Genomic DNA, 57,671 nt, shown 5'->3' with positions numbered 1-57,671 from the left:
CGCTCTTGGGTCCGCCGCACGGTATAGTCAATTGTGACGGCCAGGGTGGACTCCTCATTGGTTACCTGCACTGCATTTACTTCAATCAAGTCCCCCAGCCACTGCTGCAAGGCGCCCTGCACTAAAAACTGCACGGTAGTCGCCAGCTCGCTGCTATTGGGCTGGAAAACCAGTTGCTGCAGCCCGCTGCCAAAGCTCGGGCGGTTCACCCGCTCCCCGGGGGACGTGAAGAGCACCTGCTCGATCAGGTCGCGGATGTGCAGGTCGGCCGCAGTTTCGGCGGTGCGGCCCCGCGAATCAAACTGCAAGGGAAAAGCTAGCTGCATGGGATTTCAACCGCCAAGTACCCGGGTCTGGGTACTCAGAATCAGGAGGGGGGTGCCGTTGGGCGCGCAGGTGGCTTGGCTGTCGAGCAGCAACACGGCCATGCCGCTCGCCTGGAGGCGGGTGGAAGCGCTCGTCCACTGGGCCGTGAGGCAGGGCGAGGGCGAGCCGCCCACGTTAAACGGGCACCCGGTTATTATGTAAGGGGCCGGCTGCAGCACAACAGCTTGGCCACTGACCTGCACCCGCGCATAGGGGGCCGTGGGCTGCGCCGCCCCTCCGTGCACGCATTGGACGGCGGCACCCGCGTGGAGAACAAAGCCGGGCATAGTTTACAGGCTTCGGAAAAGGAGAAGTAAATCGGTAAGCCGCAGAAAGCACCGGTCAGGTGATTTTCAAGGCGTCACCGTTGATGGTTACCGTGGGGCCCGAGAGTTTAATCTCAGCCAGGCCGGCGCCGGCCGAGAGGGTGATGCCATTCGGGGTAATCGTGATGCGGGGGCTGGTGGAGCTGTTGAGCGGGCCGGCGCACAGGGTGATGCCTCCGTCGGGTTTACCAAACACCGTAATGGAATTAGGGCCGTTAGTCTGCAACACAATGTTAGGGGTAGCCGGGGGAGAATTCTGGGCCGTTTCGGGCAGGTCTTGCGGGCTGCCCCAGAAGCAACCTGTCCAGATGGGGTAATCGGGGTTGCCTTGTTCAAATTCTATCCATACCGCTGAGTTTAGCTCCGGCAGGAAAAAGGTCCCGCTGCCCTTACCAGCCGCTGGCAAACAAGGCAGCGCGTAGGTGGTGGGTAGCATCCCCTGCACATCGGGCACGCGGGCCTGAATCCGCCCCCGGTTTTCCGGATCCTGGTTGTTGACCACCACCCCGCGGTACTTCCCCAGATACCGATGGTCCTCAGTGCTCATGCCGTTACGCCTGGGGTGGAAGTGCCCAGCTCACTGCGGGTTAAGTCAAAGGTTTGCTTATAGGAGCCCCGCCGGAGCGTGTGGGTGACGCTTTTGACGTAGTACAAACCGTCGAAGGAGGAACCCGCCCCGCGCACGCCCACCGGCTGGCGGGCTTGCAGAATGCGGCCGTAGCGCAAGACATTCAGCTCGCCCTGCCCGCCGATGACTTCGGCCTGCCGGGCGGCTTTGGCCCGCCCGATCATTTGTGCCTTGGCCAAGGAGTACTTGGCTAGCTCGTCGGAGACGGGCCTCGACCGGGTGGCATTCGGGGGCAGTGTTCCCAGCGCCGGCGTGAGCGAAGTGTCGGGGGTAATGGGCTCTACCTGAATGTCTTTTGTTTGCTCGTCGTAAGTATAAGTGACCAGGGTCGCTTTCTGGTCGTTGTCGAAACCAAAGGAAAGGGACTCCACATTGGTGTGGGCATCCATATTGATGTTGAGCGGCGGCTGCGGGGAGACGCCGGTGGGCCGCGGCCCCCAGTACGCCACGCTCTGGCCCGGCGTGGGTCCGTAGCTTAAGTAAAAGTCATACCCCACCTCTTCCGCCAAGCTCTTTATGTAAGCCCGGTCAGTTCCCTGTTGTGAGGGAATGCGGTGGTTTGCATTGCTTACATCCACCAGTGGGCTGGCCATTACAAAGGGTTCAATGCCGTACTCGGCATACTTGCGGATCAGCTGGCCCACCCGCGCTTCCCGGGCCGTGGCTTTAAACGACTTGCCGCTGTTATCCTTCTTGTCCAGGAGCACCAACAGGTCTTCGCCGCTGATAGTGACCAGGGACTGCCCACTGGAAGCATCGGGTTTGATTTCGTGATGAGTAACGATGCCATCCATCAGCACGGTAGGGGTGCCATTGAGCGTGACGATAACCAGTACCCGGTAGTGGAAGTGGACGGTTTGGCCGGCCAACAGAAACGAGGTATGCAGCGGTGAGCGGTTGCTTATTTGAAAAGAAAGCTGGAAGGCACTGGTCCCGTCATCCCGGGTCGTTACGGTGGCTTCGGTAAAGGCCTCAAGAGCCGCTGGTGAGGCCGCTGGGGGCAGCAAATGCCCCGGGCCCAGCAGCAGCGTCAGGTAATACCCTTTAAGCATGAGAGTAGCCAGGTATGCCCTCCGGCAACGTAATGCGGAGGCGGCGGCCAATGGTGTCGGTTAGCTCGTTGGGCTGCACTACGCCGTTGGCGTCGCACAGGCGCCAGTACTGCTCCGGGTCGCCGAGGTAGCGGGTGGTCAGGTTGTCGGGCCGCTCGCCGGCCGTCACGACGTGTTCCTGCAGGATGAAAAAGCGCTCCGGCGGCGGGATCATGCGGCGGCGCAAATACGTGAGCGGCTCGCCGGGGGCAGTTTCCAACTGGGCGGTAGCAAGGCCGTAGTACCGGCTCGTAGCAGGAAAAGGCGCGGGGGCCTGCCCCGTTTGCTGCCGCATCGCTTGGATAGGATCAGTCATCGCTTACCGTATTGTGCTGATGCCTAAATCAGACAGTGCGCCGCTGGTAAATAGGCCGGCCAAGTGCTCCTTGTTTTGCATATAACTCATGTAGAGACTGCTGCCTTTGTGGTTGAAGCTCAGGTCATCAACGCTCAACACGCGCATGCCCAGGCTGACCTTGGCCCGCAACGGATTCAGGTTTACATCGAATGCCTCTTCCGTAATGCTTAGCTCGGTTACCAGCACCGGGACGATGCGCTGTTTGTTCCAGATAAAAAGGGTCAGGGCCGACTCCATAGGCACAATCTCCAGGGTGCCCGATTGAGCCAGCGCGTTGTTGGCAATCAAGTGCGTGCTGCTAGGATAGAGGATGGTTTCGAGGGCGGCCAGCTGCGGCTGAATGCCTACCTGCACCGTTACCAAGTCCGCCACTTCCAGCTGGTCTGCAGCATCAATCTCGGCCTCGAGCTTGAGCGTTTCCACTGGCGGCCCGGTTAGGCGGAGCGTATCGGTGCGGTTAGCGCTTTCGCTGCTGAGGCTTTTAACCTGAAAAGAGCGAGTAAGCGAGTCGGGATTGTACTGGAAGGTGATGATGCGCTCTACTACGGAAGTTTCCGGGCTAATTAGCACAAGGCCGCTTTTGATAATGTGCGGGGAGCCTGGAAACGTGGTCATGATTAAATTTTAAATATTTCAAATAATAAAGTAATATATTAAATATATTTATAACATTATTTACCTACTAATATACGTAAAATCATTAAAGTTTTTTTATTTATAACACTAATGTATTAGTCTTTTTTTGCTTATTATATTTTATGTAAAATAAGATAGACATAATTCTATTTATTGGTCAAAAGCAAATATTAAATTTTGACCAATAAATCACACAGATTGCAACCATATAATTAGTATGGATAGCATCCAGCATTACGCCATGACATATTTCTATAGTAATGAACTTTAGGTATTGCAAAATGCCTAGCTGCTAAAATTCCACCTATTAAAAACTCTTCATCTAGAACAGCTTTATTGCATTGTTCAAAAAGTGGGGGTATTTTGTCTCTAAAGTCAACCATGTTTTTAGGGGCAGTGCATCCTGCTTCCTTCAATGATGCTGTTAAATCCACAAGTAAATGCACCATGCCAACTCCTTCAGTACACGATTGAAAAAGAACAATTTTATAATCCGGCCTTGCAATAGCCGTAATCAAATCGAGAGAAAGTTCTAATGAGTGTATCCTGTCTAATTGATCACATGGTATCATGGCTTGTTTATACAGCCCTGTTCTTTGCGAAAGAGCTTGCTCAAGCCTCATAATTGTAGCATGGTTAACTTTTGCAACCCAGAGTGGATCGTTAAATCTATTGCTTTTAATTGCCTGCGAAAAACTGCATGTTAAGCATTTGTAGATTTTAAGAAATAAACCAATTGCTTTAGATTTATTTCTTGAATAAAAAACAGAAGCCATTTTACAATCATTTTCCGCCATTGATATAGCTTCTAATTTTTCTTTATCTATTTCTATCACGTCACCTCCAAAATCAAAACTCCTTTTGAATTTAATAACAACACTTCTATTTTTTGATCTATTTAAATAATCTGAATTATTTGTGTAATAACTATTCTGCTCCGTTTTGGTAATGAGAGTTCTTTGTTTTAACGATTTACTCAATAAATCGTAAACATTATGTGCTCTAGAAGTTCGCAAGTATAAATTATTTACAGATTCACCTACGCAATCAGAATAACCATAAATTTGCAAGCGATAGCTATTGTCCTGTTCAAAAATATTTATCCATTTTTTTAGCATTTCATTTTTCTTTGTCGATTCCTTAATATGCCTCCAATCTACTCCAAAGTCAGCTATCAATAATTCTCCCTTTACTTCATTCCCTGATGCGCCATTGTAAATTACATCTTGACTTAAAAAACCCTCCTCACTTCTCGAATTACTTATTTCATCTTTAAGATATTCCTTAGCGCATGCCTCCTTTTTTTCTGTTATTTCTCTTTGAATAGAGTTATGATTAAGCTCCTCCTGTTGAATTGTGTGTGCCAACTCATGCGCCAGCAATTGTTTGCCGGAATTGGTATTTGGCTTATACTTACCAGCACCAAATACCACATGGTTGCCATGCGTATATGCTAGCGCCCCTATATCCTTTGATGATTGATGCGCCAAAGAATCATTATGAATTCTCACATTATTAAAATTATAGTCGAACCGCTGCTCCATAAATGAACGGGTGTTTACATCCATTGGCTGGCCGGAGGACTTTAAGGTTCGTTCTACAGCCGATGAAATACTAGGCATTAAAGATTCACCTGTTTCTTTTCGCTGTAATTTTTCTTCCTCTTCGCAGTGAGCACATTTTCGGAGAAGAGATGGACCCGCAGAATTTCGGATTATACTGCGATTTAATATACCATCAGGCATACGCATCACCTTGTCAGCTACTGCATCGGCTTCCTGTTCATATACATCACCCGGTTGGTTGATTACTAACTTTGGCTGCACTCTTTTTGGGCTAGCAGAGAGATTAGGTTTACTGTTATGCACGTTAATGTTGCTAAAATCATGACCCACTCCCTGATCTAAGCCAAAAGCGTTTTCATGAGCATGATTTGACCATGCTCTACTCATAACCTTCGGAAGAAACGTCGCTACGGCAGGCGTTTTGCTTGCCGTTTTTGAATTTGCTAGGGTTCCCATTTTGGTAATCCAGTGTAGATAGCCTTTGCAATGTTTAGACCCGTTGCCTCTGTAGTAGCATTAGCTGAAAGGGTAAACGAGCCAGCGTTTAGTCGTCCGACATTAGCGTCGACGGAAATATCAACTGGCAACCCTTGCTCTTGTAGCAGCCGAGTAATCTCGCGTTCAACAGCGACACCAAGTTCAGCGGGAGAATGATGCGAAAACCCATGGAGGACTAGCTCCTCAATGTGAAGCTCGATGTTTGGTTTCGTTACCATTTTCCTACTTCATTATTACTCAGAGTTCTTTCAATCTTGGTGTATTCCGTATGTGCTGCCCGAGCTATGTGGGCCATATGCACCGGTTTGGCTTCGTGCGCGGCCATGAAGGCAGCGTTCAAAGCAATGTTGCGGATGTTGCCGCCGGGTATGTTTAGCCGGGCCAGTTTTTCCGGGTCAAGGTTTTCCGTTGGCGTATAGTGCGGGAACACCCGCTTCCAGATTTCGGCCCGCAGCAAAGCGTCCGGATAGGGGAATTGCACCACAAATCGAAGGCGCCGCAGGAAGGCTTTATCAAGGACACTCTTCATGTTGGTGGTCAGTATGGCCAAGCCCCGGTAGGCTTCCATGCGCTGCAGCAGGTAGCTTACCTCAATGTTGCTGTAGCGGTCGTGGCTGTCTTTCACGTCGCTACGCTTGCCAAACAGGGCATCGGCTTCGTCGAACAAAAGGATGGCCCCGCCTTCTTCAGCAGCATCGAAAATGCGCTTGAGGTTTTTCTCGGTTTCCCCGATGTACTTGTTCACGACCTGGCTCAGGTCGATCCGGTAGAGGTCCAACTCCAGCTCTTTAGCCAGCACTTCCGAAGCCATGGTTTTGCCGGTGCCGCTTTCCCCGGCAAAAAGCGCACTGATGCCCAGGCCGCGCGCGCTTTTGCTGGCAAACCCCCAGTCGCCGTACACTTTGGCTCGATGCCTTACCTGCACGACGAGCTCCTGCAAAACGGCCTTCTGCGCTTCCGGTAACACGAGGTCGTCCCAGCCGGCTACAGGCTCGATATATTCGCCCAGGCTGCTGATCTGCGGCCGGGTATGCCTGCAACAGGCCCCCCACAACCTGGTGCCAAGCCCTTCGGCAGACTGATCCGGCTTATGCTCAGCGGGGGGCTCATGCGGCAGGATTTCTGAGCTGACCTCATGAATGGTTTTGGTGCTGAGATTGAACTGCGCCACCAGCTTTTCCAGCTGTCCGTTCAACTGGGTGCTTACGCTGTCCAGCGTGTTTTTCCAAAGGATCAGCTGTTCAGCTGGGGTGGGTTTCTGAATCTCGAAAACCACTTTAATCCGCTGAATGGGCAGCTCCGCCCGCGTTGTGCTGACGATGAGCAGGCCTTGGGTAGCTTGTATAAAGGCATTAATTGCCAGTAAGCGGGGTTTGTCGCCGGAGTCCAGCTCGGTTGCGTCCAGATAAAGCGCGTAGGAGTTGAGGGCCGCTTCGCGGCTCCACAGCCGAGCAAGCTCGGTTATTTCCCGGGCGGCTGCCGGAATGGCGTTTGCCGGCACACTATAAAGCTGCAAGCCGAGCTGCCCGCAGGCCAGGGCCGCAATGGTCATTCGATCCGCGGTAATCTCGCCCCGGAATTGAATCAGTGGTAGTTCTGCGTTGGGCTGCTGCCGTAAACAGGCACTTACAATCTGGCTGGCTACGGCCTGTTGCGACGGTACCAGGTCGTCTTCCATGGAAACCGGCTCTACCACTTCCCGCAGCCGATCGTCCAGCTGCCGCACGCCGGCAAGAAAGTGCAGCACCTGCTCGTCAATCTTGAGCGGGCTCCGGGTGAGAAGCGGGCTCGAAGTCAGCTCCAGCAGTCGCCAGTAGCGCAGCGGCGCATTGAGCGTAAGCGCGCTCCAATGCGAGTCCGGCAGGGCGGCCAGCGCCAAACTAAACGAGGGCAACACCGCTCCGTTCTGCAGCGAGGCGACCAGGGCCCCGAATTCGGCGTCTAGTTCCACGGCCGCGCACATGAGCAGTACCCGGCCCTCGAATTCAGACAGACCCAATTGCGCAATCACCGTATCCAACGCCGCCGGTTCGGACAGTTCTGCCCTGGCTGCCGCTACCGCCTGCTGCGCTGCCGCGAGGTGGGCTTGTTGGGCCGGTTGCTCGGAATCTTCCGTTTCCGCCCGTTGGTGCCGGCCCAGCTCAAGTCGCAGTACTTCTACTGCCGCCATCAGGTAGTGCTGATTGGCCGTGGTCCAGGGCGGCAGTTCGGCGGCGTTCATGAGATGGTTACCGGCGGGCGGTTGATTCTGTCTGCGCCATCGGTTGTCAAAGAGCTTTCGGCCCCATCAACCTGCAGGCGTACCAAGTAGGAGCCCGGTTTTACGTTTGTGACCGGCACGACAACCGTTTGCGCCGGCAGGGAGTCCGGCTCCGGGATGGGTCGTCGGAAACTGTACGCTAGGCCTGCCGTTGTCCCCACCTCATTCAATAGCACAACAACTCGCTGAGAAGCCAAGACGGCGGGTGCTACCGGAAGCGTCAGCGCCCCTGAACGCAGGTCGGCATCACCAACCGAACCGGGGGCGTAGGTTGCCACACCCAGGGTGGGGCTGAGCACGAAAGCAAGTAGATTCGAGGTGATTGGGTATTCCGGCGCTGGGGGCTCACCGGGAGCAAGGGGTTCAACCGCAACCCGCTGCACAACCTGCAAGCCGTGAATGCCCGCCGGCAGCGTGTCCGGTACGGTGAAAGTGAGTTGAGAATCGCTCACGGAATCGAGCGTAACCGACTCGCCGTCGATGGTTACGCCCACGCGGCCATGGTTAAGCTGCTGGCCGATCACGAATACTTTGTGGCCCGTAAGAATTAGCTGATTGTCCTCCACGCGCGAGCCGACCGCCGGCGCCTGAGATTTAAGATGGTCAATGAGCGGGTGCCGGAATGGCAAGGCCGTAATCTGGCGCTGCAGCACCGGCAGCGCCGTGCGGGTCGATTTCTGCAGTTGGATGAGCACCACGGTAACGAGATAGGGCACCGTCAGTCGGTAGGCTGCTTGAAAAGCCGTCCAGAGCCGGGACATGTCGTCGGCGCTTAACGACTCAGGCGTAATTTTGATTTGCTCCACTTGCTCGGCCAGTTCCGAACGGGCCAACGGCGAGTTGCGAAGGGCGTCCCGGCTTAAAACCGGGGTTGCGTGAAACAGCTGCATGCCGTAGCCAAGCAGGGTTTCAGCATGCAGCTCCTCACCCCCGTAAGCGGTCAAAAAATAGTGCAGGTCCAGCGCCAGGGGAGGATTGCGGACGCGCAGCCCCTGATCATCGAGCGCGGGTAAGCCCTGGTTGCGCCACCCTTGATTCGGGCGGACCTGGTACAAAAACAGGTTTAAGCCAACATGCGGATTTGGGCCGGTCAACACAATGCGGTCCGGCGGAAGCGCCGTGATTTGCGTTCCAGCGTTGATGATGCCCATGGATTCCTCCTCCACGAGCGGGAGCCCGTCGTTGAGCATATCCTTCAGCAGGTGCGTGACGGCGGCTATCCCTAAAAGCGTACTCATCTACCTGCGGATTTGGAATTTGGCCACCATCTATTTACTGTTCCGGGCTTTGCGCTGCTGCAGGTATTCGTCCAGGGACAGCAGGGGCCTGGGCTCCGCTTTGGGCTGCGACCTGGCGGCCGCCGGCTGCAGCACGGCCCGCACGTCGATGCGCCCAATGGTGACCTTAATGACCGGCTGCGGTTGTCCGGCCACGCTCCCGGCAGCCCCGCTTACTGCGGCTTCTTTGCCGTAACCGGGCAAGCGTGCGGGCTCCCCCAGCAAGCCGGCCGACCGGCCCGGCCTGTTGGCCCTTTCGGTACCAAGCGCATTTGCTTGCGGAGGGGCTGCTGGAACGGTTCGCAGGCCCTGAAGCTGGGACACGGGCTGCATGGATGATGGCGGCCGGCCTTCTCTGGTCCCGTCGGCGGGAGCGGAGCGCGGGCCGCCTACGGGCTCGGCCCTTGTCAGCCTCGGCATAAGGTGGCGGCCGGCTTCGTCGGCGGCCGTGGGGTTTCCGGGCTGCCCCGGCCGGGAGTGGGGAGGTGAAGCCTGCCCGGATAGTACTTGCCCCTCGCCGGAAGTTTCGCCCTGGCGATTCAAGGACTGCAAATTGATTTGCCTGCCCTCGCCAGCAACTTCTGGCCTGGTTCTGACGGGTGGGCCCGTCCCCGCTTGGGAAAAGCCTGTTGTCTGCCCCTGATCGCTTCCCGCTGCTCCCGGCGCGGGATCGCCTGAGAAGTCTTTCGCAGTTCCATACTCCGGGAGCCCAGCGGGCTGAAGCCGGCCTAAACCAAACAGCTCACGCAAGCGCGGCTTTGCGTTGCCCTCCGCATGCGTGTGACGGCTGATCAGATTGCTGGCAAAGCCGCTCATGCTCCTATCAGGTCTAAGTACAGTTGTCGCCGGGGCGGGCTCATGCGCAGGATGTCGTTTTCAGCCCACCCGAATGCCCGGGCCAGGGCATATACTTCCCGCAGAAGGTGCCGCGCCCAGCTATCGACCTCCAGCCACAGGTAGCCAGCAATGTCGAAGCTCACTTCCCACTGGTGGGTGCAGCCCGGACAAACCACCAGCATCTGAATGTTCGCCTGCGGGTCTTCCTGTTCCATGCGCTGGTTGAGAGCCTCAGTAACAGCGGCGGGCAAAGCGTCAAACAAACACGGCTCTTTACCGTGCAGGAGGCTGGTAACGCAATCGGCCAGCAATTGCTCGGGCTTGGTTTGGTACAGGGGTTGCTGCAGGACCCGCTGCAGATCGTGGCTGTTCACCAGCCGAAAGCGGATGGTAAATCCAGCCTCAACCAGCGTATGTTCCAGGGGGAGGGGAGAGGCGGCCGAGGGGGCCTGCAGAAGTAAGTCGTCGGTACTATTTTCCCATTCCACAACTTCGGAGCAGGCCGGACAACTGGCTTTGTTTGTTAGACGGGAGCCGAACAACCATTCCCGCAGCAGCAGCAGGCGGGCGTCCCGCTCGCCGATGCTCAGGGCAGCTACGCGGTTGATGTCCGGGGTCATGCACGCAACCTGCAGCAAATGCAGCGCCCTGTCCAGCAGCGACTGGTTAAGCCCTTCCTCCCACACGTTCAGCAACTCAATCGTCGTGGGGGGGCGCATGAACTCCGTTGGGGCAAGCACTGCTTAGGGCGAGTTGATTATGGTTCCGAGAACGACGGTTCGGCGGGTTCTACCACTTCGATGTCGCGTTCCCAGCCTTCGTTCTCCAGCTTGATATGTTGGATCAGGATGGCGTTGGCGTTGGCGTCCAAATCCGATAGGGGCTGGTATTCGGATACCCAGCAGCGGTAGACCTTGTAGGCAATGGCCAACTGCCCTGCTTCATTGTATACCTCGATGATAATGTCTTTCCGGAAGTCTTTGAGCGACACTTCGGCTCCCAGCCCCGAGCCGTAGTTCCAGACCTTGTTTACCCACTGCTCAAATGCCAGATCGTGGGTCACGCCGCGCTCGAGCATCAGGGCCTCAAACTCGCTGCGGCCCGGCGATTTGCGGCTGCTGCTCGGATCGCCGCCTTCCCGGTGCGTCACCACTTCGGTGGTGCGCTTGAAGCCGGTGATCTTACTGATTCCCGCCACGTAGCGGCCGTCCATTTTTAATTGAAACTTGAAGCCTTTGTAAGGGTCGAAGCGATGCGCGTTGACGGTAAATTGTGCCATAACGATAAGGCTTTAAGTGTCACTCTGGCCCGAGAGCTGCTGAATCTTAATGAAGACGAACTCGGCGGGCTTAAGCGGGGCAAATCCCACCAGCACGTTCACCACTCCCTGGTTAATGTCCGTCTGCGTGGTGGTCTCCCGGTCGCACTTCACCAGGTACGCTTCCCGGGGGGTTCTGCCCTGGAAAGCACCCTGCCGGAAGAGGTTGTGCATGAAGGCCCCCACGTTAAGCCGGATTTGGGCCCACAGTGGTTCATCGTTGGGCTCGAAAACCACCCACTTCGTTCCGCGCCACAAGCTCTCTTCGATGAACAGCGCCGTACGCCGCACCGCCACGTATTTGTTGTCCGTGTCGGCAAGTTGATCGGCCCCCCGCAGGGTGCGGGCCCCCCACACCACACGGCCGGTGACGGCAAACTCCCGCAGGCAGTTGATCCCAAGCGGATTCAATACCCCGTTCTCCGCATCCGTCAGCTTCACCTGCAAGCCCTGTACTCCGTTGAGCGAGGCATCCAGTCCGGCCGGAGATTTCCAGACGCCCCGACTAGCATCGGTGCGGGCCATGATGCCGGCAATAAGACCACACGGCACAAATGTTTCAATCTGATTGTCCCGATTGGGGTCTGCTTGCCGGATGCGGGGGAAGTATAGCGCCGCGTTGCGGGCCGCGCTACCCGCCAACCCCAGGTCAGACAGGGTCTGCTCGGCCAGCCGTAAGGCACTGTCCGCTGACATCCCCCAGGCGAAGGGTGGATCTACTATCAGCATTGCCCGCTTCTGCAAGCACAAGCTCAAGGCAGCGCTGTATACGCTTGGTGAGGTGTCGGCATCCCGCATGGCCGGCGGTATGCAAAGCAGATTGAATTCCGTTGCTTCCAAAGCATGAATTCCGCTCCTGTCGGTTCCCTGACCCACGTACTGCTCTTCGGTTAAGTCCATGCCGTCGGGGGCGGTGACCGAGGACGCTGCCACGGGGGTACTACCCGTGCTGTTGGGTCGAGCGGCGGGCATAATACCCCCAACGCGCACCAGCGCGGACATCTGCTCTAACACGCGGGGCAGATAGCGGGCGTCATTTGCCTCAGCCGAAACATTGAGAAAGTTTTCGGTAACGCCTCCCTCTTCTGTTATGAGCAGATTGAAGAGATTCTCATTCTCTTCATCCCTGGTTTTATAATTAACGGATGCTTTGAGCTTGTTACCCCAACTGCCCTCGCTTACGGCCCTAAGGACGAGAGGCACCTCCGCGCTCGTTGGCAACTGGATGGTGGCGGTAGTAGCGTCGTTGGTAAGCCGAACCATCACGGCGCGGCTACCGCCGTTCTGGTAGAAATCGCGCACGGCATAGCTGACCATGCTGTCGACCCAAAGGCCCCCGAACTGGCGCTCGTAATCGCTAAAGTTGTTGATGATAACCGGGGAGTTGACCGGACCCCGCAATGCCCGCCCGATAAAAGCGGTGATTGACGTTGCCACGCCCGTGATAGTCCGGACTCCACTGGGAATTTCCTCGATGTAAACGCCGGGGTAAGTTGGTTGTATTGGCATGGCACATCCTGGTTAAGAGCAGAAGCCGGATTACAATTTTTTCAGAAGGTTGACGCAAACGTCAAGCGACAGAGCTTGTTGCAACCCCTCTAATTGCATCCCAAATCGCTCCTTTCCCTTTTTTTTGAATAACACCCCTTTAAGTCCTTGCAGGGGACCCCGCATGATTTGCACCCTGTCGCCCGTGATCAGCCGGGATTCCAACTCCACGGATACGCGCTCCAGCTTTCGGATGGTCTCGATTTCCTCGTTCGGAATAATGGCCAACTGGTTGTCAAATGCGACAAATCGTGCTACCCCTGACACCTTCAGCACGTTGGCCCGCTCGTGGTCATGGATACGCACGAAGAGGTAGTTCGGAAAAAGGGGAATTTCAAGCTCCTTAACTCTATCGCTCCACTGGCGCACTACTTTCCGCAGCGGCAGGTACGCCAACACTGTCTGCTTGATTAAAGCGCTATAGATTTTCCGCTCCAGATTCGGGTACGTGTAGACTGCATACCAATAGCCATTTGGGGTAAGCATAGCGGCAGATAGTTATTGCTTGCTCTTAAATGCAGGTTCTCACCTTGCTCCTAGGGCAGGGAAATGATTGATAAAGAGATAAGGCTTCGCCATCCTTTATCACATAGCGTGTATAAAGCATAAGAATCAGGGTCTATATTACTACTAGACCAAGCCGCACGGCTGCAATGCCACAAAAAAACATGAGCTAGAACTAAGCTAACAAAAACAGGTGCTTAGACCACCCTTTATGCATTACCCTAGCCTTCTAATCCTTATTTATCCTCTTTAAATAAGTAGAATCGAATGCCCATATCATATGCAGGAATTTACAAAGTTTTTCTTAAAAAGCAATATTTTATCTTTATATCTTAATAATTGAGAGGTAGCGCAAACGGTCAGAAATTAGGCTTAGCTCCCCTTGCCAAAGCGTGAGAACCAGCACTAACCCGTACCGGGTACCCATGCAGCGAAAAAGCGTGGTCAAGAAGGGAGGCGAGGCTGCGTGGGAGAATCCCCTTTATGACTTTGCCTGTGGGACCCCGCCGACCGCCGGCAAGTGACACCCTCATGTGCCCGGGGACCCAGGCCCTCTTGATCGGCGGCCCCCTGACGGGGGTAAACAAATGCAAATAAGACCACTAAGGCCAATATGCTTCACCAAAGCTCAGGTTTTTCATGTTTACTACTTTCCACGTAAGCTTTAAGTAGTATCCTTACTATGCTTATCAGTGAAAAAGCAGTACCGGTAATAACGGGGAACCCTCTAGCAGCCCACTAGCGGCATCAAAAGCAGCCAGGAACTGTGCTTGGAGGCTACACAAAATGCTTAACGGTAAAGTCGTAGGCGTTTTGATAGCAAAGCTTTTCCACGACCACCGCTGTATCTACATTAGCTAGCAAAGCTGCGCGGCTATCCTTCCGCCAGGTCTCCAGTCCAGCGAGAAGGTCCCGTTTGAAGGAGTCGAGACTTAATACAGTCGGGTAGGAATCGACCGGGTCTATGAAGCCATCATAGTCCGAGCCAATGGTGATGGCGTTCCAGATTAAGTCGGGGTTAGCTAATCTTCTTTTATAAGGGACACTCACGACGCATTCCAGCATGCGCAAAAATCCACTTATGTTATTTATCTTTTTCTTCGGGATTTTTAAAATGGATAGAAAAGTCTTCTCCAGTCCCATGACTCGCTGGTCAAATGACATCCCGATCAAGCCTCCGCTGTCGTGAACCTCGGCGATATCCTCATCGCAAAGGTTGATATTCCAATAAAGGAATCCGTCTTTGGCCGTATTATTTCGTTCGTTCGGGCTATTATCAATGAGCTCTTGGAGGGTTTGCCCCCCGGAGTAACCCACATGGCTGGCGATAATGGGGATCTTAGTACCAGGGTTCTGCCGGTTATAGGGCTTAATAATACTGTTATAGTACTCCAGGCGCCCTTGGGCACTCATGTGTTTGACATCAATAAGTATTCTGCGCGCACCATTCCCCTGCAGATCGGTCGTTAGTCCCAGTAGTTCCTTGGCGATCTCCAGGCCGTTATTCAGAAAGCCTTTATTCATATCCGCTTCCTGGTTCATAAAAAACTTTCCGTCACCTGGTATGCTGTGCGCGTGCCCGCATAAGGTATTGCTGAAGTGGTGGGAAAAGGTGATAAAGAACACGGGGTACTTCCAGCCGACTCCGTGCTCTCCTTTAATGGATTTTATTCTTTCTTTTAGTAACTCCATACTTACATCAACCCCGTGACCACTGGGGTTACCAACCCCTAAGGCGTGCATACCCTCTATGGTCAGCACCATAGCAATATTATTGGCCGTGGGGTCATCGCCCAGGATGTTAGGCAAGTCTGATCCTTTGCTGGCAAGCTCATATCTTCCCGAGATGTCCTCCGTGACATTCTCTTGCAACTGGAACTGCTTGAGCGAAAAGTCTACCCCGTTCATCTTTAAATAAAAGGCATATTCCTGCTGTAGCTCGTTAAAGTAATCGTAGCTATCCCCTTGCATCGAGTTGATGCGAAATAAACTCATGCCCATTTTTTTAGCCTGCAGAAAGTCCCGCAGGGTTTGCCATTCGGCTTTCTCTTTTACCGCTTTTCTAATGGATTCCAACCGCTTCTTTTCATCCGGGATAGAAGCAAACTGTTTCGTTATATCCGTTTTACCGATCAAAAAACCTTTTTCCGTCGGATACAGGGAAGCGAAAACCAAGCGGGTTTTTGATTTCGATAAACGCGCTAAATCGCACTGCGTGTAGGGAAAAGACCGTTTGCCTATGCCCGCTATTCTAAGATTGGAGGCAGGAATATTCCAGCCGTGAAAAGAACCGTCGTTGTTTAATTCTACGGGCGAGTTCCGGTAGGTATTAAAGGAGCGGGACAGGGGATGGTTATGTAAGTCGGCAAACATGACGCGTTGTTAATAGGTAAGTGGCGGGTAAATTATTTGAGCCCTTCGTTTTCTAAGCATGCTGTGTATGGTGCATGCAACGCTAGCTTTATTCTGTTAGCAAGGATGGATAAGTTGAGCTACTTCGAAATGCATCCCATCCTGCCGCTTGCGAGAATGCCCTCCCCAGTGAAATCCGTGGGCATTGGCTAATCCCACTAGCTCCCGTCCACTACCGGACTTCTGAGCGATGGCGGGTACCCGCCCCAGCCCATTCCAGGCAGCATTGCGGTCAAAGGCCGTCCCAAAGGCATGATTGCTTAACACCCCTCGGCGGCCGCGCACAAAGCGGGGCACAAATGATCCATCCCAGCTTTTAATGAAAGAGGTAAGCCCCGCCGCCTGCCAAGCCCTGAAAAGCGACTCCAACTGGGCTGCCGCTTTCGAATGAAACGGGACGTCACAGTTGCGGGGCGCCCCCGCAATCCCATCCAGGGCGGGCAGGGTGCAGGAAACAATATTGGCGGCGGCCCACCCATTCGTGATTTTAACGCCATCACTCCCTTTCACTTCCTGATACCGCAATAAGCCAAATCCGGCCTGTCGCGCGTTGAGCCCAAAAAGCGCTGGGAACGGGGGTAAGGGGGACCAGTTATTGTTCGTAGGATCGGCGCTGGGAGGATCCGCCATGAAGGGGAAACCCTGGGCGATCGCTGTCAGGTACGCTTTTCCCCCAACAATACCATCCGCGGTCAGGTGGTTCTGTCGTTGATAATCTTCCGTCGCGTGTCGCGTTTGGGGGCCGAACTTGCCGTCTGCCTTTAGCTGATACTTCAGGCCAAGGAGAAAGTGTTGCCAGCGCTTTCCCGCGCATACCTTCAATTAGCTGCTTCATCTAACAGGATAACTTAAGTGAGAGATTAAGGTGTCCCCCGTGCTGCTTTCAGGCTATTCTGCCTCCCTTCCCCGGGCATTGCTGCACAAAGGCATAGGAGTAGTTCCTCCGCTGTAGTTAGGGCTAAAGTCACTCCCGGTGGACCCCTTGTGGTCACGCGGTAATGAAGACGTACGATCTAAGGAGGAGTGAAAGAAGAAAAACCTAATAGGCTTAACTATTTCGTAGTTTCAAGCCTTTCATCTATCCGTGCTAGCACTGAATATTTGCCGTTGCCCCCGCAGTTTAACTTTTAAAATGCTACCCCTGGCGGTGGCTCCTGGGCCCCTGAGCTTGCTGGCCGCTGGGGTGCCACATATTCAGTCGCGACTTTTATAAACTCAACTATTCAGCACACAGTGGCAACCGCCTAAAAATGGTTATGGTGTTTAATTTATATAAATTATACTTATATTAATACCTATAAACGTGTTCGGTAACGCTCTGCTTGGTGGCTGATCGTGGATTCGTGGACACCGCCCAGACGGCGGTTCTGCTGTACTATCCGCCCCGGGGTATTGCTTAGCCAGCCGGGGCACCCCTTTTTCCTGCTTCGCCCGCACCTCTGCTGTTTGCCTCTGCTCGGCCTCATCGGCCGGAAGCCTCCCCGGGTGGTTCCTGGTCTCGATTGCGTGCTTCATTCACCCCCTCCTCCCTTTTGCTATGAAACGCCACTTCTGCTCCTTCGCCTGGCCTACGCCGTGCCACGCCTACGCGACGCACCCGCTGGAAGGCGGCCCGGCTATTCGCACAATTCCGGATGTAGTGGGGCAGGCTTGCATCGAAACGAGCGGAATTCACCCCCGCAGCCCCACGCACCCGCGTGGCATCAGCCCTCGCGAGCTTGATTGTTAAACGGCCTGATAGCGTACGCTTGCCTACTTGGGAAAGGCGTACGCTACGGAATAGTGTATAGTGGACGGGATGCCGCTGCTGGAAGAGCGACTGAGTAACGGCATTCTAAATGTTGCGGCAAGTAACCTACATGCTTCGAGGTCATGGCGAAAGGCACATCGAATAAAAAGGTAAAAATATGTTTCCAGATATACTTCGATGAAAAGCAACAGGCAAATTATATAGAGTAATTACCTTTTATAAAATCATTTTATTGCTTTATTCAAGATGTGGCTCTACACAAGGGGGAAGTGCCTGCTATACTTGCTTTAGTTAGAAAATTAAAATTAAGTAGTAGGCGATTTATAACTCATCTACGCTTCGAGGTAGTCTAATATTAGACTAAACCTTTACTGTTACAGTACTACAACAAATCGCGATAGGACAACTTCTGACTAACTTAAGGTGATGGAAATTTTAAATAAACAAAAATCCTATTTTTCCCACCTTGGCAATATAAACTACTCCCAATTGATTACGATTGTAGTAGCTGTTGGACTAATCCTGCTGTGTATAAAAGACATCAGCAATTATGGCATGCAGGTTATAAAATGGGATTTGCTCCTGATATCGGGGGTTGTTGTTTTTATTGTGGCCGTTCATCTGGCATTTAAAATTCCAACCAAATTTGAGGAAATGCTTGAACGACTTGCCAACAGAAGAGCGTTACAAATTTCACCCGAAGAATTAAAAGAACTCAAAATAAACTTGCAACAAATTAATAAAAAATTGGCACTTATTATGGGTCTATTTTTTATGGTGAGTTTGCTGTTGGCATTTTGCCACAGGTTTGGTTTTCCTATTCCGGCTTCGCGGGTTCCTATTACGCTTTTAGAATGTGCTGGCGGCTTTATTGCCGGCGTTTTTTTCGGGCATATGTGTGGATACGGCCGTCTTGGTCACTTTATTAAAATACAGCGTATTACTGTCAATATACAACCGGGGCATCCCGATGAAGTAGGAGGGCTTAAACCGGTTGGAGATTTTTATTTTCAGCAAGCGATGGTAGTAGCTATGCCAGCCGTTTTCTTAGCAGTATGGTTATTGATTATGCAATTCGGGAATACACAATATACCAACTGGAAAACATCGTATGCCGTTTTACTGGGTTTAAATATTATTGTTGAAATACTTGTTTTCGTGATTCCGTTACTGTCTTTTCACAGGATAATGGTGGTGGAGAAACAGAAAAAACTGGTAGATGCTGATATATTAAGTAACGAGATGGTGCTTGCCGAGCATCAGTTAGCAAAAGAAGAGGATGCACATAAAAGAGAAGTTATCAAAGACCGGCTGTCTGGTATGACAAAAGAATATTGGGGTATAGAAAAAATGCCTACCTGGCCACTAACGAAAGGGACTAAAAAGGTTTTTGAAAGGTACAATTTTACCTTGCTAGTACCGCTGATGATAGATATGGTAGGCAGAACAAGTATTGGCAAAACTACCTGGTGGCAGTATGCCTCTGATATATTTGAAAAAGTATTCACCTAGACCTCTTTACCTTCTTTAAGGTATACTTTCCAAATTCTTTGAAGGACGTGGAAAAATTTTGTGAAGGTTGGACCCCTATATATTTATTAGTTAGCGGTAAGCATGCCAAACTCTGCATGGAAAATGCCAGCATTAGTTAAATATTTTTTTCTAAACAATCCGGTCATTTGAGCAAAAAAAAGTAAAGCAAAACAAGGGGGCTCCTTCCGCAGAGGCATTGCAGTAGGCTTGGTGCTTTACTCCGTCCCCACGGTAAACCGCATCCACTTTAAAGCTCGGTGAGGGCCCCTGCCCGTGGAGCGGCACCTACCATAGCACTGGTGGCATAGCTGTCAAGGCAGGGGCGTTGAGCTAACTTTACCGACGGAAGGGGACAGCAAACACAGCTTTAAAAAGGGACAAGCTGCTGATACACTACATCCCGGGTAAGCTGGCTAGGGAGCTTGCAGGTGTAGGTACGTAAGGCCAGAGAACCCCAATGCCCATCCAGCAGAGCCCTGTCTATCTGGGTCCTATACTTCTTAGATTGTATGAATTTTGAACCCCAAAAGTTCTTTATCGGCCTGCTCGATTTCTTCTCTGTCTTGCTGCCTGGGGCCTTGCTGACCTTCTTGGTCATGAATGATCTAGGCCCCCTGCTGCTGGGGAAGGACTATGGCTTGTTCGCGGGGGAACAAGGCTGGATTGCCTTTTTTTTCAGCAGCTACTTGCTCGGGCATTTTGTCTTTTTGTTGGGCTCGCTGCTGTTCGACGACGTGTACGATCAGCTGCGCCAGGCTACTGACCACAAACAGCGCGAGAATTTGGCCAACGGGAAGAAGGCCGCCCCAGGAGTAGCTGTGCTGCTAGCCAAGCTCTTTTTCTCGAAACAAACGGACCAAACCGTGCAGCAGGTAGTGAAGATCAAAAATCAGTACTTGTCTTCACTCGGGTCGTCAGAAACGGTCAACGCCTTTCAATGGTGCAAAACGCGGCTGACGTTTGACCATCCCCAAGCCCTGGCCACGGTCCACGGCTTTGAAGCGCACTCCAAGTTTTTTCGCAGCCTGCTAATCGTATTGTGTGTTTTGCTTATTCAGGGCATGGTTCAGGGCCAACCTACGCGCGTGCTGGCCAGCGTGCCGTTGATGGCAATGGCGTTCTGGCGCTTCGTTGACCAGCGCAGCAAGGCGGTTACCCAAGCCTATTGGTATATCATCTCCGCAGAAGGCCGCCGAAGCGAGACTCCCCGGCCGCTTATCCTGCCTGCTGCTGAATCGCCCGCCCGGGCCGGTGGCACGCACGTGGGCGGCGTCGTTTTCCGGCAACATGCCGGACAGGTGCACTACCTCACGGTGCAAGACCCCTGCGCTTCACTGGAATGGGGTTTCCCCCGAGGGCGCGTCCAGCCGGGCGAAAAGGCGCCTACTGCGGCGCTGCGGTTAATTCAGCAAGAAACAGAGGTGTTGAAGCGCTTCGAGAGCGAATTACTGCCCGTCTCCTATGAAGTAAAGAAGGAGCTCGTCAGTGTTCTTTTTTACTTGTTTGAAGCCAAGCATGAGGGTGCTCCAACGAATCGGCCTACGCACGACTGGGTGCCACTGGACACGGCTCTGGACAGAATCAAACACCCAGCCAGCCGTGAACTTTTGTTGAGGGCAGAAACGATGCGACTGAGGGAAGAAGGAAACAACCAGCAGGAACAGAACCCTCCAATAAAGCCCATCTCCTGGCACCTTCTACCCTTGTTAAGCCAACTAGTAGGCACCATCGTTGTGCTGATACTTTACTGGACCATATATTTATATGGTGCTCAGGACGGACGCAGCCAGCCGATTTTTCCGCCAGGACAGTCGCTCCTGGAGGGGTTAAGGTTGATAGGGATTACGATTCTGTTCTGTCTTTTCATGGGGCTGCCGTTGCGCTTTTCCCCTGGGCTCCATAGGTGGTGGCGACAGCAGTGGTATGTGGCCGTAACTGGGGCGACAATAGGCAGTTTCATGCTCTTTCTACCGTGGTCGCCCTTGCTCGTTTCACCCACCTACTCACCCTTACCTCCTAACCTCCTGGTAGCCACCAGCTCCTGGCTGCTAGTTGCTTTTTCCCTCTTACATTTTTACCTTCCCGCCTACCTCTTTCGTTGGCGCCAGAGGTAGGCTGGTTTGGATATCTCCTGGCTGATGTATCCAATCCTAAGGTAGGCTTTTTGGTCACCTCACTCAGGATGGCCATCCGTCCATATGCGGACCATCAAAGTTAACGATCAAATTGTGGGCAGTATTGCCAAATTTGTGCAGGCCGGGGACGCGGAGATCACCTTTTGGCTGAATCGACATTGGTAAGGCCAGGCCCTGCAGCAGTTTTTAGCCCTGGAGCTTAGCTGCCCGATCTATAGGCGGGTGGCCTTCGATAATTACGGTTCCCAACGAGTATTAGAAAAGGGTAGGTCTGTCCCAGTTAGCCAGGACCAAGGCTTTGCCCTGGCGAGCCAAGCGGACATTGAAAGAATAGGTCGATCAGCTGACCAACTAAAAGAAGATACCCAATATAGCCGCGTGGGGGCGCGGCCGGGAGCTCATGGGTCTCGTGATCGCTACAAGCTATGCCAAGGGCCCACCGACCGCCAAGCCGCCTGGTCGCGCCTCGTTCTCCCGGATTGCCGAAGCAAGAGCAGCTACTAGTTGCGCGCTGACCGGAATCGCTTAAACTTAGGAGTGATAATTAAGGTTTATCAGTTCTTATGAATTTGAGAATAGATACTTCAATCTCTTACTTATCGCTACTGAGTTCCTTAGCGGAATTAGGCTAGCGCACATTATCGAGGCGGGTATAGCGGCGAATCATCGCGCTTGTCTTGTGCTTGGTCTGGTTCATCACCGTCTCAAATGAGGCCCATAGCGAGCAAGCATAGCCTGATTCAGCTACCTTTTAGCTCGAAAATTTACTAGTAAAACCCATGACCGATCAGTAACTGCTTTTCTACCGGTTGCTGGTCCCCGTGTGAGTGGGCTCGCTAGGCGGGCGGCGTGCTTGTCCCCTGGGCTCGTTCTTGGTCGGCGTGCGCGTACTGCAGCAGGCGCTGGACCTGCACATGGGAGTAGGGCTTGCCCTGCAGGGTGGTAAAGCCAGCCGCATTCAGCCGGCGGGCAATGGCGGCGTAGGCCACCCCCTGCGCGTGCAAGAGCGTAATCAAACTCAGCGCCTGCCGCAGGGCGGGCTCCTGCTGGCGCTTCTGCTGGCGCACGGCGATGCTGCGCGTCCGGGCCGCCTCGGTCAGATTGGCCGGCGTGCCCAGGGTAGCCCCGCGCGCTTTCTTAGCAGCTAGGGCGTCTTTTGTGCGGGTGGAGATGGTCTCCCGCTCGTGCTGGGCCAGGATGGCAAACAAACCCACCGTGAGCGAGTTGGCATCGGGGATGTCGCAGCAGGTAAAGTCCACCCCTGAGTCGCGCAACGCGAAGATGAAGCCCGCGTTGCGGCTCAGCCGGTCGAGCTTGGCAATAAGCAAGGTGGCCCGGGCGGCTTTGGCTACGGTAATGGCGTCGAGCAGCTGCACGCGCTGGTTCTGTTTGCTGCTTTCCATCTCCGTAAACTCCTGCGCAATGAGCCCATCCATGGCAAAAGTCTGCACGGCACTTTGCTGGGCCTCCAAGCCCAGACCTGATGCTCATTGGCGGGCGGTGCTAACCCGGTAGTACGCCACGTATTTACGCATCCTTATTATATAGCGTGTAGGTGAGCAAAAGGTATGGGAAGAGTAAGCCCGGGAAATAAGCCACAGACCCACACCACTTAGTCCCGCGTCTCTAAGAATATATTAATTTATATGTCCTTATGAATACGAGGTTGAGCAGAGATACACCAAAGCCAGATACCTTGAACAGTTGTGAAACGGTCGTTCGTTCAACAGCTGTACAGCTCCTGTTGGATGTGCAAGAAAATCCTGAAATAAAACAAAGTATATAAGTTTACTTTTGTACTAGTAGGAATAGTGTTACAAATCACGATTATGTTAAAATTAGTGACTAGTTTGCATATTTTTGGGTTGATATTGACAAGACTACCATAGAGTGCAACGTTTTGGAGGAATGTGCAATTTCTCTATAGGGGCGTTTGTTATACCTTCGATAAGCAAGGGAACGGCTACCCTTTGCTATCCTTTCACTATATTCCTCCGAATACGGTGTGTGCTACCCGGGCAGGGATTAGCAAGTCAGTACTGACAGGATGACCACCCGTTTCTTGCAGGCCCCACTTCGTGGCTCACTACGTTGACTTATTTAGCCCTAGCCAAGCTGGGGAGGAGGGCGGGGCCAGGAGGTGACGATGTATGGACGCCAGCTACTGTGCCCCGGGGGAGCAGCGGCCCGCTTACCCGCAAGCTCCTACTTAGCAACGCCCTCGCGCTGGTATTTAGACGCCCCCTTTTTAACTGGATACCCTCTCCGGCGCTTCCCCCCGTACCTCGCGCACGAGCATTTGGTAGGCGCGGATGAGCTCGACCGTGTCCATACTCGTGGCCACGCTGTGGAAGCCTTGCGCCAGCCGCTGTCGCGCTCGCGTCCGATCAGCATAGATAAAGCAGTACTTGCCCGCCGCCTGGCAGGCGGCCAGAATGCGCTGCAGGGCTGCTTGCAGGACCTCGGCCTCAAACTGGGCGGGCACGCCCAGGGCGATGGACAGATCAAAGGGCCCAATGAAGAGACCATCCACCCCGGGCACCTGCACGATCTCCTCTACTTGCTCCAGGCACTCGCGGGTTTCGCACTGGGGCAAGAGCAGCGTCTCGCGGTTGCAGCTGGCCAGGTACTGCCCCAGGTCGTGCAATTCGGGTGCGTAGGTGAAGGCCGAGGCGCGGGAGGGACCAAAGCCGCGCTCGCCCAGGGGCGCGTACTTACCGTACTGGACCAGGCGCCGGACCTCCGCCACCGTTTTGACGGCCGGAATCACCAGCCCCTGGGCCCCCTGATCCAGCAGGTTCATTACCGCGGCCCGAGAAGTATCCTTAACCCGCACCAGCGGGGTCAGCCCATGGCGTTCAGCGGCCAGGATCTGGGCGGAGGCCCCCGCCAGGCTGCCCGGGCCATGTTCCAGATCGAGCACGATATAGTCCAGCCCGGCCAGGGCCAGGCATTCAATGATGGCCGGGTCCCCGAGCTGCACGAAGGTGCCCAGCGTGGGGGTGCCCTGCTGGAGTTTAGCGCGTAGTTGATTGTGCATGCAGTCAGGGGATTAAGGGCGTCCGATAGTGGCCGCGTAAGATGGGGATTTCGCGGAAATTCGTTTGCCGCCCGCAAAAGGTTATCCGCGCCGGAGTCCGCACAGCGCCGATGGGTGGAGACCTCCACCGCCTTATTATTGTGCTGGTCCAGTTGCCGCGCCCGACTTCGTTAACTGCCACTCAGCTGGCGTTCAGTATATCTGCTTCCTTGCCCGCGGGATATAAGCCGGGAAAAAGGGCGGGGGCAAAGGCAATCGGATAGGCTGCCCGGTAGGGGGCCAGATGATCGGCGGAGTTGGTCGCCAGGAGGCCCGCCTGCACCAGGGTTTGGGACAGGGCCTTGGCCGTTCTATCCGAAAGGCCAGTTAGACGCTCCACCTCGCGGCGCGCGATACTACCCTTTAAGAACACCGCCTCCAGCACATAATAGGTTTCTGGTCGCCACTTCCTTCTTAGCACTAGTAGCTGCACCAGGCCCCGCAGCCGGCTCAGCATGTCGTCAATAGCTAAGACGCTGGTCATGTAGGTAATCTGGTCCAAGGCTACCTCCAGAAAGAACTGGCAAAACGCACCTAGTTGCCGCTCCGACAAATTACCTCGGCCGTCGTAGTCGTTTTCCCGGGGCGCATCGGCGGCGGCCAAGGCTTGCTTATACGCGGCCTCCCGGCGGGCCAGCCCCCGCGACATCGACCATAACCCGCCGGCGTGCAGTCCTTCAGCGCGAAAGGCGGCATCGCTAAACAGCCGCGTCACCCGCCCGTTGCCGTCCAGGAAAGGGTGTACCCAAGCCAGACGGTGGTGCGCCGCAGCAATCTGCGCCACCCGCGCCAGCCGATCATGCTCATAGCGGGGCTGGTAGCCTTCCTCCAGGCGCTGCAGAAACCCGGGCAGCGCGCCAGCCGCCGGCGCCACGTGTCGCCCTACCCGCACCTGGTTGGTGCGCAGCTCACCGGGCACCACCTCCAGCTTTTCTCCCTCCCTACTGGTCGTCCAGCGAAACTCCTCGGGCAGGTGGTCATAAAAAGCCTGGTGGATACTGCGCCAGAACCCGGCGGTATAGGGGTTGCCATCCGCTTGCGCCAGCAGCTCGGGCAGCCTGGCATGCACTGCTATGTGGGCGCGGGCCTCCAGCTGTAGGGAGCGGTTACGGCTGTCGGCCGAATACTGCTCCTGCAAGGCGCGGGCAATGTCCAGCGGGTGCGTGTCGTGGCCTTCTATCAGATTGGAGTAGTAGCTATTGGCGGGCCGTAAGAAGTCGGCAATGGCCGCGGCGGTCACGGGATGTAAGCTGCCCGCCAGCCGCGCTGCCGCTTCTACGATTCGCAGCGCCGTCTCCCGCACCGCTGCCGGCCAAGGGCTGGGTTTCAGGGGGGCTATCGCGGACGAATCACGGTAAAGGGCAACGGGGGGAAGCATGCTGCAAGTATACAGGTAAATTACGACACTTGTTACGACAGTAAAGTATCTGAACTTTAATGCTTTATACAGTATAGGATGGTTTGTATTACGATATACGTTACGATAGCAGGGTACTACCAGGGATGCTGGATAAACAGAGGTGTAGCTGGCTTTTGGTAGGGAGGGATAGCGTTGCATACCAGGCCCGCGTAGTGATAAAGACAGGGGGATAGAAGCGGCCCGGCGCCCGATTCACCCCCGCCGGACGAGGCCAATCTCACTCCGGCTCTTGCACTATCCATCGGTCCTGCTGCTTGCAGACGAGCGCGACCTTTCCTTCAATATATTGATGATAGTCCAGATCATACAGGAAGAAGCCCGAGTCGCGGGCGGCATTGAAGCATACCCGCGAGAGTTGGAGCCCAAGTTGAGTACCCGTACTGCCCTTTGGGTCCGCGTACTGCCGGTAGGGTTCATAGCGCCAGTATAGGGTATATTTCCAGACGGAAGGAGGGGGTAAAGGCTTATACGGCCGATCCGCTAAGGTCGCAAATACGGGAGCTTGGGCGAGGGCCTTTAGCCCCTTTTCTCGGGCGGGATGAGCCGTATCGGATAAAATGCCTCCATTTTCCGCGAAATGCGCAGGCAAATCGCGCAGCCGGGGCGATAAATTCAGGATAAGGGAGTCGTCGAGGTGGAGGTCCGGATGCGCGGCGAGGTAGGCCTCGTAGTAGGCAGCTTTCTCCGCTAACGTAACCACCGAATCGGGTGGGAGCGGAATGACTGGGGAGCCATCGGCCCAGTGAAGGGAGCTTAAATCGGCCAAATAGGACTGCCGCAGTAAGGGGTGCAGCACCTGCGCAAAAACCTGGTCTTCTTCCGCATTATAGGCGGGGGAGGGTCCTGCCGCGTTCGGCTCCTGCGGGGCTTCGCCGCCGCTTCTACTCCGGCAACCGGCTGCTCCTGGAAGCAGGGCGGAGGCAAGGGAGAGGATTAACAGCCAGGACAGAAGCCGTCTACGGGGATGGAGGGGCTGGTTCATCTTCGTCAGGAGGTAGAAGGAGGGCGGTAACCGTTCGACTGAAGCCGTTCTCTAAGATACCACTTTTGGCCACGCTGCCCGGAGGGAAGTTCATGCCTGCCAGTCAGCTCAGGGTAGTTTATGGCGCGCTCGTACCCAGGGCCTTGCCCGACGTCAGAGGTGGGGCGCCCGGCCCCCGGCCCGCCCTTGCCTGCGAGCGGGCAAACGAGTATCTTCCGGATACGCGCTTCACTTCTCCCTATCATGACGAAGGCTTCCCCTCCCGCCTACCTGGGGGAATTAACCATTCCCTCCTCCGCCGACTTTCTGTTCCAGGTGGGCGAGCTGGTGGCCCGCATCAATGCCACGGGGGGCCACTGCCATCCCGGCTTTTTAAGCGAAGTGGGCCTGACCATGCCCGTGGGCCGCTGGCAGCTGCGCGACCCGGCCCGGGCCCGGCACGTGAGCTGGCAGGGCTTTGACCCCCAGCAGGCGGCCCAGCAGTTTGCCGACTTCGTGGACAATGGCCTCCGCATCGTCCTGGCCGGCTATGCCCGCAAAGCCTATCAGCTTTTGGAGCCCACCTACCCCGGCCTGACCGAGGCGGTGCTCGCCCAGCTGCTGCCCGCCCCACTGCCCGCCGTCCCCCGGCCCCGCCCGACGTTGTTTGACCTGGGGCGGGTGCTGCACGCCTACGGGGCCACGCTGCAGGCCGACGCGCCCGCGGGGCCCCAACTGGTGTTCGCCCCGCCGGCCACCCCCCCGATGGTCACGGACGAGGAGCTCCTGCTGGCCAGTGGAGTACTCTTTACCAGCCAATTAAATCTGACGCCCTGGCTTCTGCACGTGGCCGCCGCCGACCCGGACCGGGAGGTAGCCCAGCTGCTCGGCGCCCTGGCCCGGGGGCAGTACACCCACTCCACCTGGGACGGGCTGGTCCCCACGCTGCTGGGCACCCAGGGACCGCCGCGGGCGTGGCGCCGGCGCCTGGCCGGGCAGCCCCCGGAGCTGCAGCCCCTGCTCACGCTCTTCAGTGAGATCTACGCCCAGCCCGGGCGGCTGGCCGAGATCAACGCCAACCAGTCCGTCATCCGGGTCCTGCGCGCGGCCCTGGACCAACTGCCCGCCGGGGCACCGGATCCGCCCGCGACGCGCGGCCGCTGGCTGGGCAGCGTCATGGATGGGCTGGACGAGCTGGCCCTGCTGTCGGACCAGCAGGGCCAGCCCGCCGTCTCCCTGCACTTCGCCCAGGCCAGTCAGATGGCCCTGCAGCTGCTGCCCTGCCCCGCGGACCCGGCGCAGGCCGAGGCGTGGCTTTCCCGGGTGGAAGCCCAGGAGCAGCGCTACAGCTGGAGCCAGCTTTCGCCCGGGCCCGGGGTCGACAAATTCACGGTCCTGCGCTTTGCCACGTACGCCGGCTCGGCCCGCCTGGCGGCGGAGGCCTTCGGCCACGCGGCTGGGGAGTGGTACGCCCAGGGACGGGTCACCAGTCAGCTGTGGTCGGCCATCTGGCACTCGCTGGAGCGGCTGCGCCAGGGCTTTCGGCTCTGCCATGCCCTCAGCCAGCAGCAGGCCCTGACCGGAGAGACAAACTTTAAGGGGCAGGATTATGCCCTCAAGTACCTGCTCGATCACTACCGGCAGGCCCAGCGCAACCTAGTGGCCATGGTGGGCCGGAATCAGCAGCCGGGCCAGGAGCTGTCCTTGTGGGTGCAGACCCTGCTCGACGAGGGCGCTACTACCTGGGAACACACCCAGATGGGCAAGGATATGAGTTGGGCGGAGGCCGTGCAGCAGGACCTACTCGACTACGGCTTGGGCCCCGAGACCCGCCAGCGGCTGGGCGAATTTGTCGCCTATCTGCGGGAAACGGTCATGGGTGCTCCCCCCGACGAGGTCCCCGCCCCCGACCAGGCCCCCGCCCCGGACGAGCTGCCCGCCGGCGGGCCCGTCCCGGCGGTGGACACGCCGGCCTACCGGGCCGCCGAAGACGCGGTCTACCAGCAGGTGCTGCCCGCCTTGTTGTGGCGAACCTATGTAAGGGACGCCAGCCGGCAGCAAACGCCAGACGGCACGCCCCTGCTGCCGCCCCCCGCGGTGCCCGTTGACCAGCCCGCCGAGCAGTGGGCCTACTATGAGGCCTACGTCGCGGCCCACCCTGCAGACTTTACCCCGCCGGGGGTCGTGAACGTGGCCCCGCACTTGCGGTCGCTGGCGGAGTGTATGGCCGAGGCCGGGTTTATGCTGGCGCAATCATCGGTGCCCGGGCGCGCCGCGCTGCTGCAGACGCTGGCCACTGAAGCGATGGTGCAGGCGCTGCCCGCCCGCGCATTGCAGCCCTGTACCGAACTGGGGGAGGAGCGCTTCGATCTCTACTGGCGCTACCAGCCTTTCCATCAGTACCCCGAGCCGGCCGGCAGCTGGGGCACCCAGGTGGGGCTGCACTTGTCACGCGTGTGCTTTAATGCGGCAGGCGATACCGGCTTTTTCTTCTACGACGTGGACCGGCACCAGTATATACTGAGTTACCTGGCGCTGGTGCAGTGGCAGCAGGGACACTGGGTTTTGCTGGAGGAGGGGTAAGCCTGATGAAGCCCCTGGCACCTACCGGTTTATAATGGGTCTTCCTTACTGGACATGTCCTTCTGGGCGGACGAAACGAGGTCCCACTACGCCTTACCTCTCCCCATATCTTTTCTGCATTCCTAATTGTTCACTATTCTTGTATGTTCATTAACAGTGAACATACAAGAATAGTGAACACATTCGGAGAAGAACAGTTGATCCTTTGGGCTTGCCAGGCGCTGGAAGCCAGCACTGGGCTGTCCGCGCGCTTGGAGGCGTTTGGAAGGGAGCCTAGGCCGCCAGTAGCCCCCGGTGACCATCGAGGGAATGGGTGTCTGCGCATTGGCCCCCAGGAACAGTTGTTTATCGTCAATGCCAGGTTGCGGGTACAACCGGAGACGATCGGGAACCTCCGCGCGCTCCAGCCGACCTCCCGGGAGCCGGTTGTGCTCATCGTTCCATATATCAGCGACCAGCAGGGGGAGAAATTGCGCCACTCCGCTATTCACTACCTCGATACCGCGGGTAATGCCTATCTACAGTCGGCCGACCGCCATTTTTTCGTCCTGGTGCGGGGGCAGCGACAGCCGCTGGCAGCGCAACCAACCCCGCACCGGGCTTTTCAGCCCGCGGGCGTGCAGCTGCTGTATCACCTGCTCAGTGAGCCGGCACTGCTGCAGGCCACTTACCGGACCATGGCCGGGCAGGCCCAGGTCGCGCTAGGCTCCGTGAGCATCCTGCTGCGGAGCTTGCAACAGCTGGGCTTACTGCGCGACGAGGCCGGCGAGCGCCGGTGGACGGAGCCCGCGCACGTGCTCCGCCGCTGGGTAGATGCCTACGGCGAAGTGGTACGCCCCAAGCTAACCCCGCAGCGCTACCGCTGGCTGGATCCGGGCGTAGCCCGGCAGGGCTGGCAGCAGGTAGAATTGGGCGCCGACATGGCCTGGGGCGGGGAACCGGCCGCGCACCTGCTGCTGGAGGGGTATCTGCTGCCGGAATATTTTACGCTGTACACCACCGCTTCTAGGAGCGAGGTCATGCGCCGGCTACGGCTGATCCCCGATGCCCAGGGAACAATAGAGGTGCTGCGACCCATGGAGACCACCTTGGCCAAGGAGCATAGGGGAGCCCCAGCCGTGCATCCGCTAGTAGTATACGCCGACCTAATCAGGACGACCGACCCCCGCAACCGGGAGGTAGCCCTCCGCCTGTATGCGCGCTATCTATCCTATCTCAGTTGACCGGCTACAGCCCGCGGGCCTGGGCGAAGCCATGGCGGCCTTACAGCGGGGCTTCGATCAGTTCAGGATCGATTTCTACCTCGTGGGCGCCGTGACCCGGGCCATGAGCAGAACCGGGCCCGGGCTAGCAAGCTGCTTCGCTGCGCTGGCGGCCCTGCGCGCGGGGATGGAAGACCCGGGGCCATTGATCGGATAAGCCGGGGGCGTAAAGGCAATAGCGCCGCAACCGGGGAGGCCGGAGAAAAGGGTGATGTAGGTCTTGTATCCTTACTTCAACGTCCGTTTATGTAATGATACATTAGGAAAAAACGGTAGTTTTGGGTCTTACTTTCGCTCGCCGTTCCTGCCCATGCCCGACTATGTTGCCTACTATCGCGTGAGTACTGCCCGCCAGGGGCTCAGCGGTCTGGGCCTAGAAGCCCAGCAGGCCGCCGTGCGCACCTTCCTGCTGCAGGGGGAGCAGATCGTGGCCGAGTTCATCGAAGTGGAGAGCGGGCGAAAGAACACGCGACCCCAGTTGCAGGCGGCCATGCATGCCGCCAAGGAAGCAGGGGCCGTGCTGCTGGTGGCCAAGCTCGACCGGCTGGCCCGCAACCTGGCCTTTCTCTCGGCCCTGATGGAAAGTCGGGTGCGCTTCAAGGCGGTCGACATGCCGGCGGCCGATGAGTTTACCATTCACGTGCTGGGCGCCGTGGCCGAGAAAGAAGCCAAGGCCATCTCTACCCGGACCCGTGATGCGCTCGCGGCCAAGAAAGCGAGGGGGCATCAGCTGGGCACGCCGGCCAACCTCACCGCCGAGGCGCGGGCCAAGGGGCAGGCGCAGCGGCAGCTCAATGCCCAGAGTAGTTTGGCCAACCGACAGGCGGCGGAGCTGGCGCGGCTCTACCGCAGTCTGCAGTGGGACTACCGGCGCATAGCGGCCCAGCTCACGGCCTCCGGCTATCGGACCCGCCGCGGTTGCGCCTTTACCGCCGCTGGTGTCCGGCGCCTAGTCATTCGCTGATTAGGCAGGGACTATATATGGGTAAACCTCAAAAGCGGATAAAGTCTGGCCGCGACTTTAAATTGAATTGGTCGCGTCAACCAGCTGTTCGCCGTTTGCGCCCACTGCTCGATGATGTGGTTGTGGCCGGCCTCCAAATCGCCAGCGTGGATCTTGGCCCCGCTCATACTCTCCTCGATCACGCGCACCAGGTACGTGGTGTCGGGGTGGCGCAGCAACAGCCGGTTCAGATCAAAGGTCTCGTCCACGTGGTCCGAGGCCGGGGAGGGGAAGCCGGCCGCGACGTGGCGGGGAGCAGTTCAACAGCACGCATAGCAATAGGAGGGAATAGCACGGCCCCCAAGATACGTATTGCTAATAATATTAGTATATCAATTACTAAAAAAAATAGTTGAGCAGCCTTTAGAGGTTGAATAGGAGTAAAAATTAGTAGTCAGCTTTGTCGGTAAACCCACTACATCCGGCCTTCTTTTTGTTCAAGGGCCGCCCTAGTCGTCAACGCGTCCCCATGCATTACACGCGCTGAATCCTCGCTCGGGGCTGTATCTACCTAATAGACACTTTTTGAATAACAAGGGTATCTATTGAGAACTACTTCATGCCCTTTACAATAATCGTCTCAAAAACAAGTCAACAATATGGAATCATCTACTACTATCAAGAAAATGCTAAACGGTAACAAGATTTTTGTTCCTGCTTATCAGCGCGCCTATTCTTGGGATACCTTGTTAAAGAAAGCCAACGCCACTGAGCAGGTTAAAGTGTTTCTCCAGGACTTGGAAGAGTATAACCTCAGCTCAGCAAAAACACCCTACTACTTCGGACACTTTCTTTTTGAAGAAAAATCAACTGAAGACTTTGCCGTGATTGATGGACAGCAGCGGCTCACTACCATCGTTATCTTTCTCTCAGCTCTGTTTGCTCGCTTAAAGGCGTTGCGAGCATTGACGGAACAAGAAGAGACTAGCTATGAATCGATGATTAAGGTAAGGTCTACCTACCACTTTGAAACAGTAGATTACGACCGTCAGCTCTTTAAGGATTATGTAATCAATCAGGAGAGAAAAGACAACCGTGGGCTGAAAACAACCTCTGCAAAACGCATTGTCGAGGCGTTCGATTTTTTCACACGTGTTCTCTCCGACAAAGACGAAGACTACTTGGTTAAGATGCTGGCAACCGTAAGCTCTGCTACCTGTTCCACCCATCCGGTAAAGGATGAATCCGAAGCAATTCAGATGTTCATCTTTCAAAACAACCGTGGCAAGAGTCCTTCTAACCTAGAGCTAATTAAAGCTCAGTTCATGTTCACTGCGCACTTGCAAGGTGGAGACGAGAAGGACGAACTCATTAGGATCATTAAAGAACGCTTCGAGAGCATTTACAAGTCTATCTCTTGCATAGAAAGCAAGTTTAAAGAAGACGATGTCTTAGCCTACACCGCGAAGGTATACTTCAACTCCTTGACTGAGAGTAACCCACTCAACAGGGTCAACCAGAAGCTGGCCGGCTCAACTCCCATTGAATTCATTCAAGCGTTTACCCTGGCACTTTATACCAGTTTTCAGCACTTAGCTACCTTCTATGCGGAGGATGAGCCGCAGCACCATGAAATACACTCTATAATAACCCTTGGTGGTTTCAATTTGGTGATTCCCTTTATCATTAAAGCTTATTCGTTCTGCACATCGGTTGAGGAAATCTGCCAGTTGTGTACATCCTTGGAATCCTTAGTCATGCGCAGCAAAGTAATTGGAACAAAGGCAGTTTTGACTTCACGTATGAATGATGTCTACGCTGCTTTCACGCAGGACAATGCTAGTATCCAGCCAATTCTAAAGCGAGTGAATTTTTTAAAAACCACTTCCGAATGGTGGTATGCATACTGGAATAATACCGAATTGGACAAGGCTCTGCAAGGTTGGATGCAACCGTCCACAGCTAAATTTCTGCTATGGAAATACGAGAACCACTTGGAAAGCAAAGGGAAAAGCGGATATGCCTTTACGCGTTTTAATGCGGTTAAGGACCCTGAATTGGAACATATAGCCCCGCAAACTCCTACCAAGGGCGAACCAGTAGCAGCAGGCTATCCTACTTATGATGATGACTTCAAAAACAAATTCATTGATTGCTTAGGTAACTACCTATTGCTTTCTAAATCCCACAACTGCTCGGTAGGAAATCAACCATTCCTGGAAAAGCGTGCCTCCTACACTTACTTAGCACAGCAAAGAGAAATCCAGACATTAAGTGGGAAAGTAGGAGTGTGGAGTAAAGAATTGATTCAAAAGAGGAAGGAAGCTATTGTCAAATTTATAACTGAAAGCTTATAGCAGAGCTCAAATCTTAATGTATGTCTTCGTTATAAGGGTGCTGTCAAACAAATAGAGTAAAACCTCCGAGTACGAGGTCAAATAGCTCCGCAAAACATTAAGTGAGCAGAGCTGGCGCCTACGCGCCTGCCTTGAAGGTTTTACCCTATTTGTTTAACTACACTCAAAAATGAGGGATGGGAGGACGATCTAATCCTAGGACTACAAGTTATAACCTAAATGCGATGCGGTGAATGGAGCCGAACATGCTGCCGAGCCCTCACTGAACATGTCATTCTAGCTGGCCAATGGAATGATATTATGTTCTGTTGCTGAGCAAGTTCGTACAGCTGATATAACTATTCAACTAATGTACGGGTGACGAAGTCCGTGAGTAGTTATGAGTCTTGATCACCTTTTTGAAGTTTAGTAGCAAGTGCTTGAAGCTTGAGCAAATTCGTAAAGTCAATAAGATAACACCTCGCTCATCACCTTTTTCAGTTCTTCATTTCTAACGTCAGGCCTTTCCAAAAGTTCGTCGAATAGATCAAGAGCGGCTTGAACGTCAGCATCTTGAGCGCTCTGATGTGGAAGACGTGTGTAAGCCTCAATCAAAATTTTTAACGCGTCACGGCTATAATAGTACCTTCTTCGAGTCTTGTTTAATTCCTGAAAGAAGACCGTTAGTAACTGCACACATTCCGCAGCGTATTGACTAACGCAACGAGCTAAATAGTCGAGAAAGAAGTGCTGATATTCAAAATATGGGGTACATATTCGTAAGTATTTTGGTAGTAACGGCTTAATTAATAGTAGGTCCTCGACAGGGAATTCACGAAAAATATCGTCAAATTCATTAACTAATGCCTTGTCTACTTCAGTTAATAAGAATATGTGTATAGCCTCGAATAACACCTGAGTATTAGTCCAGACACCATAGCCAACAGTTAGTTGGTCAATAGTTGTGGCTCTCATACTCGGGTTTAGAGTCCATATTCTTTCCAGTAGTCCAAAGGCGCGAGCATCATTGTGTCCCCACCGAACAGTTAATACGCGGGTAATAGACTCGTGCGCTTCGGCATCATTAATGGCATTCTCCATTAAATCAAACATTGACTTCGGTTCGCGCCAGGCAAGGAAGTTTAAGGACCATTGACCTACTGCCAAGAGTTTATAGTTTGTGCCGACAATTTCAATAAATAGGTTTGCCAGTGTTGAGCTAGATACTGACGTGCGCAATAGCATGGCCAAACGGTTGACAGCGGCGGCACGGACAGGTAAAGCGCCTTCAATTGCTACATGGTGAAGCACGTCTATTAAAGCAGAGACTTTAGCCTCAGGGAGTATTTCACCAAGCAGGGAGTGAAGTTCGCTTGCGCCAGTGGTATTCATGGCTGACATTAATAAATCGCGCCGCGTATCACTTCCGTCAGTAGTCATATCGTTTTCGGTGGTCAAATTGGCTAGAATTACATCCAGATCGTGCTGGACAAATTCCGCCTCTACGCCCTGTTCATAATCGACAGACTTCGTGCGCAACCGACGCCGTAGGCGGCTATATGTTTCTTGACCAAGTAGCTGCTTGTCGTAGGCTTTTTCTACCAATGAGGCTGCATTCGTGGCATCGACCTCACACAATTCTGGCAGTAGCCTGCCGATGCTTTCATCTTTGTGCTCAATCAGGTAGTCCAGTATTTCTATCCACTGTTTTGAATTCTCTTTGATGAGCTGAACAGCGTGATGACATAAGCCCTCATAAGTACCTTCATCAGAAAAAAAATCTGGTTCTTCTTTATTGCGATACTTCCGTAGCGCTCGCAGCCAATTAGCTGGCTGCATCTTGTCTGTTTTCCAGTTGGTGCTTGGCGTAGGATAACCCCAAGATCTAGCTCCCGTTGGACTGGGTTCACTGTCTGCCAACGTACCCCAGCGCCGTGTGAATTCAGCAAGCATCATTACAAGCGCCGGATACTCCTGTAAACGCTCCCGCCCCAGCCTTTGCAGATAATACTGTACGTTGCGGCCGTAGTGGCTAGTAGAGCGTCGCCGCTGGCCATCACTGTCGATATACACCTTCGTATCAGTAACCAAGTTGGGTGCCCCCATTTTGCTGGCCAGCATAGTGCGTTGCTCAGGTGCTGCCACATCCCATGCATAGGGCAACAATTGACGCGTATAATACCCAATATGATTTTGGCGCGTTGCTTTGCTTAACCACTCCTTTTTCAGCAGCAGTCTGAGCACCGGGCCAGCAAGCATAAGTGGGCTGGCTGCGCTGGCGGCGAGCGCCATTTGCACCAAGAGCTTAGAGCGACTATTGAGCCATTTGGCTACGGTATGGAAGTAGCCTGGGTGGGTGGCGTTGGCAGGATTTTCTAGGTACTTCCAGCTATAGTATACCACTGCATCAGTGGCAGAGTGTGGAGCTTGGTGCCGGTCAGCAACATCCTTATTAAGGAAGTAAGGCACGGGGAGTAATTTGTGAGGGTCAGACCTCCAGGCGTAATTTAAGAGTAATGTATTACGATGTAAGCCATTTCGATATATCCAAGTGCGGAGCAAACGGCTGCATAGATTGAAGCATAGATGCTCATCCTTTTCCCAAATGTGCTTAAGGGTTTCAGCTTCCAAATGATCCCCATGTTTATTGGGCTCGTGTTCATCAAAAGGCGCGTTAGCCAATAGGTATAAGGTCCGTTCGGCTACCCATGCTGGTTGGCTTTGAGCTTGATTTCCGAGAATATGCCACTGCATGAGTTGCTGCCACGGGCTCAGTTCTCCCTGAAAAACTTGGTCGAATAGATCTAGAAAACCAGGTTCAGCGAAGGTGCCCATATCATCCATCACCTTCACAAGCCATTCGGTGCGGTAGGGGCCTTCAGGCAACAACGGCAACTTGGAAAGCAGCAAATCAGGACCATGTTTGGCTAAGGTCCAGAGTAAGGCATGGGGCAAAGATGGATCGTTTCCAGCAGGCATAGCCTCTATACCCACTAAAAGCCGCTGAAAGACAGCTGACTCCGTCAACAGTTCCAGCCACGGCCGGGCGGTAGTTACCTCGACAAAGGGCTGAGCCAGTTTTTCGTTGGCTAGAAAAACCTCGCGTGCTATCGTAATTTCAGTAAGCTCAGGCCTAGGCAGGGTTGCCAGAAATTGGGTAACAAGCAACTTGATGTGAAACCTGCAAGTGTCAGCCGTTATCAAATGGCTTAGGTCGCGCGAGTAAGCTGTAAAATCGGATCCACGCAGAAAAACAAGCACCTGCTGAATTAATGACCTTAGAAATAGGCCTTGGCCGGAAGTCAGCACGAAGTCAGTCAATGATTGGCTTTTAGCTACAAATTGCCTAGCAAATAAGTACTCGTAGAATGTTTGATGGAAAAAGGTAATTTGCTGATTTAAGGGGCCAGTAGTAACCAAAATTGCTTGACTATTCAGATAGTTAAACGCATCGATATCGTACTCCCGCCACTGAAACTCGGAAAGTGTTAGCTGCTGGCGTTTGTACATTGTTTCGGCCAGCTCGTAGAGGTACGTTTTTACCTGATCGGCTTTAACGTTAACCGGCAGCCGTTTTGAATTAAGCAGAAACTGAAAAAGCAATTTGTCATACAAACCTTGCAGGCTAGTAACTGGCTCTCCGGAGCGGGCTTCGTTGTCCAGCACACAGTATAAGGACAGATGCAACGGAATTTGCAGCAGCTTAACTAAATCGAACGCTAGACGCTCCACTGAACCGGCTCCTGCGGCTTGCAGGCCTTGTGCTACTTGCTCGGTAGTTAGCCCCGTTATTTCTATCTGCTTCGCTTCACGAAACGGAGCAAGTTCTGGATCGTGCTTTAAATCGAACGTACGACAGGAAAGAATAAAACGAATATTTGGAAGGCTCTGCAGGTCGTTTAGCAACTCAGTATAGCTGGTAAGCAGCCCTCGTTCGGCTCCTAGACACATGGACAAGGCATCGAGTTGGTCAACGAGTATGACAGCTGGACGTTCGGCTGACGCCACTACCGCTAGGGCTTGCTTCAAGGGTGCTAATAGGCCATTTGCCCGGATATCATCTAGCAAAGCGCCTTTAGTATTTCCTTTAGTTCGGTCGGCCTTCAGGGCTAACACTGGGATATTATGCTGCCGCAGTTGTCGATATACATCTCGTAATACAACTGTTTTGCCGACCCCAGCCCCACCAATAACAATTCGACTAGTGCGGACAGCAACTAGTTCGTTTGGCTTTGGGTCAGGTAATGGAGTTAATATCCATTCTACAAGCTCGGTCACATCTGCTCGATCAATATGATATCCTGGTTGGTGTCCGATAGTGGCTGGCACAGTATTAAGAGTAGAACTCACGGCCTCGAACTGCGCTATGATCCTAGCTTGCGTGGGAGGAAGTATAAAGGCTTGGCCTTGCTGGGCAAGTTCTTGGCGAATGCTATCAGGAGTAACACGATGCTGCTGCTTACCAGCCTGCATAGCGTACTGATAAAGCACGTTGCTAGCCGCCTGCGCGTCCTGCGTATGGGGTTGGAGCCGCAGCAATGTATTTTGCAGCAATAGCGCCCCTGAGTCAATGAGAAAGTCTATCCGGCTCAAGAACCTCAGAATGTCGTCATCACTGGTTGGTACTGTAGAATAATGCTGACGCACGTAAGAAGCCAGCTTCTGATAAATAGCAGCCGGCCCACTTCCTAAACTGCTCAGCGTTTCACCAGTTGCATGTTTGGCGCGCTCAATACAGGCATGAAGGTCTGTCTCAACTGGAGATTGAGTGACCAGTAATAGTTGTGCTGCCGGATTCGCTTGGTGTTGCCTAAAGAAACTATCCAGAACATCACGGCCGATAAACTGCGCGGTAGTCCAAACCGCTTGACCAGCTTGGTGTTTGAGGCTAATATATTCAGTCAGCCCATTGCGGTGAGTGATCGTAAGGTCGTCGACGGCTGGCGTCCCTGGTACCTCTTGCTCAAGGCCGGCATCTAGGTTTACAGCTAACTCCGAAACATGAGCTTCGGGTCGAAGCACTAGAATACTATCTACTGTAACTGCTTCGGCGAATCGATTAGCAGTATATAGTATCTGGTAATCAACCCCGGTTAGGGTAGAAGCCCCTCCTCTGCGTGCCATTTTGACGAGTAAAATGTTGGAATAGAATTATGAAAGTATGTTGAGTTTTTAGCGCATGAAGTAACTTATAAGATGGAGCGGTGTTAGGCCACTAAGGTGTTTGCCTAAACTTTAAATGTCTAATTATTGGAAATTGCTCTCGTAACTGCGTAGGTCCGGCAGCTTGGAGTAAGACACCGCCTGCATCGTCTCCCTCTAGCGTGGCGAATACTATAATTGCCGAGTACGAGGAACGGCACAGCAACCACCGCTACCGCCTAGTTCGACATTGCCAAGCACCGAAATGGTGCTACCGATGAAGCTAATACTAGCTGTAACCTTCGCCGAGGTTTTTCACGATCTAGCTCCCAGTGCATTTTAACTAATAGAGCCCGTTTGCTATGATTGACTAAGTAGGGCTTGTTAATATGCCAAGTAACTCTTGCTCCACGTCAGCCCAATTCTGGTTAAGATTCACAGTCGCGATGCTGACCCCATGCTCGGTATCTGCTAACTGATAATCGTATCTCATTTCCTTCTGCACCACCGGATACAGGAGCATGCCCCGTATCGGCCGCGTCGGTAATTGCAGCCGCGCGTGTTGCATATAGGCATATAACTGGTACAGGTGCTCGGAAATTAGTTTTTCCTTTTCGTAATGCGTCTTAAGCGCTTCACGGTAATACTTGCAATCAATAATGATTTTACGGTCGTCAGCTGTGAGCGAAACATCGGTTTTCATTCTGGGTAGTACCGCCTCGGCCGCCGGATTTGCGGTGTGCAATGCCCACTTCAATGATTCTGCCTGCACTTTATAGTGCTTTTGTCTCAGGAGATAAAAATTGCGCACAAATCGCTCAAACAGAGCTGCCATGCGCTTATCATTGCCAGTGAAGTCACTAAAAAGATGGTCGCCTGTTTCCTGAGTAAGCAACACTTCCTCGTGTACCAAGCGGCAAATGCTTAGTAGCAGTCGGTAGTGAGCCATGTGGCGGTGCAACCGCACCTGTTCATACACGCGCAGGTCGCTCAAAGGGACCAAGGCTACGTCAGCCAAGCGAACGTACAGTGCTCGCACTTCCCGGCGCAGTGACTCCGCCAGTACCGGCGCCGTCAGTACATGATATAAGGCCGATTTCAAAAGTCGGTTCACCGGCACATCATAGCTCAATTCATCGAAGGCGCACCAAGCCCTTGCCGTAGGCAGCGTTTGCTGTCGAATCGACTCACCAATCATCAGCTTGCCTCGCAGGCGTCCAGTCAGTTCTTGCTCGGGCACATAATCACGGGCAAGGCCCCGTTTCAACACGTGTGTAGTACCCTTTACTAGCACTCGCGCCAGCAGGTCCAGTAATTGGTCTGCCGGTTCAGCTGACACGGCTACTGTCTCTGCCTCATCAAGTTGGTCCCATGCATAGGTGAGCAGATGGTAAAGATTCTGTACCGGAATACTCATTCGGCATCGGTGTACTGAAGCGCCGAAATAGCTTTATCCGCCCGGTCCGTGTTGTCAAACCAGTATTCGCGAAGCAATGGCGCGATGTCATGGTGGACAATGGCATTCCACCATTCCTGCGGTTCTGCACCATTCAGGGGTGTACAGAAGTAGCTGTGACCAATGAGGAATCCTGAGCCCAGGTTTTTGTCGGCCTTAATAGTCACGTTCAACTGCTCTACCAGGCCTACTACCTTTTGCCCCATTTCAGCCTCTATGCCCAGCACACGCAGGTGCTGAATTAGCTTATGGCCTAACATTGGTACCAAGTCCACGAAGGTGAAGCGACGCCGCAAGGCATAGTCCACCATTGCCAGCGAACGGTCTGCAGTATTCATCGTGCCAATGACATACAGATTCGGCGGCAGGTAAAATGGGGCTTCATCCTTCTTGCGATAAGTGAGCGGCATTGCGTACAGCACATCTCGTTTATCTGCCTCAAGTAGCATGAGCAATTCTCCAAAAATCTTGCTCAAATTGCCCCGGTTTATTTCGTCAATAATAAAGAAATAGTCGTGCGCCTGGTCGTGTTGCGCCTTCCGGACAAATTCCACAAAAACCCCGTTAGCCAACTCAAAGCCGCCGCTTTCTGTGGGCCGCCATCCTCGAATAAAGTCTTCATAGCTGTAACTCTGGTGAAACTGTACCAATTGCACCCGGCTATTGTCTTGCTCACCCATTTGTAGCCAAGCCAAACGACGCGCCACGTAGGTCTTTCCCACACCGGGCGGCCCTTGCACAATTAGATTTTTCTTGCGTTTCAACGCCACCTTCAGGTCCGAAATCTGGCTATTCGTCAGAAAAAGGTCCATTGCAGCATCAATGTGCGTGTAGGGGGGTAAAGCTGGCGCCACGATACGTTGCGCCCGGGCCACTATGACCTCAAATTCAGCGGGCGTAAGCTTAAATAAGCTCCCCTGCGCACTAATTAGCGGCTCACACTGCGCCAGCTCGGGCATCAGCACTAGCTGTTGCCGGGTCAACTCTTCCCGCACAAATTCCTTCACCGTGAAGGTGATTATCTCTCGCTCGTCCTCATTCAGGTGCACGCCTTCTACCACTTCTAACACTGCCTTCACGCGCTTTGTCGGAGTGGTTTCGTAGCCGATAATTAGGTCGCCAGGCTCTACTTGCTGAAAGTACTTGTATATGGTTCGCTTGTTTCCTTTATCATTATGGGTCGTCCAGATTTGCTCCTGACCCACTTCAAAATCATCTATTTTCCAATAGGTAGGGTTGATGTTCAACCACCAGTACGCGGGCTCGGCTTCTGCAGCTTCGCCATATTCCACCTCAGGTTCTTCAGCATCTCCGGGAGTTGCCGTGCCCGCGAGTAGGGCCTCAAGCCCAGCCAGGGCATCTGGTGCTAGGGCAGCATAGGCGTCCCGAATAGCATCCCATTGATGGGTTCGGCTCCAGGGAACCCCTGTTAGAAATGGTGTTCCGTTCAGCGTAACGGACTCAGTCAGCACCCACTCCACGGGGCAAGAAAATGGCGGCGTGGCATTAGCGTTAGACGAGAAGCGGCCCATTGCCATGCCCACGCCTAGTACTTGGCGCGGTCCGTCCACCACTACCACTAAATCGTGGGGCTGCACTTCCCGCAGTTGCCGGGCTCCAGCTTCTAGGTCGGTGGGTGAGCCAGCTGCAAAGTTCAGCCCTCCATCGGTGGGCATGGTGCCAAACCGTGGCGCGACCTCACTCAGGCGCCGGAAACTTGCCCAGGCCAACGAGTCGCCAGCCACTTGGGCGCACCAGTAGGCCACAGCCTGCCGGGTGGGCACCGGGAACTGGCCTGCTAGGATGCCGGCGCAGCGCGACTCGGCACGCTGCCGCATGGCCACAAATTGTGCTTCCGGAATCCGCTGACCTAACCAGCCCGGTGTGCGGACAGCGTGGGCTGCCACGGCCTCATCAATACCGGGCTGAGTAGCATCTATCAAGGCGTCCAGGGCCGCGAGTAGCGAGGGTACATCGGGTAGCTGCCGGGCGCTGGTGTAAGTGAGCTGCAGCATCCGGTTATGTGCCGGTGCTGATACCCATTCCACTGGAGCTGGCCACGTTTGGCGCTGAAGCTCCCATATAAGGTCGCGGCTGGCTAATGTGTTGGAGTGCATGCGGGCTCCAGGCACACCTTCATCTTTGATTACTAGGAATTCTACCCGTAGTGCGTAGGTCCCGTCCGGGTTCAACCGAATGATGTAATCAATAAGATCCATGGCCGAGCCTGGAAACCCTATAGGGATTTGCCACAATGTAAAGGCAAAATAACGTGACTGTTCAGTCCCAATAAACAGTCCTTGCGTCGAGCCAGGCTTGCGAGAGAAGAGTTGCCGTAGCGAGAAGCGAAACTCAGGTGCCGCCACGTGCCGCGCCAGTAGGTGCCGATACACGGCCACCTGCGTTTCTAAATAGGTAGACATAACAACGAAAGGGCGCGAAGCAAAACCTGCTAATTGGGATAGGAAGACGAAATATGGCCAAATATGTAAACTTTCGTGGCCGCCAAGCCTTTTATATTGATTTTGTTGTTAATTGCTTGCCCCATTATGCCTGTAACCCCGCTCCCCATCCGTATTACGCCGCACGCTCTGCTCGATACGCTGGTGGAGGTGCAATACACACCACGCACGCACGCAGAGCTAGCCCTTGGCTTTTTCCATAAAGCCCTGCATCCCGATTTTACTTACGAACGGCAGGCCATGGAGCTGCTAGAAACTGGTCCGTTTTCAATCGATGCTGTTTTCCAGGGTAGTGGTGTTATGCTGCGCATCCAGCCCGGCCGGTTAGTATTCAACTGCCTGCCCGACCAGTACCTCGGGTGGCCTATTTATCTGCCTCTAATTCAAGATGTGGTTCGTCGTCTCCATGCCACCGGGCAGATTGCTGACTTTCCGCGCATTGGTGTGCGCTACATCAACGCACTGCCAGGGATGGTGCTCAATGAGCAGCTACAGGTAAAGCTGCCCCCTTTGGGCGGTCTGCCTGCGCCGGAAAGCACCCGTTATCAGGTCACAATTGCGGACCCTGCTGGCTTTCGGGTTGGCTTAACCTTGATGGACAACCAGCGAGTACCAGGCCGGCCCGATGTACGTTCAGTGTTTGACGTGTATGTACAAGCTGAAACAGTTACCGCTGATTTGGATACGCTTTTCCAGCGCATCGACCAAGCCCATACCCGCGAAAAAGAAGTATTCTTTGGGCTACTCGATGAGCAGTACTTAAAGGCTTTATCACCACAATACGACGAGCCTGCGTAACAACGCAAATCCCTAATCACTCTACACAATTCCAGACGAATGCCTACGCTTGCTTCTCTATCCACCTACAGTTCCCTATCCCAGTCTTGGGCCAACCGGCACGTGGGGTATGGGACTGAAATGGAAACTATCGGAGATACAAGGCAATATACCGGAGCATATACTTCTGGGAGTAGATTGGAGCGGCCAGAGGTGATTCGTTTCCAAGTAGCAGGCCGGGCTCATCGACCGCAACCGGCAGTGCTGCCCCAGTGGCTACTAGAGAAGATGGTGAGCGAAATGGCTTCTATTCGTGCGCAGCTTCGGCAGAAAGCTGACTATTACGCCGGTATTAGACCTCAACATATTGAAACAGGAGTGGGGCTGGTAGCCGGGATGCTATGGCAGCTATTGCTTCCCGAAAGTTTAGTAGCAACGCTCACTTACGAGCAGAGCTTGCACGTGCGAGCTGAGTTGCCCGCTGGCGCTGGCAGTGTGCACGTTTCTGTCTTATTCAGCCCTGGCCTCGACCCCACGCAGAACACCGGCCAACAGGAAGAGGAAGACAATACCCTGGTGTCGGTATACGATGCCCACGGCCAACTTCGAGGTGGTACAGAAGGACCGTTACTGGACACCTTGAACCGCTTACATGATGTGCTAACCCAAGCCACGGGTTCGCTGGTATCAGTTAGACATTTTGTATAACCCATCGAGTGAGGCCACCATGGCCTATTTGCCGCTTTCTACCTAGTTGCCCGCGTGCCGTATCCCGCCAACCTGCTGCCCCAACCTGCTTCCCCACTGCTGACGGCGGCCCAGGTGCCCGCCGGTTGGTTACTACGGCGCACGGATGCCCCAACCGTTTTTTTGCCACAAACCGCGCCCAACGGCCGGCCGCTGTTGCGCCCTGACCAACTAGGTTCGCCGGCACAGCGCCTGCCTGAAGGCCTTTCCGTGAACCTACTCGGACAATTTGCCGTCACTCATGCTGCTTGGGAGCCCACCACACAGGCTGCCAAAGAATACCTGCGCCTTCCTTGGCCTCCCGGCCAAGCCGTGATACCGCCAACCCCGGCTGACATGCACGAAGCTGCTCCGGGTACGTGGGATGCCTATGTGCTGGATGTGGCAGAAGTGGAAAACTACCAGCTGGATACCGTACGTGGAGTATTTGAGGTGCACGCCTGCCACGCCCCCAACTGCTGGAATTACTGGCACTACGAGGTGCGCTTCCTGCACACTATCGATGGGTGGGCCCATGCACCGGGCACGTATTCCAGCAATCAAATGCGCAAGGTGGGAGAGGCCATTCGGCAATCCCTGCAAACCGCTGGTTTAGCCCAGCCGCTCACGGCTGCTGCGCCAGCTCTAGCCCCTTCAACTGCTCCCCCCACTACGGTCACCCCAGCAGTGGACTAGTCGGTTGAATGCTCAAGCCGTGCACATTAGGCACCCTTGCTAGCTAACGGCATTGCTATCCGCTTGCGCCGCGCCCTTGCTGACCGTAACTTGCCTGTCCGACCACTTGCGGCGGCTTATTTTTTATTCGATTTCCACTCCTTTGACTCCTACCGCCGACCTCCGCGCCCGCCTGCTCGATACGCCCGGCCTCTCCGATGCCGACCGCGCCCAACTGAATAACCTCTTCGACCGCCAGCAGCAGTACGGCTTAGTATGGGAAGAAAAACCCGAAAAAGTAGAAGAGGACTTGCGCCAGTATCTACCTGTTCTCGATGAAGTGCCTGAGCGCGCCATAGTAGCTACTGACTCTACCGCTCCTCAGCACACCCTCATCGAAGGCGACAACCTACATGCCCTTACTGTTCTCAACTACACTCACGCTGGCCAAGTCGATGTCATTTATATCGACCCGCCCTACAATACAGGCAATAAAGATTTTATTTACAACGACCATTTCGTGGACCGGGAGGATAACTACCGTCATTCAAAGTGGCTATCATTTATGGCCAAGCGCCTCAAGCTTGCCAAAAAACTGCTTAAGGAAACCGGGGTAATTTTTATCTCAATTGACGACAATGAGCAGGCACAGTTAAAGCTGCTTTGTGATGGGATTTTTGGCGAGGAAAATTTCGTGGCAAACGTAATGTGGCAAAAGAAATATGCTGGTTCCAATGACCATAAAACGATTGCACCAATGCACGATTTTGTTCTAGTCTATAGGAATACAGAGCAATGGCAGAGACGTTTAGTGGCGAGAAGTGACAAAAACAATTCTCAGTACCGTCACGAGGATGAAAAGGGAGTATATCGAGCTGATAATTACACTTGTAATAAGTCAGCTGAAGAGAGGCCTAACCTATATTACCCTGTTATCAATCCAAATACAGGCGAAGAGATATGGCCGAAGAGAACTGCGGTTTGGCGCTATAGTAAAGAAAGGCACTCTCAGAATGTCGCGGAGAATCTGGTGTATTGGGGGAAAGAAGGTACTGGGAAAACACCAGCATTTAAAAGGTATAGGGATACTCTGGCTGGAGGAGGTGGAACAGTTCCTAATACTTGGTGGGACCATGAGTTTGCAGGTCACAATGACCAAGCAAAAAAGGAATTACTTGAATTATTTGACGAGGCTGAAAAAAACCAACTATTCAGCACACCTAAGCCTACTTCACTCATTCATCGTGTATTACAGATAGCTTACGATTCAGATGCGCTCGTCCTTGATTTTTTCGCTGGCTCTGGCACTACGTTACACGCTACAATGGCGTTGAATGCGGAAGACGGCGGTACACGTCGTTGTATTCTGGTAACGAACAATGAGAATAATATCTGCGAGCAGGTTACCTACGAGCGTAACCGACGCGTAATCCAGGGCTATACTACCCCTAAGGGAATGGTTGTGCAAGGGCTATCCAACAACAGCTTGCGTTACTATCGTACAGCCCTTGCCGAAAGTAGCCGCCGCGTAGAGCACAAGCGTGCCCTAGTTCGCCGCGCCACCGAACTGCTCTGTTTCAAAGATGGTTGCCATTTCCCATTAGTGTCCGTGCCCGCTCACTCTGAGCTTTGCCTCTTCGGCAATCAGCCAACAGCCAGCATGCGGTTTGTGCTCATGGTATATGATGAGGCAGCCGTTGGTGCCGCCGTTGACTTACTCGATGCTCTGCTACCTCCCGCGGGTACAATATCGGCCGTGCGTGCTTTCGTTTACGTCTTCGCCGATGGCCATGACCCTTACACCGACGACTTTGAGCCCGTCGCCGGCCGTGGTGCAGAGCTTTGCGCAGTGCCCGAAGCCCTACTACAAGCTTATAAAAAGGCCCGTACAACCAGCCGGGTAGGGTAGTTGTGCTGTCGTGCTTCTGCCAAAGCAGCCGAACGAGCATGACAGTTAAATTTTTATAGGCTTCTACCTTTCATTTTTCCGGCCTCACCACCCGCTACGTCGTCCCTACCCGATTTCATGCAACTCCACCAGCTCCCTTATCGCGACGAAGCCGTGCGGCTGCTCCGGCACAAAACCGTAAAACTGCTCGCCTACGGTACGTTCCGCCAAAAGCTCATCTTCAAGGCACCCACCGGCTCCGGAAAAACTGTCGCGCTGGCGCTGCTGCTTCGCGACCTAGCCTCCACGCTCCCCGTCGAGCTCACCCTCCCTGCCAACCGGCGCAAGGTGGCTTATCTGTGGTTAGCTCCCGGTCGCCTGCACGAACAATCCCTCAAAAGCCTTTCCCGGTTCTTTGATAGCACCCGTGAGGTGCGAACGCTTGATTATGATGCGCTTGACGCATCTGCTGACTCCGTGTTGGAGCCCAACGACGTGCTGTTCCTCAATTGGGCTAGCGTAAATCAGGACAACCGCCGCCTGACCACGCCCAACGAGCGTGGCCACACCATTTGGCGACTCCTTCGCAATACCGAGCTCAACGGCACCGAGCTGGTAGTCATCATTGATGAAGAACACCTTGAAGCCACCCGCGGCCCCAAAGCCGAAGCTTTCCTGGTTCAGGTAAAAGCTCGGTTGGAAATCCGCGTATCAGCGACGCCCCTCAGCAACTCACCACACTACGTCGAGGTCGACCGTCAGGACGTAGTGAAGGCCGAGATGATAAAAAAAGGCGTAGAGCTAAATCCTGCTCTCGTCCGGGAAGAGCAAAAAGGCCGCGCTCTGGAAGTGGTGCTGCTGGAAAAAGCCCTTATTCGTCGCCAGGAGCTGGCTGCTGCCTACGCCGCCCAGGGCACCAATATCAATCCCTTGTTGCTCATTCAGCTGCCCAGCGACAGAAAGCAGATAACTCAGGAAGACCGTGACATTCGGGCCACGGTAGAGCAATACCTCACCGCCATGTACGGCATCAACGAGGCCAACGGCAAGCTGGCTATCTGGCTCAGCGGCGAAAAGGAAAACCTCGACGACATTTCCCGAGACAACAACCCCGTGGAAGTGCTGCTTTTCAAGCAGGCCATTGCCCTCGGGTGGGACTGCCCGCGTGCCTCTGTGCTGCTCATATACCGCGAACTGAAGCAGGAAAACTTTGCCGTTCAAACCGTTGGGCGCATCCTGCGCATGCCCGAGCAGCGGCACTACCCCGATGAAAGCCTGAACGTGGGTTACGTATATACCAACCTCAATCGCGACCTCATCAAAATAGTGCCCGAGTCGGCCGACTATCTGAGCCTGTCATGGGCCGAGCGCCGTGAGGATATTTACCAGCCCCTGCAGCTGCGTTCATACGCCGCCGGCCGCCGTACCGAGCGCAACCGTATTGGCTACCGCTTCAAAGAGGCACTGTTTGCTGTAGCCCAGGAGAAGTTTGGCCTCACCCAAGATGTCGTGGCCGGCGTGCCCTACGAAGAGGGTAACCGCCGCGCTGTACAAGCTGGCTTCATTAACCTGAACGTGCAGGAGCTGCCCATTGTGGTGCCCACCGATGTGCATCTGGACGGCGCTGATGTGGAAGCGGTACAAGCCACCCACAAGGAGCGGTTTGCCCATACCCCCGACGAAATTCAGAGCCTATACGAGCATTTTTGCTATCGCAATTGTGGCGACTACCAGCCTGACGCCTCTCACGAGCGGGTCCGCCTGCATCTTAAGCTATGGTTTGAAGAATGGCTCGGGTATTATGAGCACGAGGCCTACCGCATTGTCTTGCACAATCAGCAAGCCTTCACCGACCTGCTAGGGGAGGCCCGGAGCAAATACAAAGAGATTATGGCCGAGGCTGCCCACGACCGCCGTCGTCAGCTCGACCAGCGTGACGATTGGGAAGTGCCCACGCCCCGCCGCCACGCCCCTCAGGACGTGTATTTTGAAGCACCTAAGTCCATCATGCAGCCCGTACTGCTGCGCCAGCGCGACCCGGCTAAGCCCGACGACTTAATGGACAGCCGCACCGAATTCCAATTCCTACAGCTGCTGGAAGCTGCTCCAGGCAGCGCCGTGCAGTGGTGGTACAAGAATGGCCAGCAGGGCACCGAGCATTTTGCCATTCCTTACTACCTCACGCCTCAAGCGGAAATAGACGGTGACGCCGACCTTTTCTACCCGGACTTCTTGGTCCTCTTCGGCGACGGCACCCTTGGCATATTCGACCCCAAAACAGCCGGGTCTGACCCCACCGCTGTGCTCAAGCACAATGCATTGGTTAAATACATGACTGAGCAAAATGCCTTAGGCAAACGCCTAGTTGGTGGCATTGTGCTACCTCACGAAGGCAGCTGGCGGTACTCACAAGGCCCTATTACCAGCGACAAAGACCACCTGCATACATGGTCCGTATTGAAGCTAACGGCATGGGCTTGTGCGGCAGTTCTTGCCATATGACCGTTGTTTGCACCAAGCCCCGCCGTGTTCTCTCATCTATCCAAAAGTAAGTCACTTTACAGCACATGAATAAAGGACTCGACGCTACGTTCGTCCACTACGGTATTCGCAAAGACGACCTCGCCCTCATCAACCGTCTCGCTCAAGAAGCCGGCCTCCCCGAAGATTGGCTCGACGGTGTGCTCAAAGCCTACCACGAGAAAAAGGTCCGCAACGAACCCTTAGAAGACAAGGACATTCAGCGCCTGCTCAACGAGCAGCTAGATAAAATAGGGCAGTAATATTTATAGATTTAGGCTATGTTAAAGCGCCTGTTTATCAAGAATTTCACCGTTTTCGCTGAGGCCGAATTTGAGTTCGGCCCAGGGCTGAACGTGGTGGTTGGTACCAACGGCACTGGCAAAAGCCATGTCCTGAAGTTGGGCTATGCGGTTTTAAAAGGTTTAGTAGGCCGGTTGATAGAATCGACAGCACATGATACTTCTGATGCTACAAATAAGCTAAGTGGTACTTTATCGCAAAGAATCTACGATTCATTCTTAGGAAATGTCTTATTAGAAATTTTCCGTCCAGCCCCAATGCAATTGGGTGAGCTTGTTCGGCGCGGGAGGGAAGACAATGAGGCATCAGTGAATTTTGAAGTTTATGATGAAAGGATAGATTTTGGAAGTTTCACCTTTGACCAGTCACACGCAAAGGAGTCTCCCCTTGTTCATTTAAAACCTTCGCCATTAGCGATAACCTCAAAAGAAGTTGGCGCTATGAAGCGAAAGATTTTGCATCCAGTTTTCATACCCGCAAAAGAGGTTTTAACATTCAGTTGGATGTTGCCTGCCTCCGGTCAAGTGATACTGCCATTAGATGAAACATATTTGGATTTGCTTACTCAACTTAGCCGCCTACCATTGCGGCAACCTGAGTCGACAGTACTAGTGGCCCTCGATAAATTAACTAAGTTATTAGGAGGGAAAGTTGAAGAAGAGGGCGGACGCTATTATTTGACTGCCCCTAGAGAGAAAAGGATGGAAATGAATATGGTAGCAGAAGGTCTACGCAAATTCGGAACGCTACAGAAATTGCTTTCTAATGGTAGCCTTACTCCCAAAGCAACACTTTTTTGGGATGAACCAGAAGCTAACCTTAATCCGGCACTGCTCAAGAAACTGGCCGCAGTACTAGCTGAACTCGCTCAACAAGGATTCCAAATTATTTTAGCTACACATAGCCTGTTTCTTCTTAAGCAATTTCATATTCTCAGTCGCCAAAAGGATACTCAGCCACTACCAATTCGATATTTCGGTCTAAATGCCAGCCCAGGTGAATCCACTCGAGTAACCATGAAGGAAGATTTCGAGCTATTGCCTGACATTGTAGCACTCGACGAAGAAATTGACCAGGCAGATAAGCTCACTATTGTATTCTCCCAAGACGATGCCAACAATAAGTGAGAAAGATGTTGATTTTGATTTTTTGCCAGCGTGGGAAGTAACTCAATATGATGAAGTAGGCGGCTTTTACCGACAGACTGTAATTAGATACGTGCAGAATATTAGGGGCATGGACATTGTGTGTCGGCCTTCAGGTGACGCTCGGGTTGTTTTCATTGAGGCAAAAGATTACCGAAAAGAGCCCGATGCAAAGCAGACGCTAAATGCAGTACTTCAAGAGTCTGTTTTGCGCAAAACACTGAGTACGATGGCTGGCCTTTTTATTGCCGAGAGAGTTGATAATGATGGCTTACGGCCCATGGCAATATTAAAAAAAGCAACGCCAATTGAAGTGGTGCTTTTTATTGTTGAAAAGCCCACGCCTGGTTTGTCGGCCCACTCACCTACAGCGTTTAAGTTGCGGTATGCTAACAGGGTTGCGGGCCGTAACGATTTAGAGCAGAAGCTTACTGCCATATTAGCTCAGTGGGGAGTAAGTTTTCAACTTAGGGGCTCACCTTCTCCATTGGTTCTTCCGACCACTACAACCGACGGTTGGTCGGTGCGCATCAATTAGTCTACCTTAAGCTACCTCAGTAGTTCCCCAAATTCATGCTCCTCAAACGCATTAAAGCCCAGCATTTCAAAACCTACCAAAACCTGGACTTAGACTTGACCGTGCCAGACGACCGCCCAATTATCCTTATTGGCGGAGCTAATGGCGGAGGCAAAACCACTCTGTTTGAGGCTATTTACGGTGGACTATATGGTCTTAAAATTAAGACAGCCCGCGACTTTGAGCAGTTGCTCAATGCTGGTGTAACAGACCGTGACAAAACCCGGATAGTGCTTGAGCTACACTTCGCGGGCAAGGTGCTGCAGCAAGAGCAACAGTACATTCTCACACGAACGTACCTGCTTAATCCTGCACAACAGCCGATGGAGTCTGTGACGTTGAACATGGACGGCAACTTATTTACCTATGGTTCAGCTATGGCCCCGGCTGACCGCAAGCGAGCCGAAGCCGAGGTGAACAAAATCATCAAGGCCAACCTACCTCAAGAGCTCAGTCGCTACTTTTTGTTCGATGCGATGGAGTCTGGCAACCTCCTCAAGCAGGACCAGCTCAACCTCGTTATTCGGGAGAATATCGAGAACGTAATGGGCTTCCAGAAGTACGCTCAACTAGCCCACGGGGCCGAATTGTTAGTGCAGCAGCATACCGCTAGTCGGCTGGAATTGGATAAAGAAAAGGAAGAGTATAAGCGCCTCACGGCCGACAAGCAGGCCCTGGAAGAGAAAATTACCAAGCACGATAACCGGCTGCTGCAAAACCGCCGCTATTCGGTAGAGCATCAAGACACCTACCAGCAGCTGCAGAGCGGTCTTAATGCTGAGGAAACGCTCAATCAGAAAATAAAAACCATTCAGGGCCAGATGCTCAGTACGCTCGAACGTCAGCGCACCTACCGCGAGGGTGTCGACAGCTTTGTGCGTAGCCTCGAAACCCATGTGGGACTGCCACAACTGCATCAGGCATTTCGAGCTGAAATAGGGTTGGTAGTGCAAAGTCAGCAGCAGCAGGAGGACCAGCGCGGCCAGCAGCTCAGCTCTGACGTGCTCGAGCGCCTCATAAATCAGCTGCTCACTTATCTGCAGGAGCGCCGAATCCTGACTGCCACGCCCCCAAATACGGCTGACCTGGTTCGTCACCTGCAAACCGCTCAGCCCGACCATTCAGCCCCTAACCCTTACGCTTACCTCGATTCCTCCGAGGTGCGGGCCCTCACCACGTTGCTCCACTCCAGTTTCGCCAATCCATTCCCGCCGTTGGCGAGCCAGCAGTCCGAGCTACAGGAAGCCCTGGCTACCATTAGCCGCCAGGAAGGCCAGATTGAAGAATACAAAGCCCAGATTTCCGGCCACGACTACACTTTGCTCAAAGCCTATGAACAAAACGAAGCCGATATCAAGCGCATGGAAGTTGAGCTAAAAGGCTTCCGTGACGAGCTAAAAAGACTTACGGACCGCATTCACCAGTTCGATATTCAGGTTGAGAACGAACCCGATCCGCGGCTTGATGCTTTGCAAAAGCTTAGTCCCTTCTTCCGCGAAGTTGCCAACCTGCTCCTGCGCACCAAGAAAAAGCAGATTGAGTCCCAGATGCTGGCCGACCTTAATATGAATTTGGTGGCCTATCAGGGCGTCATCCAACGTGTAGAGCTGTCTGAAGAGCTGCGCGACCTTACGTTCCGCCTTTATCACACTGCTGGCAACGAAATCTACCTCGACCAGCTCAACACTGCTTCCAAACAGGTAGTAGTGCAGTGTCTTCTCAAAGCCCTGCACGAGTTTGGCGACTATGACCCACCCGTTATGATTGATACTGTAATGGGAGTACTCGACGAAAGTAGCCGTGCCACTATGTTGGAAAGCTACTTCCCCCGTGTTTCGCACCAAACCATTTTGCTCAGTTCCGACAGTGAAATCCGCTTGGGCAGCGACCTGGAACGCATTCGTCCTTTCCTAGCGCGCACCTACACGCTAGCCCGTGATAAACAGAACCAGTGCACCGAGGTATGTCCGGGTTACTTTGGTGAGTACCCGGTCCTCTTTTAACCCTTATCTGCCGCCGTTTCGCATATGTCGCAACCCAATACGCCAAATCCTATTCGTTTCATTGGCATCCGCCAGGCCGATGAAGTCACGGCTCATACCACCGCCTTACGCACCCGTTTAGAAACGCGCTTAAACCTGCCCGAATACCGGGCCGAAACCAAGTTGGTGCCCGTAAGCATGAACCTAGTACAGCGCTTGGGTTTGATGGCTGGCCTAAGCCTGACGGGTACCCGCGACCCGGCGGCGGCGGCGGCCCTGCGCATTACTTCCACCTTCCACGATACGGTATTTTCGCGCAATGATTACCAAGCACTATTTTCTGCGCTACTGAAACTGCGTTACCCTACTACCACCGAGTGGGAAACCGCCGCGGTGCGCGACCGCATTATTAACTACGAAATGCTGAGGGGCCTGGAACACCTAAGCCAAGCCGAGAATCTCGATTCGTGGTTGCTAAATACTGCTACCGGTCTACGCTCTGATGTAGCCGGACAGGTACCCGCCGTCAATCTTCATATCGGCAGCTACGAAGGCGACATCCCCGCAACTTTAGCACTGAATAGTACTGACGTTACGAATACCCAAATTCTGATTGCTGGCAGCACGGGTTCTGGCAAGTCGAACCTGTTGGCTGTGTTGTTGCAGCAACTGCGTGGTTCCACAATTGAAACCGCTTTCCCCATCAACTTCCTGCTGTTCGATTATAAAGGCGAATTCTCAGACCCTGCCAATGCTAGTTGGCTCGATCAGTTTGAAGTTGACCAGGAATGTCTGCTTGACCCTGTTCAGCAGCCGCTGCCATTCTCACCCTTCAAAAACTTTGAAGGCAAGCCACAGAATGCTATTAATCTCTACGCAACTGAGCTGAGCGAAGCTTTCAAAGCCCTGGACCGCGCCAGCATCAGCGCCAATATGGCCAACAACCTTACGCAAGCCGTTATTACCGCCTATAAAATCACGGCTGGGTTGCCCATCTCTTTTCCCCTTATCGAGAAATACTACGCGTCTTTACTACCACCCAAAGACGTTGCGAAGATGGATTCCATCCGCTCTATCCTGCAGCAGCTTATCCGAAGCAAGCTATTCCGCGACACAGATGACGTTGACCTTATTCACCGCAGCTTAATTGTCAAAATGGATGGATTTCCTAAGGACGGAGCTGTCGCCAAAGCCATTGTATACTTCACCATTTCCAAGCTTAATAACCTCTATGAGGAGCTGCCTAAGCAGCGCGTCAGCGGGGGAGTAGTTGAGCTTCGGCACTTCACTATCATCGACGAAGCACACTACATGCTTGATTTTGATAACCGACCCTTGCGTAACCTCATTGCTGTGGGCCGCAATAAGGGCCTGAGCATCATACTGGCGACACAGAATATGGAAAGCTTCAAGAGCGAGTATTTTGACTTCTATGCTAACGCTCAATACCCCTTACTGATGAAGCAGCAAACCATCAATGATAAGATTGTAAAAGACCTGTTCGGCGTAGCCTCCGGCGCTGAGTTCAACGAAATCAAGCAGGCCATCTCCGACTTAGGCAAGGGTGAGCTTTTGATTAAAAATGCAACTGCCGCAGCACTTGGCATGGGCAAAAAATACAAGAAAATCCGCGTAACTCATCTGATTTAAAGTCTGCAATATTTAATGTCGGACTTAGCAATTCTAGTGCTTGAGCAGCCGTGGGATGTGCCCACAGGCGGTACGCGTCGACTCACAGTGCTTCCTTTCTTTGAGGGCTTAGAGAAGATTCATCGTGGAATAGCTGTGTATTACTCTACTTTTCATGATGCCCAAGGTATTAGAGCAGCTCTCAGAGCCGACTTGCTGCAAGCCCGCGAACCAAGACAAGTTCTCTACATAGGTTCCCATGGGAGCCGGGGCAACGTCGGAGGTGTGCGTTTGGACGTGCTTAGGCGTATCATGGATGAGTACAAAGACCAAATGAAACGGGTTGAGGGAATAATTATTAGCTCTTGTGAAGTTTTTCAATCACCGCAGGACCTATTGAAACTGATTGAACCTACTAACCTGCGTTGGGCAGTAAGCTATAGCTGTTCAATTGGCTGGTTTGATAGTCTGGTTATTGAATTAGCCCTACTTAACGCTTTAGCTGAAGAACCAACTCCCGCTTACCGCCTTTCACAAGGTCGATTAAAGGAGTTTTTTCAGCAAGCATTTTGCCTGATTAACAGCACACACCAGTTTGAGTGGAATGGCAAAGGCACTATTGCCGAACATTTGCTGATTGCTATTAAAGCGCGGGCTAACGCCATTCCCTTTCTATTGCAGCCTTTCGAATAACATGCACTAGACTTAGTATGGTGTTAATTCGGGTCACTGGCCTAAATACTAGCTTTCTTCTCGTAGTACTCTGTGCTTTAAGCGAATACAGGTGCACCATAACCTCATGAATATTGTGAGGCTATTCTAGCTTCGCCATATATTAAATTCCTGATTGATTATGCAGAGCAATTCTCAAAACCAGAAATATGAGTCAGACCTAGGTTTGAAGCTTTGCTACTCAGTGGTTAAATCATTTTTTACAACTCATTATACTCATCGTTCAACCTATTCTTTACGTCATTAACCTTAGCTTTACTTTCTCTTCACTAGGGGCAATGCCGGAAACAAGGCGGGCGATTTTCTGTGCTTAGTAGCTTGCTCGTAGGCAAAAGTATACTGGATCAGCGTGGCCTCGTCAAATGATCGGCCTAGGAACTGCAGGCCTGCCGGTAGGTTATCGTAGGTATAGCCCATAGGCACGGTGAAGGCGGGCTGGCCCGTATGGGGGGCAATGAGTTGGCTGTTATCGCCCTTATATCCCTTCAGGTCGCCAACTTTAGCCGGTGGGTTGTTCCACGTCGGGTAGATCAGCGCTCCGACCTTATAGCGGTCCATCACTTCGGTTACGGCCTGGCGAAAGGCCACACGTTTGGGATCGGTGTAGGCATCCGTGCAGGCCGTCGCGGTGGGAACTTCCGCTTGCTGCTGGTGATAGGTTAAGTTCTCGGCGATGTAGGACGCGAACTTACCCGAAGTAATGATCTGCTGTAGATTCTTGACCGGAGCTGTCGGACCTAAAGTGCTGAGGTACGCGTTGATGTCGTACTGGAAGACCGCGCACCACTGGTCTTTGCTTACCTGCGCAAAGTCGGAAATCTCCACGGGATCAATGATCTCAGCCCCAGCTTTGCGTAGATCGGCAATAGCTTGCTCAAACAAGGCTTTGACATGGGGATCAGGTTTGCGCTCGCTCAAGGTACGCAGCACACCAATCCGGGCTCCTCTTAGACCATCCTTCCGCAAGAACTGCTGGTAGCCTGCTTGTGGGACTTTGTCTTGGCTGTATATAGTCAGTGGATCTGCCGGGTCAACGCCGGCCATTATCTCCAGCAGGCGGGTGGCATCGGCTACAGTGCGCGTCATTGGTCCACCCGTGTCGTTGCGCAAATACAAGGGAGCACTGCCTGCCCGGCTCACCAGACCCAGCGTAGGCCGGAAGCCTACCAAAGCTGTGTGCGACGAGGGGCCGCGAATGGAGTTGCCTGTATCGGTGCCCAGGCCCACGGTGCCCAAGTTGGCCGCCACAGCCGCAGCTGTACCTCCACTGGACCCCGCGGGCACGTGCAACAGGTTATAGGGGTTGAGCGTTTCGCCCGCAATTGAGCTAATCGAGACCATGGGGCTAAAGGCCCACTCGGCCATGTTCGATTTGGCCAGGACTAACGCTCCTGCGTCTTTCAGTCGTTTGACCACGGTGGCATCCTCAGAAGGAAGAAAACCTTTCATGGCCAGCGAGCCGGCTGTAGTCTGCAAGCCAGCGGTGTTGTAATTGTCCTTGACAATAAGGGGAATGCAATGCAAGGGCCGCAGCTTCTTGGTTTTCCGATACTCAGCATCGAGCTGCCGGGCTACTTTCAGCGCCTGCGGGTTGATCACCACCACAGAATTAAGCTTGGTGGACTGGTCGTAGAGCTCAATACGCCGCAGATACGAAATGACCAACTGCTCGCAAGTGCAATTGCCTTTTCGGAATTCTTGCTGGATATCCGCGATAGTCGTCTCCAGCAGAGGAAACTCATCTTTGGCTAGACTGTGGTTCTCAGTTGGAAGCTGATAGCTCACTAACCCGAGGACAGTCACTAGGATCAATAGTAAACTAACACCAAGGGGGAGAACGCGGCGCATGCAGTAAGAAGAAGGTTATTTAACAAAAACTGACTCCCCTAAAGTAAGTAGTTAAAGTGTTGCTGAGTAGCTATGCAGCCAAAACAAGCAATTGATTTTGCGCAATTGATAACCTGTCTCTGCACTGCTTTCTGGTTTAAGAAAAAAACTGGCCATACAGCCAAGACTTTTGATTTAAATAAG

The 57,671-nt window shown here is 53.6% G+C and carries 43 protein-coding genes and 2 pseudogenes (1 of these 45 only partly in view); 19 read left to right on the top strand and 26 right to left on the bottom strand.

All coding sequences use genetic code 11. The annotated features are described in order from the left end of the window. The 17 genes and pseudogenes from ACW9KT_RS19695 to ACW9KT_RS19615 all read right to left on the bottom strand — a co-directional run. On the bottom strand, nucleotides 1–326 hold the 5' portion of the coding sequence (locus ACW9KT_RS19695; RefSeq protein ID WP_457083583.1) for a GPW/gp25 family protein. Its footprint begins 25 nt before the window's first position; only the first 326 of its 351 coding nucleotides appear in the window; the start codon lies at nucleotides 324–326; its stop codon lies off the left edge, out of view. 6 nt (nucleotides 327–332) lie between these two features. Further along, nucleotides 333–653 (bottom strand): hypothetical protein, encoded by a 321-nt coding sequence (locus ACW9KT_RS19690; RefSeq protein WP_457083581.1) that lies wholly within the window; start codon nucleotides 651–653, stop codon nucleotides 333–335. 55 nt (nucleotides 654–708) lie between these two features. Beyond that, on the bottom strand, nucleotides 709–1,239 hold the full coding sequence (locus ACW9KT_RS19685; protein ID WP_457083579.1) for a phage baseplate assembly protein V: 531 nt from the start codon (nucleotides 1,237–1,239) through the stop codon (nucleotides 709–711). Beyond that, nucleotides 1,236–2,372 (bottom strand): hypothetical protein, encoded by a 1,137-nt coding sequence (locus ACW9KT_RS19680; protein ID WP_457083577.1) that lies wholly within the window; start codon nucleotides 2,370–2,372, stop codon nucleotides 1,236–1,238. Before ACW9KT_RS19680 ends, ACW9KT_RS19685 begins: the two co-directional genes overlap by 4 nt. Next, nucleotides 2,365–2,727, bottom strand: coding sequence for a hypothetical protein (locus ACW9KT_RS19675; RefSeq protein ID WP_457083575.1), 363 nt, complete (start codon nucleotides 2,725–2,727; stop codon nucleotides 2,365–2,367). Before ACW9KT_RS19675 ends, ACW9KT_RS19680 begins: the two co-directional genes overlap by 8 nt. A 3-nt stretch (nucleotides 2,728–2,730) precedes the next feature. Next, nucleotides 2,731–3,384 (bottom strand): hypothetical protein, encoded by a 654-nt coding sequence (locus ACW9KT_RS19670; RefSeq protein ID WP_457083573.1) that lies wholly within the window; start codon nucleotides 3,382–3,384, stop codon nucleotides 2,731–2,733. Nucleotides 3,385–3,617: 233 nt separating this feature from the next. Further along, nucleotides 3,618–5,426 carry an eCIS core domain-containing protein gene (locus ACW9KT_RS19665; protein WP_457083571.1) on the bottom strand — a complete coding sequence of 603 codons (1,809 nt, stop codon included), beginning with the start codon at nucleotides 5,424–5,426 and terminating at the stop codon, nucleotides 3,618–3,620. Between the two features lie 253 nt (nucleotides 5,427–5,679). Further along, nucleotides 5,680–7,689 carry an ATP-binding protein gene (locus ACW9KT_RS19660; RefSeq protein WP_457083569.1) on the bottom strand — a complete coding sequence of 670 codons (2,010 nt, stop codon included), beginning with the start codon at nucleotides 7,687–7,689 and terminating at the stop codon, nucleotides 5,680–5,682. After that, entirely contained in the window at nucleotides 7,686–8,966 is a 1,281-nt protein-coding gene (locus tag ACW9KT_RS19655) for a Pvc16 family protein (RefSeq protein ID WP_457083567.1), read from the bottom strand. The genes ACW9KT_RS19660 and ACW9KT_RS19655 overlap by 4 nt, the downstream gene beginning before the upstream one ends. Nucleotides 8,967–8,996: 30 nt before the next feature. After that, nucleotides 8,997–9,548 carry a hypothetical protein gene (locus ACW9KT_RS19650; RefSeq protein WP_457083566.1) on the bottom strand — a complete coding sequence of 184 codons (552 nt, stop codon included), beginning with the start codon at nucleotides 9,546–9,548 and terminating at the stop codon, nucleotides 8,997–8,999. A 269-nt stretch (nucleotides 9,549–9,817) separates the two neighbouring features. Further along, nucleotides 9,818–10,561, bottom strand: coding sequence for a T4 family baseplate hub assembly chaperone (locus ACW9KT_RS19645; protein WP_457083565.1), 744 nt, complete (start codon nucleotides 10,559–10,561; stop codon nucleotides 9,818–9,820). Between the two features lie 38 nt (nucleotides 10,562–10,599). Beyond that, on the bottom strand, nucleotides 10,600–11,121 hold the full coding sequence (locus ACW9KT_RS19640) for a phage tail protein (protein WP_457083563.1): 522 nt from the start codon (nucleotides 11,119–11,121) through the stop codon (nucleotides 10,600–10,602). Between the two features lie 12 nt (nucleotides 11,122–11,133). Continuing rightward, the gene (locus ACW9KT_RS19635; protein WP_457083561.1) at nucleotides 11,134–12,669 is read right to left on the bottom strand and encodes a phage tail sheath family protein; all 1,536 of its coding nucleotides are present in this window, start codon (nucleotides 12,667–12,669) and stop codon (nucleotides 11,134–11,136) included. Nucleotides 12,670–12,699: 30 nt separating this feature from the next. Further along, nucleotides 12,700–13,194, bottom strand: a complete 495-nt coding sequence (locus ACW9KT_RS19630; RefSeq protein ID WP_457083559.1) for a UpxY family transcription antiterminator — start codon at nucleotides 13,192–13,194, stop codon at nucleotides 12,700–12,702. A 795-nt stretch (nucleotides 13,195–13,989) separates the two neighbouring features. Continuing rightward, nucleotides 13,990–15,585 carry a hypothetical protein gene (locus tag ACW9KT_RS19625; protein WP_457083557.1) on the bottom strand — a complete coding sequence of 532 codons (1,596 nt, stop codon included), beginning with the start codon at nucleotides 15,583–15,585 and terminating at the stop codon, nucleotides 13,990–13,992. Nucleotides 15,586–15,681: 96 nt separating this feature from the next. Further along, the gene (locus ACW9KT_RS19620; RefSeq protein ID WP_457083667.1) at nucleotides 15,682–16,254 is read right to left on the bottom strand and encodes a M15 family metallopeptidase; all 573 of its coding nucleotides are present in this window, start codon (nucleotides 16,252–16,254) and stop codon (nucleotides 15,682–15,684) included. Nucleotides 16,255–16,305: 51 nt separating this feature from the next. Beyond that, nucleotides 16,306–16,446: pseudogene (locus ACW9KT_RS19615) on the bottom strand (peptidoglycan-binding domain-containing protein); the annotation flags it as partial. 715 nt (nucleotides 16,447–17,161) lie between these two features. On the opposite strand from ACW9KT_RS19615, the gene ACW9KT_RS19610 reads away from it, so the two are divergent. From ACW9KT_RS19610 to ACW9KT_RS19600, 3 genes are all read left to right on the top strand, one after another. Next, entirely contained in the window at nucleotides 17,162–17,353 is a 192-nt protein-coding gene (locus ACW9KT_RS19610; RefSeq protein WP_457083555.1) for a hypothetical protein, read from the top strand. Between the two features lie 447 nt (nucleotides 17,354–17,800). Further along, nucleotides 17,801–18,886, top strand: a complete 1,086-nt coding sequence (locus ACW9KT_RS19605) for a hypothetical protein (RefSeq protein WP_457083553.1) — start codon at nucleotides 17,801–17,803, stop codon at nucleotides 18,884–18,886. Between the two features lie 530 nt (nucleotides 18,887–19,416). Continuing rightward, nucleotides 19,417–21,021, top strand: a complete 1,605-nt coding sequence (locus ACW9KT_RS19600; RefSeq protein ID WP_457083551.1) for an NUDIX domain-containing protein — start codon at nucleotides 19,417–19,419, stop codon at nucleotides 21,019–21,021. Between the two features lie 857 nt (nucleotides 21,022–21,878). Here the strand turns inward: ACW9KT_RS19600 and ACW9KT_RS19595 are convergent. Both ACW9KT_RS19595 and ACW9KT_RS19590 read right to left on the bottom strand, forming a co-directional pair. Continuing rightward, on the bottom strand, nucleotides 21,879–22,514 hold the full coding sequence (locus ACW9KT_RS19595; RefSeq protein ID WP_457083549.1) for a recombinase family protein: 636 nt from the start codon (nucleotides 22,512–22,514) through the stop codon (nucleotides 21,879–21,881). Between the two features lie 776 nt (nucleotides 22,515–23,290). After that, nucleotides 23,291–23,977 (bottom strand): HpcH/HpaI aldolase family protein, encoded by a 687-nt coding sequence (locus ACW9KT_RS19590; RefSeq protein ID WP_457083665.1) that lies wholly within the window; start codon nucleotides 23,975–23,977, stop codon nucleotides 23,291–23,293. Here ACW9KT_RS19590 and ACW9KT_RS19585 point away from each other — a divergent pair. Continuing rightward, nucleotides 23,894–24,070 (top strand): hypothetical protein, encoded by a 177-nt coding sequence (locus tag ACW9KT_RS19585; RefSeq protein ID WP_457083671.1) that lies wholly within the window; start codon nucleotides 23,894–23,896, stop codon nucleotides 24,068–24,070. The two genes, ACW9KT_RS19590 and ACW9KT_RS19585, sit on opposite strands and share 84 nt — an antisense overlap. A gap of 193 nt (nucleotides 24,071–24,263) precedes the next feature. Here ACW9KT_RS19585 and ACW9KT_RS19580 read toward each other — a convergent pair whose 3' ends face one another. Continuing rightward, complete coding sequence (locus tag ACW9KT_RS19580) at nucleotides 24,264–25,499, bottom strand: Fic family protein (RefSeq protein WP_457083547.1); 1,236 nt, start codon at nucleotides 25,497–25,499, stop codon at nucleotides 24,264–24,266. A 259-nt stretch (nucleotides 25,500–25,758) separates the two neighbouring features. After that, on the bottom strand, nucleotides 25,759–26,523 hold the full coding sequence (locus tag ACW9KT_RS19575; protein WP_457083546.1) for a hypothetical protein: 765 nt from the start codon (nucleotides 26,521–26,523) through the stop codon (nucleotides 25,759–25,761). 243 nt (nucleotides 26,524–26,766) lie between these two features. Between ACW9KT_RS19575 and ACW9KT_RS19570 the strand changes: the two genes are divergently transcribed. The 3 genes from ACW9KT_RS19570 to ACW9KT_RS19560 all read left to right on the top strand — a co-directional run bounded on the left by ACW9KT_RS19570 (nucleotide 26,767) and on the right by ACW9KT_RS19560 (nucleotide 31,311). Next, a complete protein-coding gene (locus ACW9KT_RS19570) occupies nucleotides 26,767–29,085 on the top strand; it encodes a hypothetical protein (protein ID WP_457083544.1) in 2,319 nt (772 codons plus the stop codon). Nucleotides 29,086–29,228: 143 nt separating this feature from the next. Further along, nucleotides 29,229–30,308 carry a type IV toxin-antitoxin system AbiEi family antitoxin gene (locus ACW9KT_RS19565; RefSeq protein WP_457083542.1) on the top strand — a complete coding sequence of 360 codons (1,080 nt, stop codon included), beginning with the start codon at nucleotides 29,229–29,231 and terminating at the stop codon, nucleotides 30,306–30,308. A gap of 259 nt (nucleotides 30,309–30,567) precedes the next feature. Then, complete coding sequence (locus tag ACW9KT_RS19560) at nucleotides 30,568–31,311, top strand: recombinase family protein (protein ID WP_457083540.1); 744 nt, start codon at nucleotides 30,568–30,570, stop codon at nucleotides 31,309–31,311. An 11-nt stretch (nucleotides 31,312–31,322) separates the two neighbouring features. Here the strand turns inward: ACW9KT_RS19560 and ACW9KT_RS19555 are convergent. Continuing rightward, nucleotides 31,323–31,586: pseudogene (locus tag ACW9KT_RS19555) on the bottom strand (S24 family peptidase); the annotation flags it as partial. 363 nt (nucleotides 31,587–31,949) lie between these two features. Between ACW9KT_RS19555 and ACW9KT_RS19550 the strand changes: the two are divergent. After that, nucleotides 31,950–33,647 carry a DUF262 domain-containing protein gene (locus tag ACW9KT_RS19550; RefSeq protein ID WP_457083538.1) on the top strand — a complete coding sequence of 566 codons (1,698 nt, stop codon included), beginning with the start codon at nucleotides 31,950–31,952 and terminating at the stop codon, nucleotides 33,645–33,647. A 444-nt stretch (nucleotides 33,648–34,091) separates the two neighbouring features. On the opposite strand, the gene ACW9KT_RS19545 is transcribed toward ACW9KT_RS19550, so the two are convergent. The 3 genes from ACW9KT_RS19545 to ACW9KT_RS19535 all read right to left on the bottom strand — a co-directional run bounded on the left by ACW9KT_RS19545 (nucleotide 34,092) and on the right by ACW9KT_RS19535 (nucleotide 42,647). Beyond that, complete coding sequence (locus ACW9KT_RS19545) at nucleotides 34,092–38,750, bottom strand: NACHT domain-containing protein (RefSeq protein WP_457083536.1); 4,659 nt, start codon at nucleotides 38,748–38,750, stop codon at nucleotides 34,092–34,094. A 388-nt stretch (nucleotides 38,751–39,138) separates the two neighbouring features. Continuing rightward, entirely contained in the window at nucleotides 39,139–40,185 is a 1,047-nt protein-coding gene (locus tag ACW9KT_RS19540; protein ID WP_457083534.1) for a 5-methylcytosine restriction system specificity protein McrC, read from the bottom strand. Further along, nucleotides 40,182–42,647 (bottom strand): AAA family ATPase, encoded by a 2,466-nt coding sequence (locus ACW9KT_RS19535; protein WP_457083532.1) that lies wholly within the window; start codon nucleotides 42,645–42,647, stop codon nucleotides 40,182–40,184. Before ACW9KT_RS19535 ends, ACW9KT_RS19540 begins: the two co-directional genes overlap by 4 nt. Before the next feature lie 126 nt (nucleotides 42,648–42,773). Between ACW9KT_RS19535 and ACW9KT_RS19530 the strand changes: the two genes are divergently transcribed. From ACW9KT_RS19530 to ACW9KT_RS19480, 11 genes are all read left to right on the top strand, one after another. Next, nucleotides 42,774–43,484 carry a TIGR04255 family protein gene (locus ACW9KT_RS19530; protein ID WP_457083530.1) on the top strand — a complete coding sequence of 237 codons (711 nt, stop codon included), beginning with the start codon at nucleotides 42,774–42,776 and terminating at the stop codon, nucleotides 43,482–43,484. Between the two features lie 192 nt (nucleotides 43,485–43,676). After that, complete coding sequence (locus tag ACW9KT_RS19525; protein ID WP_457083528.1) at nucleotides 43,677–44,171, top strand: hypothetical protein; 495 nt, start codon at nucleotides 43,677–43,679, stop codon at nucleotides 44,169–44,171. Nucleotides 44,172–44,225: 54 nt separating this feature from the next. Continuing rightward, entirely contained in the window at nucleotides 44,226–44,885 is a 660-nt protein-coding gene (locus ACW9KT_RS19520; RefSeq protein WP_457083526.1) for a hypothetical protein, read from the top strand. A gap of 142 nt (nucleotides 44,886–45,027) precedes the next feature. Further along, on the top strand, nucleotides 45,028–46,773 hold the full coding sequence (locus tag ACW9KT_RS19515) for a site-specific DNA-methyltransferase (protein ID WP_457083524.1): 1,746 nt from the start codon (nucleotides 45,028–45,030) through the stop codon (nucleotides 46,771–46,773). 117 nt (nucleotides 46,774–46,890) lie between these two features. Then, nucleotides 46,891–49,254: a DEAD/DEAH box helicase family protein gene (locus tag ACW9KT_RS19510; RefSeq protein ID WP_457083522.1), complete on the top strand. Its 2,364-nt coding sequence runs from the start codon at nucleotides 46,891–46,893 to the stop codon at nucleotides 49,252–49,254. Between the two features lie 65 nt (nucleotides 49,255–49,319). Beyond that, nucleotides 49,320–49,535, top strand: a complete 216-nt coding sequence (locus ACW9KT_RS19505; protein WP_457083520.1) for a DNA modification system-associated small protein — start codon at nucleotides 49,320–49,322, stop codon at nucleotides 49,533–49,535. Between the two features lie 18 nt (nucleotides 49,536–49,553). Further along, the gene (locus ACW9KT_RS19500) at nucleotides 49,554–50,702 is read left to right on the top strand and encodes an AAA family ATPase (RefSeq protein ID WP_457083518.1); all 1,149 of its coding nucleotides are present in this window, start codon (nucleotides 49,554–49,556) and stop codon (nucleotides 50,700–50,702) included. Further along, nucleotides 50,686–51,258 carry a hypothetical protein gene (locus tag ACW9KT_RS19495; protein WP_457083516.1) on the top strand — a complete coding sequence of 191 codons (573 nt, stop codon included), beginning with the start codon at nucleotides 50,686–50,688 and terminating at the stop codon, nucleotides 51,256–51,258. Before ACW9KT_RS19500 ends, ACW9KT_RS19495 begins: the two co-directional genes overlap by 17 nt. A 35-nt stretch (nucleotides 51,259–51,293) precedes the next feature. Continuing rightward, the gene (locus ACW9KT_RS19490; RefSeq protein ID WP_457083514.1) at nucleotides 51,294–53,300 is read left to right on the top strand and encodes an AAA family ATPase; all 2,007 of its coding nucleotides are present in this window, start codon (nucleotides 51,294–51,296) and stop codon (nucleotides 53,298–53,300) included. A gap of 24 nt (nucleotides 53,301–53,324) precedes the next feature. Beyond that, complete coding sequence (locus tag ACW9KT_RS19485) at nucleotides 53,325–54,929, top strand: ATP-binding protein (protein ID WP_457083512.1); 1,605 nt, start codon at nucleotides 53,325–53,327, stop codon at nucleotides 54,927–54,929. A gap of 87 nt (nucleotides 54,930–55,016) precedes the next feature. Next, a complete protein-coding gene (locus ACW9KT_RS19480; RefSeq protein WP_457083510.1) occupies nucleotides 55,017–55,601 on the top strand; it encodes a hypothetical protein in 585 nt (194 codons plus the stop codon). Nucleotides 55,602–55,895: 294 nt separating this feature from the next. On the opposite strand, the gene ACW9KT_RS19475 is transcribed toward ACW9KT_RS19480, so the two are convergent. Continuing rightward, a complete protein-coding gene (locus tag ACW9KT_RS19475; RefSeq protein ID WP_457083508.1) occupies nucleotides 55,896–57,488 on the bottom strand; it encodes an amidase family protein in 1,593 nt (530 codons plus the stop codon). Nucleotides 57,489–57,671: the final 183 nt, after the last annotated feature.

Source organism: Hymenobacter sp. HD11105, from assembly GCF_054051685.1.
This window is presented reverse-complemented; position numbering and strand designations above follow the sequence as displayed.

What these genes read in the sequence shown, in the direction of transcription:
- ACW9KT_RS19565 (WP_457083542.1), top strand. Translation starts at nt 29,229, where the DNA reads ATGTTCATTAACAGTGAACATACAAGAATAGTGAACACATTCGGAGAA.
- ACW9KT_RS19495 (WP_457083516.1), top strand. Translation starts at nt 50,686, where the DNA reads ATGCCAACAATAAGTGAGAAAGATGTTGATTTTGATTTTTTGCCAGCG.
- ACW9KT_RS19550 (WP_457083538.1), top strand. Translation starts at nt 31,950, where the DNA reads ATGGAATCATCTACTACTATCAAGAAAATGCTAAACGGTAACAAGATT.
- ACW9KT_RS19645 (WP_457083565.1), bottom strand. Translation starts at nt 10,561, where the DNA reads ATGCGCCCCCCCACGACGATTGAGTTGCTGAACGTGTGGGAGGAAGGG.
- ACW9KT_RS19680 (WP_457083577.1), bottom strand. Translation starts at nt 2,372, where the DNA reads ATGCTTAAAGGGTATTACCTGACGCTGCTGCTGGGCCCGGGGCATTTG.
- ACW9KT_RS19625 (WP_457083557.1), bottom strand. Translation starts at nt 15,585, where the DNA reads ATGTTTGCCGACTTACATAACCATCCCCTGTCCCGCTCCTTTAATACC.
- ACW9KT_RS19540 (WP_457083534.1), bottom strand. Translation starts at nt 40,185, where the DNA reads ATGAGTATTCCGGTACAGAATCTTTACCATCTGCTCACCTATGCATGG.
- ACW9KT_RS19635 (WP_457083561.1), bottom strand. Translation starts at nt 12,669, where the DNA reads ATGCCAATACAACCAACTTACCCCGGCGTTTACATCGAGGAAATTCCC.
- ACW9KT_RS19485 (WP_457083512.1), top strand. Translation starts at nt 53,325, where the DNA reads ATGTCGCAACCCAATACGCCAAATCCTATTCGTTTCATTGGCATCCGC.
- ACW9KT_RS19510 (WP_457083522.1), top strand. Translation starts at nt 46,891, where the DNA reads ATGCAACTCCACCAGCTCCCTTATCGCGACGAAGCCGTGCGGCTGCTC.
- ACW9KT_RS19570 (WP_457083544.1), top strand. Translation starts at nt 26,767, where the DNA reads ATGACGAAGGCTTCCCCTCCCGCCTACCTGGGGGAATTAACCATTCCC.
- ACW9KT_RS19665 (WP_457083571.1), bottom strand. Translation starts at nt 5,426, where the DNA reads ATGGGAACCCTAGCAAATTCAAAAACGGCAAGCAAAACGCCTGCCGTA.
- ACW9KT_RS19610 (WP_457083555.1), top strand. Translation starts at nt 17,162, where the DNA reads ATGAAACGCCACTTCTGCTCCTTCGCCTGGCCTACGCCGTGCCACGCC.
- ACW9KT_RS19535 (WP_457083532.1), bottom strand. Translation starts at nt 42,647, where the DNA reads ATGTCTACCTATTTAGAAACGCAGGTGGCCGTGTATCGGCACCTACTG.
- ACW9KT_RS19675 (WP_457083575.1), bottom strand. Translation starts at nt 2,727, where the DNA reads ATGACTGATCCTATCCAAGCGATGCGGCAGCAAACGGGGCAGGCCCCC.
- ACW9KT_RS19475 (WP_457083508.1), bottom strand. Translation starts at nt 57,488, where the DNA reads ATGCGCCGCGTTCTCCCCCTTGGTGTTAGTTTACTATTGATCCTAGTG.
- ACW9KT_RS19630 (WP_457083559.1), bottom strand. Translation starts at nt 13,194, where the DNA reads ATGCTTACCCCAAATGGCTATTGGTATGCAGTCTACACGTACCCGAAT.
- ACW9KT_RS19670 (WP_457083573.1), bottom strand. Translation starts at nt 3,384, where the DNA reads ATGACCACGTTTCCAGGCTCCCCGCACATTATCAAAAGCGGCCTTGTG.
- ACW9KT_RS19690 (WP_457083581.1), bottom strand. Translation starts at nt 653, where the DNA reads ATGCCCGGCTTTGTTCTCCACGCGGGTGCCGCCGTCCAATGCGTGCAC.
- ACW9KT_RS19505 (WP_457083520.1), top strand. Translation starts at nt 49,320, where the DNA reads ATGAATAAAGGACTCGACGCTACGTTCGTCCACTACGGTATTCGCAAA.
- ACW9KT_RS19530 (WP_457083530.1), top strand. Translation starts at nt 42,774, where the DNA reads ATGCCTGTAACCCCGCTCCCCATCCGTATTACGCCGCACGCTCTGCTC.
- ACW9KT_RS19685 (WP_457083579.1), bottom strand. Translation starts at nt 1,239, where the DNA reads ATGAGCACTGAGGACCATCGGTATCTGGGGAAGTACCGCGGGGTGGTG.
- ACW9KT_RS19500 (WP_457083518.1), top strand. Translation starts at nt 49,554, where the DNA reads ATGTTAAAGCGCCTGTTTATCAAGAATTTCACCGTTTTCGCTGAGGCC.
- ACW9KT_RS19600 (WP_457083551.1), top strand. Translation starts at nt 19,417, where the DNA reads ATGAATTTTGAACCCCAAAAGTTCTTTATCGGCCTGCTCGATTTCTTC.
- ACW9KT_RS19490 (WP_457083514.1), top strand. Translation starts at nt 51,294, where the DNA reads ATGCTCCTCAAACGCATTAAAGCCCAGCATTTCAAAACCTACCAAAAC.
- ACW9KT_RS19545 (WP_457083536.1), bottom strand. Translation starts at nt 38,750, where the DNA reads ATGGCACGCAGAGGAGGGGCTTCTACCCTAACCGGGGTTGATTACCAG.
- ACW9KT_RS19585 (WP_457083671.1), top strand. Translation starts at nt 23,894, where the DNA reads ATGGCGTTCAGCGGCCAGGATCTGGGCGGAGGCCCCCGCCAGGCTGCC.
- ACW9KT_RS19620 (WP_457083667.1), bottom strand. Translation starts at nt 16,254, where the DNA reads ATGGCGGATCCTCCCAGCGCCGATCCTACGAACAATAACTGGTCCCCC.
- ACW9KT_RS19575 (WP_457083546.1), bottom strand. Translation starts at nt 26,523, where the DNA reads ATGAACCAGCCCCTCCATCCCCGTAGACGGCTTCTGTCCTGGCTGTTA.
- ACW9KT_RS19580 (WP_457083547.1), bottom strand. Translation starts at nt 25,499, where the DNA reads ATGCTTCCCCCCGTTGCCCTTTACCGTGATTCGTCCGCGATAGCCCCC.
- ACW9KT_RS19605 (WP_457083553.1), top strand. Translation starts at nt 17,801, where the DNA reads ATGGAAATTTTAAATAAACAAAAATCCTATTTTTCCCACCTTGGCAAT.
- ACW9KT_RS19660 (WP_457083569.1), bottom strand. Translation starts at nt 7,689, where the DNA reads ATGAACGCCGCCGAACTGCCGCCCTGGACCACGGCCAATCAGCACTAC.
- ACW9KT_RS19640 (WP_457083563.1), bottom strand. Translation starts at nt 11,121, where the DNA reads ATGGCACAATTTACCGTCAACGCGCATCGCTTCGACCCTTACAAAGGC.
- ACW9KT_RS19655 (WP_457083567.1), bottom strand. Translation starts at nt 8,966, where the DNA reads ATGAGTACGCTTTTAGGGATAGCCGCCGTCACGCACCTGCTGAAGGAT.